Here is a 53,706-nt window from a genome sequence, read left to right as displayed (position 1 = left end):
CAATAGATGGCAAGCTGCACGGGGGCGTCTTTCATGCCCGACAGCTTCAGCCCCGCATAAAGCGCCGCGCGGTCGCCGTCATAACCCGCCAGAGCGGTGGCATTGGCAGCTTCGAAATTCTTGAGGGCGGCAGTGCGAGCTTCATCGCTTTCAATGCGCAGCACACGCCAGGGCTCCGACAGGCCCACGGAGGGCGCGAGGAGAAAGGTGTCGAGGCACGCCTGAAGCAGTGCCTCGTCCACCGGATCGGTGCGGAAGCGACGCACATCGCGCCGCCACTGCATGAGCCGTGTCAGATCGTCCCGGAAATCTGAGGTGAATTCGGTCATTCCGGGGCCGGTCCGTCTTACTCTTCTGCGGCTGCTTCAGCAGCTTCAGCTGCTTTTGCAGCTTTTTCTTCTGCGCGGTCTTTGGCTTTCTGGCCTGGTTCCGCTTTCTTAGGGTTGTTGCGCTCTTTCTTCGCCAGAGTGCCTGCTGCTTCGAGGAAGCGTGCAACACGGTCAGAAGGCTGTGCGCCCTGGTCCAGCCAGTACTGAACGCGCTCCATGTCCAGCTTTACGCGCTCTTCGCTGTCTTTTGGCAGCAGCGGGTTGTAGGTGCCGAGCTTCTCGATGAAGCGGCCGTCACGTGGCATGCGGCTGTCCGCTGCAACAACGCGGTAGAAAGGGCGCTTTTTGGAACCGCCGCGGGCGAGACGAATTTTCATAGCCATGGGTGTATCTCCTATAATGGCGTTTGCACTTGCGTGCATATTTGGGTGCACCGTTTTGGTGCGGGTTGGGTCGAAGGACAGGTCAGTCTCTGCCCAACGGTTTGTTATTCCTGATGTTTCTTGTGGTGCTGAATGACCTCAGCGATGATGAAATTCAGGAAATTCTTGGCGAATTCGGGATCCAGATTGGCCCGTTTCGCAAGATCTTCGAGACGTGCGATCTGCGTGGCTTCGCGCGCGGGATCGGACGGGGGAAGGTCGTGGGTGGCTTTCAGTTTGCCCACCGCCTGGGTGTGTTTGAACCGCTCGCCCAGCGTATAGACGAGGATCGCATCGAGGCGGTCGATGCTTTCACGGTGCTCTTTGAGCACCTCGGCGGCGCGCAGTGCCGCGTCAGTCGCTTGGTCAGTCAAGGGCGTGGCCTTTCGGTTTGAACATCGGATCGGCGTAATGGCTGATTTCCATCTCGATCGCATCGGCAATCTGGGAGGAGCGCAGGGCATCAGGGCTGGGGTGGCGGTAGACCACATCGTGGCCATCCACGGAGGCGGCGGTTTTGTCTTTCACCGCTCCCAGACGCTCGGCCAGCCGGATGCTGTCGAGATTCTTGGGGTCGATGTAGCTGACCGCGCCGTCCCAGCCCAGCTGTTCATAGAAGTGGCGGCGCACCGCATGGGTGGCCTCAAGCGCATAGCCTTTGCCAGCCTTGTCCGGCCAGATGATCCAGGCGATCTCGCGCTCTGGCCATTTGGCAGGGAACCAGCCGCCCGCCATGCCAAGGGTCTCGTCGGTGTCCTTGTCGTGGATCATCCACATGCCGTAGCCGCGGATGTTCCAGTGACCGATCTCTGCCGCATAGAGCATCCATGTCTCATAGGCATTGAGCGGGCCCCCCATGAAGCGGGAGCGGTAGGAGGCAAAGGTGGCCTTGAAGTTCGGATAGTCTTCCGGCTCCGGCCCGCGCAGCACGAGGCGTTTGGTTTCCAAAACAGGGATGGTTGGCACGGACATTAGAGCGCCTCCACTTTGGGGTGGCGGTAGACGTGGCAGAATTTGCCAAGGAGTTCATGCTCGCGTTCGAAAGTCGCACCAAGGCGTTTGGCCATGGCAACAGAACGGCTGTTGGCCGGGGCCAGGTAGCTCATAATGTGCGAAAGGCCAAAGTGCTCGGCTGCGTAGGAGCGCGCGGCAATTGCCGCCTCAGACGCATACCCCTTGCCTTCGCCTTCGGCCAGAACACTCCAGCCCAGTTCTGGTTCATGCCAGCCCGGAGCGTTGATGATGCCGGTCCATCCAAGGAAAGTGTCGGTGGTCTTGTCTTCAAAGTGCCAGAGGCCGTAGCCGCGCACAGCCCAATGTCCCAGACGGCTTGTCAGGGATGTGAAGGTGGCCGCTTCGTCGCGGGGGCCACCGACAAAGGCGCTGCGGTCAGAGGCATAAAACGCAACCATAGGCTCCAGATCGGAAAGCTGCGGCGCGCGCAGGCGCAGGCGTTCTGTTTCGATCACTGGGATGTTCAGCGTGAGGCTCATGCGTAGGCCTCCGGACTTCCGTCATTGTCTTGTGGGACGTGACGATAGACCAAATCATCCGGATCGCCTTCTGGTTGGGCTGCGTTGTCGTCGCGCTTCGCGCCCAGACGTTCGGCAAGGCGGATGGAGGCTGCGTTTTCGGCGCTGATGTAGCTCACCAAGGTGGAAAGCCCCTTGGTGTCAAAGGCCCAGTCGCGTGCGGCTGTTGCCGCTTCAAACGCATAGCCTTTGCCTTGGGCCTCCGGGAAGAAACACCAGCCGATTTCGACTTCGGGAAAGCGTGGCGGTTTGTTGATGCCGACCTGACCGATGAGAGCGCCGGTTTCTGTCAGCTCCACCGCCCAGCTGCCATAGCCAAGCCATTGCCAGCTGGTGATCTCAGCCCCGAGCCAGCGCCAGAGTTCGTCTGCGGTGATCGGCCCACCCATATATTGCGCCCAATCCGTTGCGAAATGCGCGGCCATCGGCTCGAAGTCATCGAGCACGTGATGGCGCAGCGTCAGGCGCGGAGTGGATATGGTGGGCGCAATGGTCATGTGGCTTAGACCCGTGGGCACTCGTCGAGTTCGAAAATGAAGCTGCTGGAGACACCGGACTGGAGCCTCTGGGTGTCATGGCTGACCGGGCGCACTTCGCGGCAGGCGGTCTGGCGGCGCAGTTCTGAGTCTGCCAGCGCAAAGAGCTTGCCAAAGCCGATGGTGCCGCCGGTTTCGGTGAAGTTCACCTCTGCCTCATAGGCGCGGGCGGTCACGGTGGCGGGGATGCCATCCAGAACGGTGCGATAGTCGCCGCGCACAGCGCCATCAGGGGCGGTGTCGAGATCAACGGTGATCACGTCACCGCATGCCGAAAGCGCAGCAAAGAGCGCGAGGGGGAGGAAGGTCTTCACGATCATGGTCCTTGATCCTTGCATCACTTTTTCTTGCCAAAACCGGACAGACCAGAAGGCAGCCCCATGCCGCCGCCGATGCCCGGCAGGCCACCGGGCAGACCGCCTTTGGCGCCCATGGCTTTGGCCGCCGCTTCCAGCGCTTTGGGATCCATTTGGGAGGGGTCCATGCCAGCCATGTCAGGCGCGCCTTTGCCGCCCATCATGCCTTTCATGGCCTGCTTGAGCATGCCGCCTTTGCCCATTTTGCCCATCTTTTTCATCATGTCAGACATCTGGCGCTGCATCTTGAGCAGCTTGTTGAGGTCGGAGACCTCCATGCCGGAGCCTGCGGCGATGCGCTTTTTGCGGGATGCCTGAAGGATCTGCGGGTTGGCGCGTTCCATTTTGGTCATGGATTGGATCATGGCGATCTGGCGCTTGATCATGCGGTCATCAAAACCCGCGTCTTGCACCTGTTTGGCCATTTTGCCCATGCCGGGAAGCATGCCCATCATGCCTTCCATGCCGCCCATTTTTTGCATCTGTTCAAGCTGCATCTTCAGGTCGTTCATGTTGAAGCGGCCTTTCTGGAAGCGCTTCATCATGCGTTCGGCCTGTTCGGCCTCGATGGTTTCCTGAGCCTTCTCAACAAGAGCGACAATGTCGCCCATGCCCAGAATGCGGCCTGCGATCCGGTCTGGCTCGAAGGTTTCCAGCGCATCCATTTTCTCGCCAAGGCCGACGTATTTGATCGGCTTGCCGGTTACGGCGCGCATCGACAGGGCGGCACCACCACGGCCGTCACCGTCCATACGGGTCAGGACCACGCCGGAGATGCCGATTTTGCCGTCAAATTCTTCGGCCACCTCAACAGCCACCTGACCGGTGAGGCCGTCGACAACGAGGAGGGTTTCGCGCGGGTTCACCACGTCGCGCACATCCTCGACCTCTTTCATCAGGGTCTCGTCGATCTGCAAGCGGCCCGCGGTGTCGAGCATATAAACGTCATAGCCGCCGAGCGTCGCCTGCTGTTTGGCACGTTTGGCGATCTGCACGGCGCTTTCGCCCTGTACAATCGGCAGCGTGTCCACGCCGATCTGGGTGCCAAGCACGGCGAGCTGTTGCATCGCGGCGGGGCGGTAGATGTCGAGCGAGGCCATCAGCACGCGCTTGCCGTCTTTCTCGGTCAGGCGTTTGGCAAGCTTACCGGTGGTGGTGGTTTTACCGGAGCCCTGCAGACCGACCATCAGGATCGGGGCAGGCGGGTTGTCCACTTTCAGGGCGCCGAGGTCTTCGCCTTCGCCGCCTGCGAGCACGTTTTTCAGCTCGTCATGAACGATTTTCACAACCTGCTGGCCCGGGGTCACGGATTTGGTGACGGCCTGACCGGTGGCTTTTTCCTGTACCGCTTTGACAAAGTCGCGCGCGACGGGCAGCGAAACGTCGGCCTCAAGCAGGGCCACACGCACTTCGCGCAGCGCGGTTTTGACGTCGTCCTCAGAAAGCGCACCCTGTTTGGTGAGACGATCAAAGACACCAGAGAGGCGTTCGCTTAGATTTTCAAACATCGCTACCGGCTCCTTTTCACGGTTTCATATCTGGCCCGAACATATGTGCGAACCGCCCAAACGCCAATGTCCCCCGTGGGCGAAACTCGCTGACGGGGGGCGATCCCGGCACATAGGCCAAGGGACCGGAAGTTTGACGGACTCCCGGAATTGCTGCGCGTTTACGCCTGTGGGGGCGTTGAGTCAACAGGAGTTGCCGGATTTGGGCTTTCGCTTGCCTTTCAGCTGCGGCATGTCTGCTGGAAAGAAGATGGCAGGGATCAGGGAGACGGTCATGGACGCATCATCAGAGTTTCAGGACAGTCTGCCTGTCAGTTCAGACGCGCTGTTGGCGCAGCTTGAGGCCTGGGGGCTGGACTATGAGCTGCATAAACATGTGCCGCTGCGCACGGTTGAGGATGCCAAATCGGTTGAGGCGGCCATGGAGGTGGAAGGCGAGAGCGCGTTTCGCGTGAAAAACCTCTATCTGCGGGACAAGAAGAAGCGCAACTATCTGGTGACGCTGGAACAGGATCGGGAGATTGACCTGAAGGCGCTTGGAGCGCAGCTGGGTGTGGGCAATCTGTCGTTTGGCTCGGCTGACCGGTTGCTGGAAAACCTCGGCGTTCGGCCCGGTGCGGTGACCCCGCTGGCCATGATCAATGGCGCAGAGAAAGGCGTGCGCTTCTTTATAGATGCGGATGTGCAGGGCGCGGAGCGGGTCTATATGCATCCGCTGGTCAATGACCGGACAGTTGCGATGTCTGTTGCGGATCTCTGGGCGTTTTTTGAGCGCATTGATGTGTCGCCAGAGATGCTGGAGCTGGGGTAGGGGCGTTGCCCCTCTAGCAGCAAGCTGCGATCACCCCAGAGTATTTTTGGCAGAATGAAGAGGGTTAGGCCGCTTTGGGCGCCACTTCTTCGCCGTCTTTGTTGAGGATGGTGACATCGGTGATGCCCACAAACCCTAGCACAAAGCGCAGGTAGTGTGAGGCAAAGTCGATGTCGGAGCCAATCTCCGTGCCGCCGGAAGCGAAGGTGATGATGGCTTTTTTGCCTTCAAGCAGGCCTTTGGGGCCTTCTTCGGTATAGGCAAAGGTGACGCCGGCGCGGGCGATCTGGTCGATCCAGGCTTTGAGTTTGGCGGGGATCGAGAAGTTGTAGATCGCAACGCCGATCACCAGTGTGTCGGCTTCCTGAAGCTCGGCGACCAGCGTGTCAGATGTGGCGAGCGCGGCGTTTTGTGCGTCGGTGCGCGCCTCGGGCGGGGTGAAGGCGGCCTGGGTGAAGGCTTCATCCAAGAAGGGCAGATCTGTTTGGGCCAGATCGCGGCGGATGACTTTATCGGCGTTCTGATCGGCGACCAGTTTGGCGGAGGCCTGACGGGAGGCGGAGTCGGCGAAACGGGCGGAGCTGTCGATGTGCAAGACGGTGTTGGACATGGGGTGTTCCTTTGAGAGGTGGCTGCGGTGTGTCCTAGATTTGAGCATTGCGTCTTTGCGCGCAATTGCAGATATTGCGCATATTGTGTTTGAATATGCACAGTCAGCGCGGTTGCGGAGGGGATGACATGAAGAATTGGGACGAGGTGCGCACAGCCTTTCAGGTGGCGCGATTGGGGACGGTGAGCGGCGCAGCGGAGGCGCTTGGGGTCCATCATGCCACAGTCATTCGGCATATAGACGCGCTGGAAGGGCAGTTGGGTGTGAAGCTGTTTCAGCGCCATGCGCGCGGATATACGGCGACGGAAGCGGGCGAAGATCTGATGCGGGTGGCGCAGGCCACGGATGATCAGTTTGGCCAGCTGGAAGGCCGCATCAAGGGGCGCGGCGCAGATGTGGCCGGGGAACTGGTGGTCACGTCTCTGGCAGGGTTTGCACCGTTGTTGTCCCCGATTCTTGCGGATTTTCAGGCCGAGCACCCGGATGTTCTGGTGCGGTTTCTGACCGGCGATCGGGTGTTTCGGCTGGAGTATGGCGAGGCCCATGTGGCGATCCGGGCCGGGGCGGGTGACGTGCAGCCGGACAATGTGGTGCAGCCTTTGGCACAAATGCCAAACGCTCTGTTTGCGTCCCAGAGCTATATCGACCGATACGGCTTGCCCAAGGATGAGGCCGATCTTGTGAACCACCGTTTTGTCGGGCACGACAATCCAGACAGCCGCGCGCCGTTTGATCGCTGGCTCAAGACCCATGTGCCGCGTGAAAATGTGGTGTTCCGCTCGACCTCTGATCGGGCCATGGAAGAAGCGGTGCAGGCCGGTGCCGGGCTGGGCTTCATGCCGGTATGGGCGGCCACATATTGTAAGGAGGTCGTCGAAGTGCTGCCGACACGGCCGGAATGGGACGCGCCTGTGCGCATCATCACCCATGTGGATTTGCATCGCACCATCAAGGTGCAGACCTTCCTGACGTTTCTGAAAGAACGCGCTGGCGCCTGGGTCGTCGGCATATGAGCGATACGATGAAGATGGCTGCGAAACCAAAGCTGGGCCTGCCGCTGCGGGGGCATTTGGCGATGCTGCTGTTCTCAGCGCTGGTGGCGGGTTCCTTTTCGCTGGGCTCCTTGAGCGCCAATGCGGTGGAGCCTGCGGCGTTGAATGCGGTGCGGTTTCTGATCGCGGCGGCGGTGATTGGTGTGGCGGCGCTGGCCACCAAGGGGCTGCCGCGCACGGCATGGCGCGCACCGTGGCGCTATCTGATCCTAGGCGGGCTGTTTGCCGGATATTTTGTGCTGATGTTTGAGGGGCTGAAAACAGCGCACCCGGTGAGCACAGCCGCGGTGTTCACGCTGACGCCGGTGATGTCGGCGGTGTTCGGCTGGGGGCTGCTGGGGCAGATCACCACACGGCGGATGCTGTTGGCGCTGGCGATTGGGGCGGTGGGCGCGCTTTGGGTGATTTTTCGGGCCGATTGGGCCGCGTTCCGGCGGTTTGAGGTCGGGCAGGGTGAAATCTACTACTTCTGGGGCTGCATGTTGCACGCGCTCTATACGCCGATGGTGCGCAAGCTGAACCGGGGCGAGGCGCCGGTGGTGTTCACCTTTGGCACGCTTGTGGCGGGGCTTCTGATCCTGTCGGCCTATGGCGCGCGCGACATACTGGCAACCGATTGGCTGTCTTTGAGCGGTTTGGTCTGGGGCACCATTGTCTATCTGGCCGTTTTTGCGAGTGCGGTGACCTTTGTCCTGGTGCAGTTTGCCTCGCTCAACCTGCCAAGTGCTAAGGTGATGGCCTATACCTATCTGGTGCCAAGCTGGGTGATCTGTTGGGAGATAGCGCTTGGGAACGGTGCGCCTACAGGTCTGGTGCTGGTTGGGATCGGGCTGACCTGCATTGCGCTGTTAATGCTGCTTGAGGGGGATACCTAGGCAGTATCGCCTGCGGGGGGCGTGTCTGTCAGTTCGACCTCAAGGAAGCGCTCAAACGCATCCAGATGGATGGGCTCAAACTGTCCGAACCCTTGCATCCAGACAGAGGCGGCGCGCAGGGCGTCTGGCTCGAGCTTGCACCATTTCACACGGCCGCGCTTTTCCTGTGAGATCAGGCCGGCCTTGGTCAGGATCATCAAATGCTTGGAAATCGCGGCGAGGGACATCTCAAAAGGCTCTGCCACATCGGTGACCGCCATGTCATCTTCCAGAAGCATGGTGAGGATCGCGCGGCGGGTCGGGTCGGCAAGCGCGGAGAAGACTGTATCTAAAGATGACGCCATGAGGCTTATGTAACGATGCAAAGCGCATTGTGAAAGGGACTTGCCGGGCGCTCATCCATAAGGATGGTGTGTGTGCCGCGAGGGCAGCTGTGTTCTGCGCGGTTCAAGGTCTGTGGCTGTCAGGCCGATGTCCCGCGCCAGATGATCTGAGAGTGGCGGGTAAAATTGGCGCCTGTCCGTGAGGTGGCGGAAGAGCCAGCGCAGCATATGGCGCGGGGACGGCCAACCCTTTTGGGCATGAGGTATCGTTGCGCGGCGTGGCGCAGTTTTGGCTCTGGGCATGGGGGATTTCCCGGATGATGACTGTGCTTATGACTATTTCAGAGACGTGAGGCTGGCTCAAACAGGGTTTCTTGACAGGTTGCGTGCCAAAAAGGCACAAATCCAGCCATGTCCAGAAATCTACCCCCTTTAAACGCACTACGCGCCTTTGAGGCGGCCGGGCGGCATGAGAGCTTCAGCAAGGCGGCGGAAGAGTTGAATGTGGCGCATCCGGCGGTGAGCCGTCATGTGCGCGGGCTGGAGGCGCGGCTGGGCGTGAAGCTGTTTCGGGATTTGCCGCGCGGGGTGACGCTGACGCTGGAGGGGCGCAGCTATCTGGAGCGGATCGTGCCTGCGCTGGATATGATTGCGGAAGCCACGGAGGAGCTGGCGGAGGTGCCTGCGGGCCAAGTGCGGGTGAACAGCGAGCCGCTGTTTGCAGAACGGTTCATCATTCCTCGGCTGGCAGAGTTCTATGCGCGCCATCCGGAGATTGATCTGCGGCTTGAGACCTCACCCCATCTTGCGGATGTGGAGAGGCATGAGGCGGATCTGGCGGTGCGGTTTGCCCACAGTGGTGCTTTGGCTGAACCTTGCGAGCTGTTGTCTGATGCGCCGCTCTATCCATATGCCGCGCCGGACCTGATTGCCGGGAAGTCGCCGGAGGATCTGTTGCACATGGTGCGCTACCGGGATCGCAATACGGATCTGTGGCGGCGCTGGTTTGAAGCTGCTGGAGTTTCACCGGAGGGGGTGCCAGAGACAAGCTGGCGGCTGCGCTCGGCTCTTGCCTATGAATCGGCCCTAAAGGGGCTTGGTGTGCTTTTGTGTTCGGCGGAAGTGGTGGCGGATGATGTGGCGATCGGTCGGCTTGTGCGCTGTTTTGATGTCGGGTTGCGCGACGGGGCTTTTTTCCTCGTGCATGAAAGTCGCGGTGTCCGGCGCTCGTCGGTGCGGCTATTTCAGGATTGGTTGCTGGAAGTCACGGCACCGTTTCGATCTTCTTAGTTCGGCTAAGGCGGGGCGACGGGCAAAATCAACCAAAAGGTTGAATATAGAATTTGGCTCAAATACGCGCTGGATGTGCCGTCTGCTGGCGGTGAGGTCTTCTGTCGTGGTTGATAATATCATTTAAAAACAATAATTTGCGCGAGCGAGAAGGGCGACGTCAAGTCTGTTGACTCATAGAGCTGGCCACCGTAGCAATGCGCCATCGTTAGCAAGGGGTAAATTGCGCGTGCGCGAGACCGACCACAAAGACCAAATGCAGCGTCTTGAGGAGCGGATCGCAGCGGCCAAACAGGCCCAGGACCCAAAGCCCCGCGCTGATGAGCACTATTCGGCAGCCAATCAGGCCTGGCGCATGGTGATTGAAATGGTGGCCGGTCTTGGGATCGGCTTTGGCATCGGATACGGGCTGGACAGCCTGTTCGGGACACTCCCGATCTTCATGGTGCTGTTTACAATGTTCGGTCTGGCCGCTGGCATCAATGTGATGCTGCGCAGCGCCAAAGAGATCGAAGAGAAACAAGCGGCTGAGGCCGCAAAGCTAGATAAGGCAGCCAAGGCTGCCGAGAGAGACGAGAGGGATTGAACGTGGCAAGCGAAGCACACGGCGCAGAAGAAGGCGGTCTGGTATTCCACCCGATGGACCAGTTCATCATCAAACCTTTGTTTGGTGGCGATCACATCGGCCTGTTCACCATCACCAACGCAACCCTCTGGATGGCGCTGGCGGTTGTCGCTGTTGTGGCTCTGATGGTGGTTGGCACACGTCGCCGCGCGATCGTGCCAAGCCGTGGTCAGTCCATCGGTGAGCTGGCTTACGGCTTCATCTACAAGATGGTTGAAGATGTTGCGGGCAAAGACGCCGTGAAGTTCTTCCCATATATCATGACGCTGTTCCTGTTCATCGTGATGGCCAACTTCCTCGGCCTGATCCCGATGTCCTTCACCACCACCTCCCACTTTGCTGTGACCGTTGTTCTGGCGCTGCTGGTGTTTGTCACCGTGACTGTGGTGGGCTTTGTGAAAAACGGCGCAGGCTTCCTTGGTCTGTTCTGGGTCTCCAGCGCGCCGCTGCCGCTGCGCCCGATCCTCGCCATCATCGAAGTGATTTCCTATTTTGTGCGCCCCGTCAGCCACAGCATTCGTCTCGCTGGTAACGTGATGGCGGGCCACGCCGTGATCAAAGTGTTCGCAGGCTTTGCCGCGATCGCAGTTGTCAGCCCGGTCTCCGTGGTTGCGATCACCGCGATGTACGGTCTTGAGGTCCTGGTGGCCTTCATCCAGGCCTACGTCTTCACCATTCTGACCTGTGTGTATCTGAAAGATGCGCTGCATCCGTCTCACTAAGGATTGCGGTGCGCCCTGACGGCGCACCCGACACAGGCTCAAACCAAACAACCCTGAATTCAAACTTCCAATCGTAAGGAGATACCCCCATGGAAGGTCAACTCGCACACATCGGCGCAGGTCTCGCAGCAATCGGTTCCGGCGCAGCCGCAATCGGTGTTGGTAACGTCGCAGGCAACTTCCTGGCCGGCGCTCTGCGCAACCCATCCGCAGCTGCTTCCCAGACTGCAACTCTCTTCATCGGCATCGCATTCGCAGAAGCACTGGGCATCTTCTCGTTCCTGGTTGCTCTGCTGCTGATGTTCGCCGTCTAAGCCTACGGAACCATCCTTACGTGCGGGTGCGGGCGCACTTGCTTGCGCCCCGCCCGTAACCCAACGGAAGTTCCCAGGAGGACGACATGGCGACCAAAACGACTGACGCCGCAGGCCACGCAGCAGAGGCCGCCTCTGCACCGGGCATGCCACAGCTCGATTTCTCGAACTGGGGCAACCAGATTTTCTGGCTTCTGGTCACACTTGTTGTGATCTATCTCGTCCTGTCGCGCATCGCGCTGCCGCGCATTGCTGCGGTTCTGGCTGAGCGCCAGGGGACCATTACAAATGACATCGCCGCAGCTGAAGAGCTGAAGGCGAAGGCCGTGGAAGCGGAAGAGGCTTACAACAAAGCCCTTGCGGACGCGAAAGCCGAAGCGCAGCGCATCGTTGCCGAGGCAAAAGCGGAAATCCAGGCCGACCTGAACGCCGCCACCGAAAAGGCGGACGCAGAGATTGCAGCGAAAGCCGCTGAGTCGGAGAAGGCGATTGCCGAGATCCGCGCCGGTGCGCTTGAGAGCATCAAGGACGTGGCCAACGCGACCACCTCTGAGCTGGTAACAGCCCTGGGCGGTGCGGCAGATGACGCAGAAGTGGCCAAGGCCGTTGATGCGCAGATGAAAGGGTAAGACAATGCGGAAACTGACCACATTTGCTGCCCTTATGGCGTTGAGCGCAACACCTGCGCTCGCAGCAAGCGGCCCGTTCTTCTCGCTGAAGAACACCGACTTCATCGTGACGCTCGGCTTCATCCTTTTCATCGCGGTTCTGTTCTACTTCAAAGTGCCTTCCCTGTTGGGCGGCATGCTGGACAAGCGTGCAGATGACATCAAATCGGAGCTGGACGAAGCCCGCGCCCTGCGTGAGGAAGCCCAGACCGTTCTGGCGTCTTATGAGCGCAAGCAAAAAGAAGTGCAGGAGCAAGCGGCCCGCATCGTAGAGCAGGCGAAAGCCGAAGCTCAGGCGGCGGCTGATCAGGCCAAAGTCGATCTGGAAAACTCCATCGCGCGCCGTCTGGCCGCTGCGGAAGATCAGATTGCCTCTGCTGAAGCTGCGGCTGTGAAAGAAGTGCGCGACCAGGCTGTGGTTGTTGCTGTTGGCGCGGCCCGCGAAGTGATCGCAGGCCAGATGAGCGCGGCAGCTGCCAACAAGCTGATCGATGCCGGCATCGCAGAAGTGGATGCCAAGCTGCACTGATCTTATGTGCATAGAGTTGAAGAACCCGGCCCCTGTGGCCGGGTTTTTTCGTTTCGCCATGCTGATGCCGCAATGCTGTGATGGAAGATCTGCAGACACTGATCTTTTGAACACCGGATCCCTCATGCCTGCATTGCGTCTTACCTTTTCAGCCGTCTTTTTGCTGTTTGCCATGGGCTGCGCCAGCACCACCCGTGTGGCCACCAGCCCAACCTCAACAGCGCCTGATGAGGTGTTCTGGGCCAAGAACCAGATTGCGGAGCAGACGGCCACGCCGGGGGCGGTGCGTTTCTCCCGCTTTGAGAGCTATGCGTTGAGCAATGGGGATCGTGTCTATTGCGGAGATATAAGCGCGCCGGGGCTCGCCGGCTCTGTGCCGTTTTATATGCGCAGCAGAGGTACGGTGGTGAAAGCCATTGAGGCTGATCTGGAGAGCGCGGATTTTGTGCGTGGCAAATGCGCAGAGGCCCGTAAGGGCGCCCTGCGCATCAACGAGGTCTAACGCACCGGATCAAAGCGCGCGCTTGTCTGTGTGCAGTCTCGCACAACTTCGCGGCCGCAGGGCACAGGCTCCAGCGATTTGTTCATACAAATGCGCGCTTCCTGAATGAAGTCTCCACGGCAGGTGATGGTCACCATGTCCGGCTCAAGCGTCGGGTTGGCCTTCAGGAAAGCCGCTTCAACCACGGCTGCGGGCAGGGTGATGGTTTCTTTCACTTTCCGGAAGACCGGCGGGCGCACCACGCTCTCATAGGCCTTGCGCGCGGTGGCGTAGTAGTCTTCGCCAGACAGGCCGGAGCAGGTGCCGTGTTTCTTCCACTGATACCAAGCCAGCCCTGAGGTGCCCATGATGTCGGCCATGGCGTTGGTGAGATGGCGCGGCGGGTTGCGTTCTGCGGAGCTGCAATAAGACGGCCAGCCTTGATGGAACTGCGGCCAGAGGCCATGCATGATCCAGCCGTGATCTTCAGAGGCGTCACATTGCGGGCTGCCTTTGGCGTCGCCTTCCATGGCGCACCAGTTGGGCGACCAGCTGAGCGCCAGAACGTAATAGTCAAACTCTCCGGCGGTCTCGCCCTCTGCCCAGACGGGCAGGGCCGTCAATGCGAGAAGGGCGGCTGCAAGCAATGAACGCATTCACTCTTTCCTTTTTTGCTCAGGCGCACTATATCGGCCTTAAGTTCCCCGACAACGGAAACCCGCACCAGACCATCGGTGCCGTCTGACAAAAGTCAGACGACGGGAAAACTGTATCTTCGTCGGGGGGAGAGAGCGTAAGGAGTTAAGACATGGCCAAGCTGCTGCACCCAAAGGCCACCGCCGTTTGGCTGGTGGACAACACCACGATCAGCTTCAAACAGATCGCAGATTTTGTGGGCATGCATGAGCTGGAAATTCAGGGCATCGCGGATGGCGATGTGGCTGCTGGCGTGAAGGGCTTTGACCCGGTTGCCAACAACCAGCTGGTGCAGGAAGAGATCAATGCGGCGGAGAACAACCCGCTGCACAAGCTGAAGCTCAAGTTCAACGCAGCCGCCTCTGGTGAAGAGAAGCGCCGCGGGCCACGCTATACCCCGCTGTCCAAGCGTCAGGACCGCCCTGCGTCCATCCTGTGGCTGGTGAAGTTCCACCCGGAGCTGTCTGACGGCCAGATCGGCAAGCTGGTTGGCACAACCAAGCCAACCATTCAGGCGATCCGTGAGCGGACCCACTGGAACATTGCAAACATTCAGCCCATCGACCCTGTGGCACTTGGCCTGTGTAAGCAGTCTGAGCTGGACCTCGCAGTGAACAAAGCGGCGGCGAAGAAAGCGGCAGAAGGCGGCATCATGTCTGATGATGAGCGTCGCAAGCTGGTGTCCACCGAGCAGTCGCTGGAGATGGAAGCGGAGCCGAAGATCCCATCCGCCATCGAAGGTCTGGAGACCTTCTCCCTTGCGGATGACGATGAGGATGACACCGACACCCGCAGCGATGATGAATTCGCGGATGCGGACAGCTTCTTTAACCTGCCAGGTGGCGATGAAGAAGAGCAGCCTCGCTAAGCGCAGCGCTCACGTGAAATCACAAAAGGCCGTGCATATCCTGCGCGGCCTTTTTGCTTTTGACAGGCCCCCAATAGCGCTGTCGCACGTCAAATCTGGTCAGAGCGATTTACGGGCGTTCAGCGCGGCGCTGATGGTGCCTTCGTCAAGGTAATCTAGTTCCCCGCCAACCGGCACACCCTGCGCCAGCGAGGTCAGGGTGACCTGTCCCTCCAATTGATCCGCGATGTAGTGCGCCGTGGTTTGCCCATCTACGGTGGCGTTGAGCGCCAGAATCACCTCGGTGACGCCTTCGCTGACCACACGGTCCATCAGACGGGGGATGGAGAGCTCCTCGGGGCCGACGCCTTCAAGTGCCGAGAGCGTGCCGCCAAGCACGTGATAGCGCCCGTCAAAGACGTTGGCGCGTTCCATGGCCCAGAGGTCTGACACGTCCTCTACGACGCAGAGCACGCCTGTGGCGCGTTTCTCGGAGGTGCAGATGTCACAGATGTCAGAGGTGCCCACATTGCCGCAATTCAGGCATTCCCGCGCGCTGATGGCGACAGCTTGCATGGCATCGGCAAGAGGGGTGAGCTGGAGCGCCCGTTTGCGGATCAGATGCAGCACCGCGCGGCGGGCGGAGCGGGGGCCAAGCCCGGGCAGCTTGGCCATCATCTCGATCAGCGTATCAATTTCGGAACTGCTCATGTCCGGGCCTTTTCTGGCGACTGTTTTCGCCAGTTATAGCAAGAAAAAGCCCGGTGCACAGAAGGGTTTCTGAAGATCAGAAGGGCAGTTTCATGTCGGCGGGCAGGCCGAGTTCGGATGTGATTTTGCCCAGTTCGTCCTGTGCGCGCTCGGCGGCTTTTGACTGTGCGTCTTTGATGGCGGCGAGGATCAGGTCTTCGACCACTTCCTTGTCGTCGCCGTTGAAGATGGAAGGATCAATGTCCAGCGCCTTCAGCTCGCCCTTGGCAGAGGCTGTGGCTTTGACAAGGCCCGCGCCGCTTTCGCCAACAACCATGATGTTGTGCAGCTCGTCCTGCATCTCGGTCATCTTGGTTTGCATTTGCTGGGCTTTTTTCATCATGCCGGCCATGTCGCCGAGATTGCCTAGACCTTTGAGCATTGGTCGTCTCCTAGAGGATTTCTTTGCAGAGTAGATACGGGCGATGGGGCTTAGGAACAAGGGGCAGCGGGTCGCAAGATGCGTGACCGGCGCGAAATGGCGCTTGCGCTCTTGTGGATGCGCCTTCCCGTTCAGTGGCACAGCTTTGGCGACGGCTGGTCTACGACCGTTCGCCACTGAAACGATTCACTGGATCGTTTTCCAGACCGCTTGGGCTCCGCCCGTTCGCACCTGAAATGGTCCACTGGACCATTTCCGAGACGGTGCTCACTCTTCAAACGGGTCCCATTCGTCTTCGACTTCAGGGAGCGCTTCGGCGAGGGCTTCGTTGGCAAGATCGCGGCGGGATTTGATTTCGGTGATCTTGGCCTTGGGGAAGGCGTCCATCACGGCCATGACCAGCGGATGGGCTTCGGCCTCGGCGCGCATCTGATTTTTGGCGGCGTCGCGGATTTCCGCCACACTGGGTGCGCCGCCGGTGTTGACCAGGGTGACAGCCCAGCGGCTGCCGGTCCAGCGCTGCAGGCGGCTGCCGAGGCGTTGGGCAAGATCGTTGGGGGCCTTGGGCGCGGGCTCAAACTCGATGCGACCGGGAGAGTAATTGGCCAGCCGCACGCCGCCTTCCACTTCCACCAGCAGTTTCACGTCGCGCTGCTGGCGGATCAGTTCGATCACGTGCTCGAAGGTCGGGTATTTGGCCAGCTCCGCGACATTCTGAGGGGCCAGAGCTGTGGCTTGGCCGTGGCCACCTGCGCGCGCGGTCACGCCGCCGCCTTGGGGTGCGTGGCCCATTGGTGCACCTTGCGCAACCGTGCCGCCGCCTGCGGGCACGCCCATGCCATTGCCGCCTCCGGGCGGGGGCGGTGGTGGCGGGGTGTCCTGCAGTTTGCGCACCAGCTCTTCGGGGCTGGGCAGGTCGGCCACATGGGTCAGGCGGATGATGGCCATTTCAGCGGCCATCATGGCGTTTGGCGCAGCGGCCACCTCTTCAAGTGCCTTGAGCAGCATCTGCCACATCCGGGTCAGAACGCGCATGGGCAGCTCGTTGGCCATGGTCTGGCCACGTGACCGCTCATCCGGGCTGACGGTGGGATCTTCGGCCGCCTCAGGCGTAATTTTCACGACAGAGACCCAATGCGTGATCTCGGCCAGATCGCGCAGCACGGCCATCGGGTCGGCCCCGTCGGCATATTGGGCAGACAGCTCGTTGAGCGCATTGCCGGCATCACCGCGCAGGATCATGTCAAAGAGATCAAGCACACGGCCCCGGTCTGCGAGACCCAGCATGGCGCGGACCTGATCGGCTGTGGTTTCGCCAGCGCCGTGGGAAATCGCCTGATCCAGCAGGGATGTGGCGTCCCGCGCAGAGCCTTCGGCGGCGCGGGTGATCAGCGCGAGCGCATCTTCGGCGATTGCCGCGCCTTCGGCTGTGGCGATGCGGGTGAGCATGCCAATCATGTCTTCCGGTTCGATCCGGCGCAGGTCAAACCGCTGACAGCGGGACAGCACGGTCACCGGAACTTTGCGAATCTCGGTGGTGGCGAAGATGAATTTGACGTGGGCGGGGGGCTCTTCCAGCGTTTTGAGCAGCGCGTTGAACGCGCTGGTGGAGAGCATGTGCACCTCATCGATGATGTAGATCTTGTAGCGCGCCGAAGCCGCGCGGTAGTGCACCGAGTCGATGATTTCACGAATGTCGTTCACACCGGTGCGGGAAGCGGCGTCCATCTCCATCACGTCGACGTGGCGGCCTTCCATGATCGCAACGCAATGTTCGCACTCTCCGCAGGGCTCAGTGGTGGGACCGGAGGTGCCATCCGGGCCGATACAGTTCATGCCTTTGGCAATGATCCGCGCCGTTGTGGTTTTGCCGGTGCCGCGAATCCCCGTCATGACAAAGGCTTGGGCGATGCGGTCGGCCTCAAACGCGTTTTTGAGCGTGCGCACCATGGCGTTCTGCCCGACAAGATCCGCGAAGGTTTCGGGGCGATATTTGCGCGCGAGAACCTGATAGCCGGTGTCGGGAGTGTCGGTCATGGTCGTCCTGTGAGATTTCCGCCCGGAAGATTCGGGTGGTCAGTGGCAATGGTCTGACGCAGGTTAAGCGGCAGGGGGCGGCGCGTCCACCGGATATAGGCAGGGGCAGGGCTCTGCAATCGGGCATGCGCTGCGTTTGGGCAGTGGAGCGATCGGGTGATGGAACGATTTGAGATAAGCGCTTTGGATGTTGGCGGGGGACAGCTGGCGCTTGCGCGGCTGCCCGGCAGCACAGGTGAGCTCGCTGAGGACGTGCGCGCCTTGGCGGACTGGGGTGCAGAGCGGGTGCTGAGCCTCACCGAAACGCAGGAGCAGCAAGGGTTGGGTGCCACGGCGCTGCCGCAACAGCTTGAGGCGCAGGGAATCGACTGGATGCATTTTCCGATACGGGACTTTGATGTGCCTGCGCCGCAGGAGGCGGAAGCCTGGGGCGCGTTGCAGCAGGAGATCCTGAGAGCGCTTGGCGGTGGAGGGCGCGTGCTGGTCCATTGCCGGGGCGGTTGCGGGCGCTCTGGGATGATTGTGCTGAGGCTGATGCTGGCCTGCGGGGAGGCGCCGAATGATGCGCTGAAGCGGTTGCGGGCGGTGCGGCCCTGCGCTGTGGAAACTGATGCGCAGATGCGGTGGGCCACAGAAGGGGCGTTGCAACAGGCGTAAGGGGGCTGCCAAAACAAAAGGCCGCAGAAAAACTGCGGCCTTTCAAAACAGATATCTGGCGGTCAGATCAGTTGCCGATCGTTTCCAGATAGGCAATCAGGTTGGCGCGGTCTGTCGGCTTTTTCAAACCGGAGAAGGCCATTTTTGTGCCCGGTGCATAGCTTTTGGGGTTGGTCAGGAAACCGTCGAGGTTTTCTGGGGACCAAACGTCAGCCACCTGCTCCAGCGCGCCGGAGTAGTTAAAGCCGTCAACCGAATCCACGGCGCGGTTTACAACGCCAAAGAGGTGCGGGCCGGTGCCGTTGGCACCATCATCGAGTTTGTGGCAGGCTTTACATTTGCTGAAGACTTTGGCGCCTTTGTCAACATCTGCGCTGGCCAGAAGCTCTGCGAAAGACGGACCTTCGTCGACTTCGGCCGCGCCGCTGTCTGCGCCTTCAACTTCAATCACATAAGCCTGCTTGGCATGGCCGTCACCGTGTCCTTTTGGACCGGTGTGGTAAAGCGCTTCGGCAGCCCAGCCGCCCAGCAAGAAAATAAGCAGCGCGCCGCAAAGTGCGCCGACTACTTTGGTGATTGTCATCGTGTCGAACATGCTACGTTTCCGTTTCGTGGCGTTTGCTGGCTATCTACGCGCTTCCCCTGTCAAAACGCAAGGTGTAGTTACCGCGACCAAACGCCCCTACTTGCGCAATTCTTGCGTTGGTCGGAAGGCGCAGAGGGGGCAGGAATGACCAAGTTGACCAATCGCATCGCATTTCAGGGCGAGCCGGGGGCCTATTCACATGAGGCGTGCCAGAACGCGCGCCCGGAGATGGAGGCCATGCCCTGCCGGTCCTTTGAAGATGTGATCGCTGCGGTGAAGAGCGGCGAGGCGGATCTGGCCATGCTGCCGATTGAGAACACGACCTATGGGCGTGTGGCAGACATTCACCGTCTTTTGCCCGAAAGCGGCCTGCACATCGTTGATGAAGCCTTTGTGCGCGTCAGAATCAGCCTGATGGGCCTGCCGGGTGTGCCGCTTGAGTACATCGACACGGTGCGGGCGCATATGGTGTTGATCCCGCAATCCGCCGCGTTTTTGCGCTCCCACAAGATCAAGGCCTATTCCGCTGCGGACAGTGCGGGCGCGGCCCGTGAGCTGGCAGAGCATCGGCGTGCCAATGAGGGGGTTTTGGCTTCTGAGCTGGCGGCGGAGATTTACGGGCTGAATGTGTTGGCAACGGATGTGGAAGACCACGGCCACAACACCACCCGCTTCCTGATCATGTCACGTGAGCCAAACTATGCGCGTCGCGAAGACCGCAAGATGATGACCACCTTTGTCTTTGAGGTGCGCAACATTCCTGCCGCGCTCTACAAAGCGATGGGGGGATTCGCCACCAATGGCATCAACATGACCAAGCTGGAAAGCTACATGGTGGGCGGGAGCTTTACGGCGACGCAGTTTTATGCGGACATTGAAGGGCATCCGGATGATCCGGCGGTGCAGCTGGCGATGGATGAGCTGCGCTATTTCACCACAAATGTGTCGATCATCGGGGTTTACCCTGCGGATCAGGACCGCCTGACGTAGGCGCGGCCAATCGGGATTTGAAAATAGAAAAGGCGCCTCTTGGGGCGCCTTTTGTCTTTTGAAATTGGGGCAGCCGCTCGCGTGAGAACGCCTAAACGGGTCAGGCGCTCTGGGCGTAGCGATCCTCAAAGTCCTCACGCATATGCGCCAGACGTTTGCTGACCCGGCTGGTCAGATTGCCCCGCGCGAGCTTCAAAGATTGCAGCAGCAGGCGGGAGGACAGGGTTTTGGCACGCATGCCGCACCAGAATTGGATCCGTGTCTTGGTGCGCGACAGGGCCACCAGTTCGATCTTCACGTCGGTTTCCAGCCCGCCGATCTTGGCCTTCATGGCGATTTCATTGGGCCGGTCATAGCCCGTCATCTCCAGATGTACCTCGCGCGCTTTGCCGCGGAAGATAAAGGAGATCTGCCATTCTGCCCCAACGCCTGCGTGATGCAGGGTGTCCAGGCGGGTGACATCGGCGCCGCGTCGGAGGGCTGACCGTTCGTAGACTTCAACGTCCGTGAGCATGATGAATGCTTGTTCGATGGGAACGTCGATGTCTTCTCTTCCGGTAAGTTCCATTGGGCCTCTGCTTTGGGTCAGGATGGTTGTCGCGCTGTTCGGCGCAAGTTTCGCGTCAATCCAATCTGTCTGCAAGCCAGTTCCGAAGAAGAAAATGTGCAATTGCACCTATCCGAGCGGGCTTGAGTTTTGGGTGGTTGCCCGCAAAGACATCCAGCATGTCTTCGCGGCTGACCCAGAGGGCGTCCTCAAGTTCATTTGGGTCGACGGTGATCTCTTCGCTCAGGGCCTCGCCCCGGCAGCCAAACATCAATGAGGAAGGGAAGGGCCAGGGCTGGCTGGCGAGGTAAGAGACCGCGCCCACTTTGATACCTGATTCTTCGACAACCTCGCGCCGCACCGCCGCCTCAAGCGTTTCGCCGGGTTCCACGAAGCCCGCCAAAAGCGAGTACATCCCGTCGGGCCAGCCGGGGGAGCGGCCCATCAGCACTTTGTTGCCATGGGTGATGAGCATGATCACCACCGGATCTGTGCGGGGGAAATGCGAGGTGCCGCAGGACGGGCAATCCCGTTGCCAGCCGGACATGGCCATGCGGCTTTCCGCGCCGCAGGCCGCGCAGAAGCGATGTGACCGGTGCCAGCCAAAAATCGCCCGCGTGGTGGCCGCAAGCTCGGCGTCGCGCGCCGACAGGCGCGCCATTGCCGCGCGCAGCTCGACAAAACGATGGTCTTCCGGCAGCGCGGGGTGGTGCTGTTCAGAGGGATCAAAGAACTGATTGATGGTTGTGAGGTCCTGCGCCTCGGGCTCCCAGGCGGAAATGTCATGGGCAAAGAGTGCGCTGCCGTCCTCAGACAGACCGAGGAATATCGGCGGGACCGGCGGGTTTGCCGCTTCGCTAAGCAGAGGGTGATCCATAGGGAGCTGCACCAAGCTGTCAGTGTTTGGGCCAGACAGCAGGGATTTGCCGCGCCAGACAACAATGGTGCGGCTGCTCGGCAGCTTGGTCAGCGCGTTGGCTTTCTCCCCGCGCAGTTCGGCGGCGCGGTTGAGGCCTGAGCCTCCAAAGGTGACGGTTTCTGCGTGTCTCATGCCTGGCTCCTCTTGTCGCAGATGAGTGGCATGATCGTGCCCCCGCTGCAATGGAAAGGCATTTGAGATCTCAGCTTTGTCTGATGGTGCCTATGCGGGAGGCGTGTGTGTTGCGCGTAGGGGCGTCTGCTCTGGCGACAGAGTTGGCCAGAGGCGCTTGCATCTGCCGCGCGTGCGCCCTATATCGGCTCTTGAGAGGTTGGCGCGGGTAAGCGCCTCGCCAACCCGGTCAGATCCGGAAGGAAGCAGCCGTAACGAGCCCCGCTTGGGTCGTTGTCCAGCCTCTCACCTTACTTCTCCCCACAAATGTTTCAGACTGTTTGCTGTGCGAAATCGCCTTTTTGCAGAGGGTGCCTAACAGCGGTTATGCCTTTGTTTTGGCGTTAAAAAGCGCCTTGGCCGCGTGAATGCGCCGTGGTGCAGCTTTGCCGGCATGTGATGGGCAAACATTCACGCCATATTGAGTCATTGAGAACTTGAAGTTTGTTGGTTGAAACCTTTAGCTTATCTAACACGTAAACACAGTGAACATGTGGGTGCAGGAGAGGCCAAATGACCGAAAAAACCATAAGAATTGCTGGACCTATGTTTGACCGACGCGGTGCGCTGCGCCTGATGGGCGGGAGCGCGTTGTCGATTGGCGCAGGGCTTGGCAGCGGGATGGCCTTTGCCAGCGAGGATGAGATCATCCGCTCGCATGGCTATTCGTTCTTTGGAGACCTGAAGTACCCGGCGGATTATCCGCATTTTGATTATGTGAACCCGAACGCCCCCAAAGGTGGTCAGATCACGCTGAGTGCGCGTGGAACCTTTGATGGCTTCAACCGGTTTGCGTGGCGCGGAAATCCCGAGACGGCCTCAGGTGTTGTGGCCGAAGCGATGTTTGCGGAGATGCCGTGGGGCGGTGGTGCGCCGGCGGATTCGATTACGGACAGTTATTGTCTGATCGCAAAAGAGGTCGAATACCCCAAAAGCAAGACGTGGTGCGTGTTCCACATGCGCGACGATGTGGTCTTCCGCGATGGGACGCCGCTGCGCGCACAAGACGCCGCGTTTACGCACAATCTGTTTCTTGAGCAGGGCATTCGCTCTTACGCGCGCTCGGTGAGCGAACGCATCACAGGTGTGGAGGTCATTGATGACCACACGATCAAATATACTTTTGCCGATGGCATTTCGCGCCGCTCTCTGATCAGTCAGGTTGGTGGCACGCCGATTTTCTCTGAAGCCTGGTATCAGGAGGCGGGTGAGCGGCTGGATGAGCCTTCGGTGCTGTCGCCAATGGCGTCTGGTCCCTATCAGGTCGGCGACTATGAGTTTAACCGCTACGTGGTTTATGAGAAAAACCCCAACTACTGGGGTTGGGACCACCCCGCCAATGTTGGCCGGTTCAACTTTGATCGCGTCAGGATTGAGTATTTCTCCGATGCGACCGCAGAGTTTGAGGCGTTTAAGGCGGGTGAATACACTTTCCGCACCGAAGGATCGACCAAGCGTTGGGCCACGGGATATGATTTCCCCGGTGTGAATGACGGCTCGGTGAAGAAAGTGGCGCTGCCTGATGGCACGGCGCCAAACAACAGCGGCGTGATTTTCAACACATTGCGCGCGCCGCTCGACAACCGCGATGTGCGCCACGCGCTTTCGCTGGCGTTCAATTTTGAGTGGACGCGGGAATCGCTGCAGTTTGACCTGACCACCCAGCGCACGTCCTTTGTGGAAGGGCAGGAGTGGGAAGCCAAAGGCGTGCCGGAAGGGGCAGAGCTGGCGCTTCTGAAATCGCTGGGCGATGTTGTGCCGCCTGAGATGCTGACAGAGACTGCGGTAATGCCGCATACCTCAAAGGCGTCCAACCCGATTGACCGTCGCAACAAGCGTGCGGCGCTCAAGCTGTTTGAGAAAGCCGGTTGGACGGTGAATGACAACGGCGAGATGGTGGATGCCAACGGCGCGCAGATGTCGCTTGATTTCCTCGTGATCTCCAGCTGGGATGAAACCCGGCTTGCCACCATTGAAGCCTACGTGAAAACGCTGGCGAATTGGGGCATCAAGGTCAAAGCCGACAAGGTCGACAGCGCGCAGGGACAGCAGCGTTTCCTCGATAAAGACTATGACCTGATCCATACGCGGATTTTGACCTTCTCCTCCGCGGGTACCGGCCTGAAACAGCTGTTTGGGTCCCAAACCGCGGAAGTCTCCTCCTATAACCCGTCTGCCCTGCGCAGCCCGATGGTGGACGCCATCATCGATGCGGCGCTCGCGACCACATCGCGGGAAGATGAGGTTGTTGCGCTGACGGCGCTGGACCGCGCGCTGCGCTACGAGCGTGTGATCGCCCACGCCGGATATGTTCCGGAGACCTGGGTGTCTTACTTTGACATGTATGAGCGGCCAGAAGAGCTGCCGCCCTATGCTGTCGGTGTGCTTGATTTCTGGTGGTACAACAAAGAGAAACACGAGGCGCTGATCGCCTCGGGTGCGCTAAGGAAGTAAGCTTTGGGCGCCTATATTCTCCGCAGACTGTTGCTCATAATCCCGACGTTGCTTGGGATTATGATTATCAATTTCTCTCTGGTTCAATTTGTCCCCGGTGGTCCGGTGGAACAGGTCATTGCCCGGATGCAGGGCGAGGGCGATGTGTTCTCAGGCTTTGCTGGCGGCAATGAAGATGTCGGTGGGGAAGAGACTTTTGGCTCTGACAGCGAGTATCTTGGGGCGCGCGGGCTTCCCAAGGAATTCATTGAGGAGCTTGAGCGGGAGTTCGGCTTTGACAAGCCGCCGCTGGAGCGGTTTCTCAATATGATGGGCAACTATCTGACGCTGGATTTCGGGGAGAGCTATTTCCGCAAGATCACAGTGATTGATCTGGTGCTGGAGAAGATGCCGGTCTCAATCACGCTGGGGCTTTGGTCAACGCTGATTGCCTATCTGGTGTCCATTCCTTTGGGCATCCGGAAAGCGGTGAAGGATGGCACGGCCTTTGATACCTGGACGTCAGGGGCGATCATTATTGCCTATGCCATTCCGGGCTTTCTGTTTGCGATCATGTTGCTGGTGCTGTTTGCCGGCGGGTCTTATTTCAAGATATTCCCGCTGAGGGGACTGACCTCTGACAACTTCCAAGACCTGACAACCATGGGCAAGATCCTGGATTATGCCTGGCACATCACGTTGCCGGTGATCGCCTCCACCATCTCGGCCTTTGCGACGCTGACGCTTTTGACCAAGAACAGCTTTCTGGATGAGATCAAGAAACACTATGTGATGACGGCGCGGGCTAAGGGGCTGACAGAGCGGCGTGTGCTTTATGGGCATGTGTTCCGCAATGCGATGCTGATTGTGATCGCGGGATTCCCGGCGGTGTTTATCGGTGTGTTCTTTGGCGGCTCTGTTCTGATCGAGACGATCTTCTCGCTTGATGGACTGGGGCGGCTTGGCTTTGAGGCTGCGGTGGCGCGGGATTACCCCGTGATCTTTGGCACGCTGTTTGTGTTTGGCCTGATCGGCCTTGTGGTCGGTATCCTGTCGGATCTGATGTATGTGCTGGTTGATCCGCGCATCGACTTTGAGAAGAGGGAAGGCTGATGGCGCTGTCTCCACTGAACCAGCGCCGCTGGAGCAATTTCAAACGCAACCGCCGCGCCTTCTGGTCGCTGATTATCTTTTGCGTGGCCTTTGGCATTTCCCTGTTTGCGGAGCTGATTGCCAACGACAAGCCGATCCTTGTAAATTATCGCGGTGAGTTCTTTACGCCTGTTTTCAGTTTCTACCCTGAAACTACCTTCGGCGGGGATTTCAAAACCGAAGCCGATTACAAAGATCCGGTCGTGCAATGCCTGATCTCCACCGGGGGTGTTGAGGACTGTTTTGATGTGCCTGAAGACATCCTCGAAGAGCTGGATGCGGGCACCTACAGCGCGGACGGATTTGACAAAGGCTGGGCGCTCTGGCCGCTCATACCATACAGCTATGACACGCCGGTGGATCGCTCAGGCGCGGCACCATTGCCACCGGATGGGCAGAACTGGCTGGGCACGGATGATCGCAAACGGGATGTGGTTGCGCGTGTGCTTTACGGCTTCCGCCTGTCGATATTCTTCACCCTCCTCGTAACAGCGGCGGCAAGCCTGATTGGCATCGTGGCCGGGGCCGTGCAGGGCTATTTCGGCGGCTGGCTGGATCTGATTTTTCAACGGGTGATCGAGATCTGGGGCGCCACGCCAAGCCTTTACATCATCATCATCATGTTTGCGATTGTGGGGCGCAGTTTCTGGCTGCTTGTGCTCTTGACGGTGTTGTTCAGCTGGACGGCGCTGGTGGGTGTGGTGCGCGCAGAATTTCTGCGGGCGCGGAACCTTGAGTATGTGCGCGCGGCCAAGGCGCTGGGCGTGAGCAACCGGGTGATCATGTTCCGCCATATGCTGCCCAATGCGATGGTCGCGACCGTGACCATGCTGCCCTTCATTGTGACAGGCACGATCAGCACGCTGGCGGGATTGGACTTCCTCGGCTTTGGTCTGCCATCTTCGGCGCCGAGCCTTGGCGAGCTGACGCTTCAGGCCAAGCAGAACCTGCAGGCGCCGTGGCTTGGCTTCACCGCCTTCTTCACATTTGCCATCATGCTCTCGCTCTTGGTCTTCATCTTTGAGGGCGTGCGCGATGCGTTTGATCCGAGAAAGACCTTTTCATGAGCATTCTGGACGTCAAAGACCTGCGGGTGGGGTTTCGCCAAGACGGGCAGCTTCATGAGGCCGTGAAAGGTGTGTCGTTCAGCGTGGATCGCGGGGAAACCGTGGCGCTGGTTGGGGAGTCTGGCTCTGGCAAGTCGGTGACGGCTTTGTCGACGGTGTCGCTGCTGCCGGGCAGTGCCGAGGTGCAGGGCTCTGTGCAATATGATGGGCAAGAGATGGTTGGCGCGCCTGAAAACCTGCTGCGGCAGGTACGTGGCAATGACATCAGCTTCATCTTTCAGGAGCCGATGACCAGCCTCAATCCCTTGCACACGCTTGAAAAGCAGCTTGGCGAAAGCCTTGCCTTGCACCAGGGCGTGACGGGGGATGCGGCGCGTGGCCGGATTTTGGATCTGCTCAACAAAGTGGGTTTGCGGGATGCAGAACAGCGCCTGACGGCCTATCCGCACGAGCTATCCGGCGGACAGCGGCAGCGTGTGATGATTGCCATGGCGCTGGCCAACAAGCCTGACATTCTGATCGCTGATGAGCCGACAACCGCGCTCGACGTGACCATTCAGGCGCAGATTCTGGAGTTGCTTGCCGAGCTGAAGAAATCCGAGGGCATGGGGCTTTTGTTCATCACCCATGATCTGGGCGTGGTGCGGCGCATCGCGGATAAGGTCTGTGTGATGAAAGACGGGGAGATCGTCGAGGCTGGGCCGGTGGCGGAGATCTTTGAAAACCCGCAGCATCCTTACACGCAGCTGTTGCTGAGTGCGCAAGCGAGCGGCCATCCTGCGCCGGTTCCGGACGGGGCGGATGTGGTGAGCGAAGCGCAAAACCTGCGGGTTTGGTTCCCCATCCAAAAAGGATTGCTGAAGCGCACGGTGGGCCATGTGAAAGCGGTGAATGACGCGAGCCTGACGGTGCGCGCGGGAGAGACGCTTGGCATCGTGGGCGAAAGTGGATCGGGAAAAACGACGCTGGCACTGGCGATGATGCGGCTGATTTCCAGCGATGGCAAAATCGGCTTTGTCGGCAATGATGTGCGCAAATGGAACACGCGGCAGCTGCGTGCGCTGCGCAAAGACATGCAGATTGTGTTTCAGGATCCGTTTGGCAGCCTGAGCCCACGGATGACCTGTGAGCAGATTATCTCTGAAGGGCTTGGAGTGCACGGCAATCCGGATGGGCGGGACACACGCACGCTTGTTGCTGAAGTCATGGAAGAGGTGGGCTTGAACCCCGCAACCATGGATCGCTATCCGCATGAATTCTCTGGTGGGCAGCGCCAGCGGATCGCCATCGCCCGCGCCATGATCCTGCGCCCCAAGCTGGTGGTGTTGGACGAGCCGACATCAGCGCTGGATATGACGGTGCAGGTTCAGATCGTGGAGCTGTTGCGCAACCTTCAGGAAAAATACGGGCTGGCCTATCTGTTTATCAGCCACGACCTGCATGTGGTGCGCGCCATGAGTCACAAGATCATGGTGATGCGCGCGGGTGATGTGGTGGAGCAGGGCACTGCCGAGGCCCTGTTTGAAAACCCACAGACCGACTATACCCGCGAGCTGCTGGCCGCAGCGCACGGGTAGGCCGAAAACGGCAACGCCGCGATCAGATCGCGGCGCTGTGTTGTGCTTTGCTCATATCATAAGCGTCAAAGGCGCGGGCAATCATCCGGGTGAGCGGCCGTGCCTGAGGCGGGATCACCAAGGCGTTGCTTTCCAGTGCGAGCATGTTCGGGAATTGTGCCATCACCTTGGAGAACATCTCGTTCAGCGCGGCGCGGGAGATATCAAACCGCTCGACGATCTCGTCTGATTCAATGCGGAAATCGCACATCAGCGCTTCGATCATCCGGCCGCGCAGGAGGTCGTCCCCGGTGAACTTATGGCCACGCGAGGTGGTGAAACGTCCTTCACGGATACCTGCGGTATAGGCCGAGGTGGCCGGCGCGTTCTGCGCGTAGCCCTGCGGGAAGCGCGCGATCGAAGATGCGCCGACCGCCAGCAAGACATCGGCCATGTCGTCGGTGTAGCCTTGGAAGTTGCGGCGCAGGGTGCCGTTGCGTTGCGCCACCGAAAGACCGTCGGTCTTCGTCGCGAAGTGGTCGATGCCAATTTCGTCGTAGTTGTCCCAGAGGAAGAGCTGGCGCGCGGTTTCAAACAGCGCAAGACGTTCCTGTGGCGTGGGCAGCGCGTCAGATGGGATCATCTGCTGGCGTTTGGCCATCCACGGCACATGGGCATAGCCATAGAGCGCAACGCGATCAGGAGACAGCGACAGCAGCTTCTGCACGCTTTCGGTGATGCGCGCTTGTGTCTGATGGGGCAGGCCAAACAGAATGTCGGCATTCACGCTTTTGACGCCATGCGCGCGGATCATGTCGACCGCTTCGCGGGTGATGTCATAGCCTTGAATGCGACCGATGGTTTTCTGGATATCGTCGTCAAAGTCCTGCACGCCGATGGAGGCGCGGTTCATTCCGGCCTTTGCCAGAACGGCCAAACGGGCTTCGTCGATCTCATTGGGATCAATCTCGACAGAGAACTCACCGTCCTGTGCCATTGGGGCTACGTCGAAAATGGCACCCGCGAGATCTTCCATCATGCCGGGGTCAAGCAGGGTTGGCGTGCCGCCACCCCAGTGCAGGCGCGACAGGCGCACGCCCTCCGGTAAGATAGATTTGAGAATCAACAATTCTTGCTTTAGGGTCTCGACGTAAGACGCCACCGGCGAAAGCGTGGAGGTGCCCTGTGTCCGACAGGCGCAAAACCAGCAGAGGCGGCGGCAAAAAGGCACATGCACGTATAGAGAGACCTCAGAACCTGACGGAATAGACTGAATCCACTCCTTGTAAGTGTCTGGGTTTACGTTATTTTCAAAATGCGGGGCGGTGGGGTAGCTGGTATAACGCGGTACTTTTGCGTCAAACAGCCCCAGTTTCGCCAATTGTTTTCCCGTTTCCATGGGCGTAGGGGGTACCTCAAAACACGACTCACTATCCTTGACCCAGATCAATTCCAGGTGTGGCTTATAAAATGACTGATCTTACCAAGTTTGTTGGCGGTTGTGAGAACTGCCCGATCCAGCACCGCGCTGTTTGCGCGCGCTGTGACGCAGACGAGCTCGATCGGCTCGAGGAGATGAAATACTACCGGAGTTTTGAAGCGGGGCAGACCATCATCTGGTCCGGTGACCGGATGGAGTTTGTGGGATCTGTGGTGTCCGGGATCGCGTCCCTCACGCAGACCATGGAAGATGGGCGCACGCAGATGGTCGGGCTTTTGCTGCCCAGCGATTTTGTGGGGCGTCCGGGCCGGGAAGCTGCGACCTATGATGTTGTGGCCACCACCGATGTTGTCATGTGCTGTTTCCGCCGCAAGCCGTTTGAGACCATGATGGTTGAGACACCGCATGTTGCGCAGCGCTTGCTGGAGATGACGCTCGACGAGCTGGATGCTGCGCGCGAATGGATGCTTGTGCTGGGCCGTAAGACCGCGCGTGAAAAAATCGCCAGCCTTCTGTCGATCATCGGGCGTCGCGATGCGGCACTTAAGCTGGTGAACGGCCACGAAGAAATGGTGTTTGACCTGCCGCTGACCCGCGAGGCGATGGCGGATTATCTGGGCCTGACGCTTGAAACGGTGAGTCGACAGATTTCCGCGCTCAAAAAGGACGGTGTGATTGTGCTGGAAGGCAAGCGCCATGTCACCGTGCCGGACTTTCAGAGGCTTCTGGATGAGGCCGGGGATGACAGCGACGGCGGGATGATGGCCTAAGAGCCAATCTTATCAGCAAAGAAAAAGGCGCCGCTTTGGGCGCCTTTTGTGTTTTTGGGGACTAACCTGCGCAGGTTAGTGCGCAAGGAAGACTGGCAGGTACGCATGTTCCAGCATGTTGCGTGTCGCGCCGCCCAGAATGGCTTCGCGGAAGCGGGAGTGCCCATAGGCGCCCATGACCATCAGATCGGCGTTGTTATCCGTGGCGTGGCGTAGCAGCACATCGGAGACGCGTGGCTGCGTTTTGGAGAGCACATCCACCTGTGCATTCACGCCGTGACGGGCCAGGAATTGAGACAGCAGGCCGCCGGGATCAGAGCGGTTTGGACCATGGGTCGGGGGATCGATCACCACCACATGCACCACATCTGCGGATTTGAGGAACGGCAGCGCCGCGCGTGTGGCCACCAGCGCTTCGGCGCTTTCGTTCCAGCCGATGCAGATAGTTTTGGGGGTTTTGATGGGGGTCGCTGATTCTGGCACCATCAAAACCGGAGCCTGCCCCTCAAAGAGTGCTGCCTCTAGCGTGGGCTCCAGTTCGTTGCCGTGGTTTTTGCCGTAAGGTTTCGGGAGCACAACAAGATCCGCAAACCGGGCGCGAGATGCGACATGGCGTCCCAGGTCCGCGATCTGAGCGACGCCCATATCACTGGCCCAACGCACGGTGCTGTTGTTGAGTTTTGCCTCTGCTTTGTCCTGAATTTCCTTTGCTTCGCCGTGGGCGCGGGCGAGCATTTCCTGCATCAGGATCGCGTCTGCTCCGGCATAAAAATAACCGGTCTGAGAGCGGTCTACACCAAGGGCAAGCACGTCCAGATGGGCGTCTTGCGCCTCGGTCAGGGCGATGGATTGCTCAAGCGCCGCGCGGGCAATGTCAGCGTCGGTCATGACGCAGAGAAGTGTTTTGTAGTCCATTCGAACCTACCGTTGTTTGAAAATGAAGTCTGGACCGTGAGGGCTTTCCAATGTGTCGGCGAGAAAGATGCTGGCCTTGGATATGATTAAGTCCTACACGCCGCGCGACTTTCCTTGATGCAGATCAAGGCGGCATCAACGCTGCACCCGCAAAACATGGACTGTCTAAATCCGCTAAGGCTCTGGAGACTCGGGCCAAGCAAGACGAAGGGACGCGAAATGGTAAATTACTTCAAGCTGATCGCGCTTGGCCTCATCACATTTTTTGCGATGATTGCGGCCAACTATGCGCGTGATCTGGCTTATATGGTACACGCCCTCATCATCGCGGGCGTGTCCTTTGGGCTGTTTATTTGGGTTTTGCGCGGTACCGGCACAAAAACGGTGATCGCGCAGGACGAATATATGGACGACGTGATCCGCTACGGGGTCATTGCAACCGCATTCTGGGGCGTTGTTGGTTTTCTGGCAGGCGTATTTATCGCCTTTCAGCTGGCCTTCCCGGTCCTGAACTTTGATTGGGCACAGGGCTATCTCAACTTTGGCCGCCTGCGTCCGCTGCACACATCTGCTGTGATCTTCGCATTTGGCGGCAACGCCTTGCTGGCGACCTCCTTCTATGTTGTGCAGCGCACCAGCGCCGCGCGCCTCTGGGGCGGCAATCTGGCGTGGTTTGTGTTCTGGGGCTATCAGCTGTTCATCGTACTGGCGGCCACCGGCTATGTTCTGGGCGGCACTCAGTCCAAGGAATATGCCGAGCCGGAATGGTATGTTGACCTGTGGCTGACCATTGTCTGGGTTTGCTATCTGGCGATCTATCTGGGCACGATCATCAAGCGCAAAGAGCCCCACATCTATGTGGCGAACTGGTTCTATCTCGCGTTTATCGTGACCATCGCGATGCTGCACGTGATCAACAACCTGACCATCCCTGTATCGATCTTTGGCTCCAAATCCGTGATCGTCTGGGCCGGTGTTCAAGACGCGATGGTGCAGTGGTGGTATGGCCACAACGCTGTGGGCTTCTTCCTGACTGCAGGCTTCCTGGGCATGATGTACTACTTCATTCCAAAGCAGGCCGAGCGTCCGGTGTTCTCCTACAAACTGTCGATCATCCACTTCTGGGCGCTGATCTTCCTGTATATCTGGGCGGGTCCACACCACCTGCACTACACCGCGCTGCCGGATTGGGCGTCGACCCTTGGCATGGTGTTCTCCGTCATCCTGTGGATGCCGAGCTGGGGTGGTATGATCAACGGTCTGATGACCCTGTCCGGTGCCTGGGACAAGCTGCGCACAGACCCTGTGATCCGCATGATGGTGATCTCGGTTGGTTTTTACGGCATGTCCACATTTGAGGGCCCGATGATGTCGATCCGTGCGGTGAACTCGCTGAGCCACTACACTGACTGGACCATTGGTCACGTGCACTCCGGTGCTCTGGGCTGGAACGGCATGATCACCTTTGGCGCGCTCTACTATCTGGTGCCTGCGCTGTGGAAACGGGATCGCCTGTACTCCCTCAGCCTCGTGAGCTGGCACTTCTGGCTCGCCACCATCGGCATCGTGCTCTACGCGGCGTCCATGTGGGTGACCGGTATCATGGAAGGTCTGATGTGGCGTGAAGTGGACGCAAACGGCTTCCTCGTGAACTCCTTTGCCGACACTGTGGCTGCGAAGTTCCCGATGTATGTGGTGCGCGGTCTGGGTGGGGTCATGTTCCTCGCTGGTGCCCTCATCATGTGCTACAACCTGTGGATGACTGTGCGTAAGGCACCGGCCAAAGAGGCCAGCCTGTCCGTCGCAGTCCCGGCTGAATAAGGAGGGCCGGCAGCTATGGCTATTCTCGACAAACATAAGATCCTCGAGACCAACGCGACCCTCCTGCTTATTTGCAGCTTCCTGGTCGTAACCATTGGCGGCATCGTGCAGATTGCACCGCTGTTCTGGCTGGAAAACACCATTGAGGATGTAGAGGGCGTACGCCCCTACACCCCGCTGGAAATGGCTGGACGTGAAATCTACATCCGCGAAGGGTGCTACGTCTGCCACAGCCAGATGATCCGTCCGATGCGCGACGAGGTTGAGCGCTATGGTCACTACTCACTGGCGGCGGAGTCCAAATACGACCACCCGTTCCAGTGGGGCTCCAAACGTACCGGTCCTGATCTGGCACGTGTGGGCGGCCGTTACTCCGATGATTGGCACGTGGATCACCTGCGTGACCCGCAGGCCGTGGTGCCAGAGTCGGTGATGCCTAAATACGGCTTCCTTGAGAACCGTATGATCGAGGGCGAATACATGGGCGATATCATGGCAGCCAATGCTGTGGTGGGCGTGCCTTACACCGAAGAGATGATCGAAAACGCGCAGTCCGACTTCCTCGCGCAAGCGGATCCGGACAGCGACTATGACGGTCTTCTCGAACGCTACGGCGAAGACAGCGTGAATGTGCGCAACTTCGACGGGCAGCCGGGTGTGTCTGAGGCGGATGCGCTGATCGCTTATCTGCAGATGCTGGGCACGTTGGTTGATTTCTCAGCCTTCACGCCTGACGCGTCCCGCTAAGGAGGAAACGATGGAAACATATTCATTCCTTCGCGAGTTCGCTGACAGCTGGATGTTGCTGGGCCTGTTCCTCTTCTTCGTCGGGATCATCTTTTGGGTGTTCCGTCCCGGCGCAAGCAAAGAGTATCGCGACAACGCCAACATCCCATTTCGCCACGCAGATAAACCCGCCACGCACAAGGAGGCGCGGCCATGACCAAGCAATCCAAAAAGTTTGAGGGCGATCCGAACACCACAGGCCACTCCTGGGATGGGATCGAAGAATTCGACAATCCGATGCCGCGCTGGTGGCTGTGGGTTTTCTACGCCACCATCATCTGGGGTGTGGGTTACACCATCGCTTATCCGGCCTGGCCGGGCATCAGCGGCGCGACCGCAGGTGTGATGGGGTGGTCCTCCCGTGGTGACGTGGTCGAAGAGATCCAGGTGGCTCAGGACAAGCTGGCGCCGATCAACGCAAAGCTGGAAGCCGCTGAGCTGACCCAGATTGCGGCGGATGACGAGCTGAACAGCTATGCGACCTCTGCGGGTTCTGCCGTGTTCAAAACCTTCTGTGCCCAGTGCCACGGCTCTGGCGCGGCGGGCGGCGTTGGCTATCCGAACCTACTGGACAACGATTGGCTGTGGGGCGGTGACATCGAGAACATCTATCTCACCGTCAAACACGGCATTCGCAACGAAGACGACGACGATGCGCGTTACTCTGAAATGCCTGCCTTCGGCGAAATTCTTGAAAAAGAAGAAGTCGAACAGGTTGTGAACTACGTTATGTCGCTGTCCGGTGATCCGGTTGATGCCTCCATGGTGGATGCGGGTGCGGTGGTCTTTGAAGACAACTGCTCTGCCTGCCACATGGAAGACGGCACCGGTGATCGCGATCAGGGCGCACCTAACCTTGCGGATGCGATCTGGCTCTATGGTGGCGATTATGCCTCCATCAAGGAGACGGTCACCTACAGCCGCTATGGTGTGATGCCATCCTGGTCTTTCCGGGACCGCCTGAGCGAAGCGGAGATCCGCGCGGTGTCTGCCTATGTGCACCAGCTGGGTGGTGGTGAGTAATCACCCGCTTCCACCAGAACTTTAGAGAGCCGCCCCGAGCAATTGGGGCGGCTTATTTTTTGACGAAATTTTCCGCTATTTGACTAAGATCAAATTTTATCAGGCGAAGCGGTGCTACCTTAGGGTTGTAGGCAGCGCGCTGCATCCAGCGCCGCCTCATTCGCCCGGTACGGCTGAGGTCCGGGCATCGGGTGCCAGTCTTTTCGTCCTGTTCGCGCGTTTCCTGAAGAGATTGGCACCCCAAATTCCCCAAGAAAGTTCTTGCAAATCGCGCCACATGCTTGGTTCCAGCGATGGCGTCTCCTAAATTTGGAGAGAGTGCAGGAGGTCACGATGAACAAGCACACCCGCTATCCCGTCCAGAAATCTGTGCCCGCCTTTTTGGAGGCAGCTGGCATTTCGACCTCTGAAATGCTTCACGCCTGCGGGCTGCCCAAGGATCTGTTTGCCCTTGAGGGACGTGCGTTGTCGGCCAAGCAGGTGTTTGATCTGTGGGAGGCCATGCTGGCGCAGGCCAAGGAGCCGCGCATGATCCTGGAGATGGCACGCGCCATGGCGCAGGGCCCCATTGTGCCGGCGGTTTTTGCGTTTTCCTGCAGCCCCAACATCGCCACTGGGCTTGAGCGGCTTGCGGTCTTCAAGCCCCTTGTTGCGCCTGTGCGACTGATCACCAGCGAGACCGAGCGCACGGTGACGCTGGAGATCGAAGTGGCTGATCCCAAGTTGCGCATGCCGGATGGGATGGCCGCCTTCGAGATGGTCTATTTTCTGGAGCTGGGGCGGACCTTTACGGGTGTGGACTTCCTGCCGGTCGAAGTTGGCATGCCCGCTTTTGTGAGCGATCAAGAGGAGTTTGACCGCTTTTTCGGGCGCAAGGCTGTCCTGAGCCGCCGTCCGCGTTTGGTGATGGCAAAAACGGATGCCTACCGCCCTTTGATTTCGGAAAGCCCGCAGCTCTGGGCCGGATTTGAGCGCGAGCTGACGCGCCAGCTTGCCGAGCAGCGCCGCAATACGGCGATGTCTGCGCGAGTACGCAGCGCGCTTTTGGAGCTGTTGCCGGCCGGTCGGGCCTCTGTGGATGCGGTGAGCGAAAAGCTTGTGACAAGCCGTCGCAGCCTGCAGCGGCACCTGAAGGCAGAAGGCATGACGTTCCAGCAGGTTCTGGACAAAACACGCTCTGATTTGTCGCTGCACTATCTGCGCGATCAGGCCATGAGCGTTGAAGAAATCTCCTATTTGCTGGCCTATCAGGACCCCAATTCCTTCTATCGCGCCTTTCACACCTGGACCGGTGCGACACCTGCGCAGATGCGGCATGAAATGGCTTAAGTCCCTGAAAAATATGTCTATCAGATGCGCCATTTGACACAGGTCAATGTCCTGAAGTGCTATGATAGGTGAAGACTGATTTTGCCTCCAATAGCCAGAGAGTGATTCCGTGAGCAACAGTCCTGCACCGTCACTTTACGCCAAACGCGAACCGATTTTCCCCAAGCGCGTCCATGGTATGTTCCGTAATCTTAAGTGGTGGATCATGGCGGTGACGCTTGGCATCTACTACCTCACGCCGTTCCTGCGTTGGGACCGTGGGCCGAGCCTGCCGGATCAGGCGGTGCTGGTGGATATCGCGAACCGCCGCTTCTTCTTCTTCATGATCGAGATCTGGCCGCATGAGTTCTATTTCGTTGCGGGGCTGTTGATTATGGCCGGGCTTGGCCTGTTTCTGTTCACCTCCGCGCTTGGGCGTGTGTGGTGTGGCTATGCCTGTCCGCAGACCGTTTGGACCGATCTGTTCATACTTGTGGAGCGCTGGATCGAAGGGGACCGCAACGCCCGTCTGCGCCTGCATCGGCAAGAGAAGCTGGATGCGCGTAAGATCCGTTTGCGTCTGACCAAATGGCTGGCGTGGCTGTTGATTGCAGTGGCGACCGGCGGGGCCTGGGTCTTCTATTTCGCAGATGCGCCCACGCTGGCAGTGGATCTGGTGACCGGTGCAGCACACCCGGTGGCCTACACAACGGTGGCGATCCTGACGGCGACAACCTTTGCTTTTGGTGGCTTTGCACGTGAGCAGATCTGTATCTATGCCTGCCCGTGGCCGCGTATTCAGGCGGCGATGATGGATGAGGATACCCTCACCGTCGGCTATCGTGAATGGCGCGGTGAGCCGCGTGGCAAAGGCAAGCGGGATGCGGCAAGCGAGCAGGGGGACTGCATCGATTGCATGGCCTGCGTGAACGTATGCCCTGTGGGGATCGACATTCGTGATGGCCAGCAGATGGAGTGCATCACCTGCGCGCTGTGCATCGATGCTTGTGACGACATCATGGACAAGATCGGCAAACCTCGCGGGCTGATCGATTATCTGGCGTTGTCAGATGAAGGCCGTGAACGCGCTGGCGAGGCACCAAAGCCTGTGTGGCAGCATGCGCTGCGTCCGCGGACGATTATGTACACCACCATGTGGGCCGCGGTTGGCATCGCCTTGATTGTGGCGCTTTTCCTGCGCTCCGATATTGAAGCCACGGTGGCGCCAGTGCGCAATCCGACCTATGTGACCCTCTCTGACGGGTCGATCCGCAACACCTATGAGGTGCGGCTGCGCAACAAACACCATGAGCCGCGCATGTTCCGTATTTCTCTGAAGGGCGATCCGGCGCTGCGGGTGCAGCTTGAAGGCACGCCTTATGAGGCGGTTCAGGTCGAAGCGGATGAAATGCGCATCCAACGTGTGTATGTTGTGGCTCCAAAAGGGTCCGTGCCAGCGGATGGCGAAAGCACACCATTCCGCTTCTGGTTTGAGGACACGGGCAACGGCGATCGGGTTTACAAAGACACGATCTTTAACGGAAAGGGCCAGTGATGGCTGAGAAGAAATTCACCGGACGCCATGCGGCATTGGTTTTTGTCGGCGCATTCGGTGTGATCATTGCGGTCAATCTTGTGCTGGCTTTCAGCGCGGTGAAGACCTTTCCCGGGCTGGAGGTGAAGAACTCCTATGTGGCCAGTCAGGAGTTTGACGAACGCCGCACAGCACAGGAAGCGCTTGGCTGGGACGTCACCGCGCGGGCGACAGGTGGTCTGTTGATCCTGACCGTCACCGACGAAAGCGGGCGCCCTGTGCAGGTTAGCAACCTGCATGCGGTGCTTGGACGGGCGACCCATGTGAAGGATGACCGCGAGCCTGAGTTTCAGTTTGATGGCACCGCTTATGTGGCGCGCGAGGAGCTGGCTCCGGGCAACTGGAACATTCGTATGAAAGCCAATGCCCTTGATGGCACCGCGTTTGAGCAACGCGTGGTGCTGATAGTCGAGAAGAGCTGATCTGATGACCGCAGTTGCGCGCCCCCATCTCTCTGCCTGTCCGGCCTGCGATGCAGCCCCGGCGGCGGAAGCCTTGGCCGAAGGGGCCATGGCAGAGGAAGGCGCGCGCATTGCCTTGTCTGTTCCCGGGGTGCACTGCGCAGCCTGCATCGCAACAGTTGAAGGGGCGCTTTCCAAGGTGGCCGGTGTCACTTCAGCGCGGGTGAACCTCACGCTCAAGCGCGCCTCTATCGAGGCTGAGGCTGACGTCACGCCGGAAATGCTGACAGACGTTTTGGAACGCGTGGGCTATGAAGCCCATGAGCTCGATGCAGGTACTTTAAGTGCGACCCAGACCGACAAGGCAGGGCGTGACCTGCTGATGCGGCTGGCTGTGGCGGGCTTTGCCTCCATGAATGTGATGCTGCTGTCTGTGTCTGTGTGGTCAGGGGCTGAGGCGGCAACGCGTGATCTGTTCCACTGGATTTCAGCAGCCATTGCGCTGCCGACCATTGTGTTTTCCGGCAAGCCGTTTTTTGTCCATGCATGGAGCGCTTTGAAGCATCGCCGCCTCAATATGGATGTGCCGATCGTTCTGGCGATCCTTCTGGCGGTTGTGACCTCGCTTTGGGAAACGTCTTTGTCTGGCGAACACGCCTATTTTGATGCGGCGCTGACGCTGGTGTTTTTCCTGCTGGCGGGGCGCTATCTGGATCACCGCACACGGGCCGTGGCACGCTCGGCCGCTGAGGAACTGGCGGCGCTTGAAGTGCTGCGGGCCATTCGTGTGCAGGACGGGCAGGAAGAGACCGTCGCCGTGCAGGAGTTGCGCGTTGGTGATCTGATATTGGTGCGGCCCGGCGGGCGCATGCCGGTTGACGGCGAGATTGTTGAAGGGCGTTCAGAGTTGGACCGCTCTTTGCTGACGGGCGAAACCCTGCCGGTCTTTGCGGAACCTGGGTTGGGAGTCAGCGCTGGTGAAGTGAACCTGACAGGGCCGTTGATGATCCGCGCCAGCGCGGTGGGGGATCAGACCAGCCTGCATCGCATGGCGGATCTGGTGGCTGTCGCTGAGGCGGGACGGTCCAACTACACCTCATTGGCGGATAAGGCGGCGAAGCTTTATGCGCCGGGTGTCCATATCCTTTCGGCGCTGAGCTTTTTGGGCTGGTATCTTTACACCTTTGATATGCGCACGGCGCTCAATATCGCGGCGGCAGTGCTGATCATCACCTGTCCCTGCGCCTTGGGCCTCGCGGTGCCTGCCGTGACAACCGCCGCCTCCGGGCGCTTGTTTCGCAAAGGTATGCTGATCAAACACAGCACCGCCTTGGAACGTCTGGCGCAAGTCGACACGGTGGTTTTTGACAAGACCGGCACGTTGACCGCCGGCACACCCGAACTGACAAATCTTGACGCATTCCAAGCAGATGAACTGTCGGTTGCTTTGGCACTGGCGCGGGGGTCGGCCCATCCGCTGAGTGTTGCGCTGACGAAAGCGGCGCAGGCGGCTGGTGTTGCCCCGGCGGACGTGCGCGATATCGAAGAGGTGCCCGGCTATGGCACGCAAGGAACTCATGATGGCCAGTTGGTGCGCCTTGGCCGCGCAAGCTGGGTTGGTGCAGAAGCAGGCGCGCAAACGGCGGCCTACCTGAGCCTTGGCGCAGGCGATGCGCGTGCATTTGTCTTTGCAGACGCATTGCGTGAGGGGGCCGAGGAGGCCGTGGCCGCGCTGAAGAACACTGGCAAAGAGATCATTCTGCTGTCGGGTGACTCCTCCGGCGCGGTGGAGAGTCTTGCGCAGCGTTTGGGCATTTCCGAATGGGTTGCAGAAGCCTTGCCGGAGGACAAGGCAAAGCGCGTGCAAGCCTTGGCGGCAGGCGGCAAGAACGTCCTGATGGTCGGGGATGGCCTGAACGACACCGCAGCTCTGGCGGCGGCGCATGTGTCGATCTCTCCGGCCACAGCGCTGGATGCGGCGCGTGTGGCCTCTGACATCGTGCTGCTTGGCGGTGATCTTGCACCGATCCCAATGGCCATTGAAACGGCGCAATCCGCGACACGGCGCATTCGGGAGAATTTCCGTATTGCGACGGTTTACAATATCATCGCTGTGCCTTTGGCGGTTGCCGGGTTGGCGACCCCGTTGATTGCCGCATTGGCGATGTCTTCCTCTTCCATTACAGTATCGCTCAATGCGCTGCGCCTGAGGTGATAAAATGCAAGTTCTGTCTTACCTGATCCCAATCTCGCTGTTGTTGGGCGGCGTCGGCCTTGTTGCCTTTCTCTATACGGTGCGTTCCGATCAATATGACGATCCGGAAGGCAATGCTCAGCGCATCCTGTCCGGGCAATATGATGACAAGCCCAAGGGCTGAGCGCGGCCTGAAAGCTATCCACAAAAGAAAACGCCTTCCATCATGCTCAATGGAAGGCGTTTTCTTTTGTGGGATGGTTCCGCGCGTTAGCTGGGGCCAAGCGTATAGCAGGTGATCTGGCGGGCCTGCAGACGGCGGCAGGCGAGGTCTGCGGTTTCTTTGGACAGCCCCATAAAGTTGGCCTCAAACCCGCGGGTGTTTTTGACAACTTTGCGGAGACTGCCATCCAGTGTGGCCATTTCCGCCAGCGCGGTTTTGAGCAGCATTTTCTCCGCCGCATAGCGGCTGCCGTAACGGCCCACGTTGATGCCCCAGTGTCTGCCGCCTGCGGTTGAGATGCGGGTGACGACCTTGGGCTGAGGCGGTGGTGTCGGCTCCGGTTCAACGCTTGCCAAGGTGGCGCCGGTTGTTTCCTGCGCCTGCAGAAGCGCGGATTGAATGTCATGCTCGATCACATTGGCCGCAGCCACAATGGTTGGATCCGGCGTTGCGGCCTTTGCAACCACAGCTGGCGCCTCTTCCGGTGTCGGAGCGGTCGGGCGCAGCTTGGGGCGCAGCGACTTTTTCACGGCGGTGGCCACGCGGATGGTTTTGCCCGCGCCTTTGGAGGAGCCGATGTAATCCGGACGTCCCGGTTTTCTCAGGGCAACGCGGCTGGCGGAGCGGGTGAAGCCAAGGTCGAGCAGTTCCGCCACCTTTGCGTTGCGGGTGGCTGTGGAACGGCCGCCAAACACGGTGGCAATTATGCGCTTGCTGCCGCGCTCTGCGGAGGCCACGAGGTTAAAGCCCGCCGCGCGGGTATAGCCGGTCTTGATCCCATCCGCGCCGCGATAGGCGTTCAGCAGGCGGCGGTTGGTGTTGTTCACGGTCTTGATGCCCGCGCTTGTGGAGCGGCGGGAGAAGAGGTTGTAGTACTCCGGATAGTCATAGAGCACGTGGCGGCCCAGCGTGGTCATGTCTCGCGCGGTGGACATGTGGCCGGTCTCTGTCAGACCATGTGCGTTTTTGAATGTGGTGTTGGACATGCCAAGCGCCTTGGCGGTGCGGTTCATGCGGCGGGCAAACGCCGCCTCTGAGCCTTCGATAGCCTCGCCAATCGCGGTGGCCGCGTCATTGGCGGATTTCACAGCCGCCGCGCGGATCAGATAGCGGAGCGCGATTCTCTGGCCGGATTGCAGGCCAAGCTTGGAGGGCGGCTCTGCCGCTGCATTCCGGGAAATCTTGACCTTTGTGTCGAGGCTGATTTCGCCATTCTCCACCGCCTCAAAGGCGATGTAGAGCGTCATCATCTTGGTCAGAGAGGCAGGGTGCAGACGGGTGTCTGCGTTGCGGCTGTGCAGGACTTTGCCGTCGCGTGCATCAATCACCATGGCTGCATATGGCGCCGCAGAGGCCGCCAAAGTGGTCAGAGCAACACACACCACAAGTGCTGCCGAAAATAGCCCAAAACGGGCCGACTCAAAACGCCGCGCCTTCACGAGAACTGCCCTTTACTGCCTCTGATCGCCGGTTTTCCGGTCTGACCTTTATTGTTGAGAAGAGGCTAACACAGGCATCGGATTGAGGAAAGTGAATGTTTATTGAGGTTTTCAGCTATAGAGATGACCTCTCGAAGATGTTGTGGCCACATCTGCATCCACCCCAACACCTGCACAGATTCGGTATCATTTGATGTTATTTATAACTTCCGGAAGGCCCGAGAGTTGTGAAAGCGCCACAAAGCGTGCGTTGTTTTTGGGCATTTCAGCCTGCTCCAGCGCCCAGGCGGGGCCGTTTGGCACATGCACAGCCCAGCTTCCGGCGGCAAGTGCGGGCAGGATGTCGGATTTCATCGAGTCGCCCACCATCATCGCCTGCGCAGGGCCGTCCGCATGGCGCGCAAAAGTCTCTGCATAGACCTGCTCGGTTTTGTGGCTGACGATCTCGACCCAGGAGAACAGCTCGCCCAGACCGGATTGCGCCAGTTTGCGCTCCTGATCGAGCAGATCGCCTTTTGTGATCAAGATCAGCCGGTGCGTGTCTGACAGGCCGCCGACCACGTCTGCCACATCGGGCAGAAGGTCTATCGGATGGGCCAGCATGTCGCGCCCGCAAGCCATCAGCTCTGCGATCACTGAGGCGGGCACTGTTTCATCGGTGACTTCGATGGCTGTCTCTATCATCGACAGCACAAAGCCTTTCACCCCGAAACCATAGTGACCCACATTGCGTCGCTCGGCCTCAAGCAGGCGTTCATGCAGGTGCGCAGGCTCAGTGAAATCAGCCAGCAATTCGGCAAACCGCTCCTGCGTCAAACGAAAGAGCCGCTCTGTGTGCCAAAGGGTGTCGTCAGCGTCAAAGCCGATGGTGGTGAGCGTCCGGGCCATGAATTCAGTCCGATTGAGTGAGACCTCTTTTCTTACACCATCGACAGGCTATATAAACAGCTAACCACAGACCGGATTCTTGTGAAAATGACCTTTCCGAACGTACTCATGAGCATGGGCGACGATGACGGCGGTGACCTCGGGGTCGCGCTGGACACGCGCGTGCGCACTAAAAAGCCGCCGCTTTACAAAGTGTTGCTGCTGAATGACGACTACACGCCGATGGAATTTGTGGTGCATGTGCTGGAGCGCTTTTTTGCGATGACCCACGCGCAGGCGTTTGAAATCATGTTGACCGTGCATAAGAAGGGTGTGGCGGTGGTTGGTGTGTTCAGCCACGAGATTGCCGAGACCAAAGTCACGCAAGTGATGGATCTGGCGCAACGTCACCAGCATCCGTTGCAATGCACCATGGAGAAGGAGTGACCGGTCCGCGCCGTGTCACCAAAGAGCAATGTCTCACAGCAGATTGTCCCTGGCCGTTGATGAACACGGCCTCGCCCTTCCGTCGGAAGGGCATATTGCCGTTTTTGCGCCACGCGTTGGCTACGACCTCAGCGCGTTGCCGCGTGATCGGAGCACCATCATTCAGCCGCTGAAGCCGGATCATGATGCCTTTGCGCAGGTCGGCTATAGAGCTGAGGTGATGGAGCAAGGTTCCTATGCTGCAGCTCTGGTTGTGCTGCCGCGCGCCAAAGCGCTGGCCCGCGATCTGATTGCCCGCGCCTGTGCGGTTGCGCCGCTTGTCATTGTGGACGGGCAGAAAACCGATGGTGTCGACAGCCTTTACAAAGAGTGCCGCAAACGGGCGGATGTGCACGGGGCCTTCACCAAAGCCCATGGTCGGCTGTTCTGGTTTGAAGGCGGAGATTTCGCGGACTGGAAGGCTGGTGAGACCACGGAGATCGCAGGTGGGTTCACCACGCGTCCGGGCGTTTTCAGCGCAGATGCCGTGGATCCGGCCTCGGCCATGCTGGTTGAGGCGCTGCCAGCCAAACTTGGACGTGTTGTCGCCGATCTTGGGGCGGGCTGGGGCTTTTTGTCGTCACATATTCTGCGCCGTGATGGTGTTGAGGTTTTGCATCTTGTCGAAGCGGATCACACGGCGCTGGACTGCGCAGAAGCCAATGTGGCCGACGTGCGGGCGCAGTTTCATTGGGCTGATGCCACAAACTTCAAACCCGGACATCGCGTGGATACGGTGGTGATGAACCCGCCGTTTCACACCGGGCGGAAAGCGGAGCCGGATCTGGGCAAGTCTTTCATCCATGCAGCCGCCAAGATGCTTGCGCCGTCCGGCCAGCTTTGGATGGTGGCAAATCGGCATCTGCCGTATGAAGCAACGCTGCGCGAGGCCTTCAAAGAGGTCGAAGACGTTGCCGGAGATACGCGTTTCAAGGTACTAAAGGCGCAGCGCCCCAGTCGCACACGCGGCTGAGGCAGGCTTTTGAGCCGACAACATGGCAGCGTGATGGGGATCGTAGATGTCATTTTCAATTGCAGGTAAGACCGCGATTATCACCGGCTCGGCCAACGGGATCGGGCTGGCGGTGGGGCGGCATTTTGTGGAGCACGGTGCCAATGTCATGTTTGCCGACATGGACGAAGAGCGGCTCTGCACAGAGTTTGGCACGCGCCCTGAGGAGGGCAATGTGCGCACCTTCGCAGGCGATCTGCGTGAGAAGCTGACGATAAACAATCTGATCTCAGCCACCATTGATGCCTTCGATCAGATTGATATTTTGATCAATGGCTGCCGGCAAGTGACAACCAGTGACCCGCTCAATCCGGATGATGCGTCCGTTGAGCTGATGCTGCAACAAAACCTGATGACCTCGCTGAAGCTCAGCCAGATTGTGGCCAAGCGGATGATCAAACAGGCCGAAGGCAAGGAAGAGGGCTCTGCCGGGGCGATCGTGAACCTCTCTTCGATTGCGGCGCAACGTTCACAGCCTGATCTGCTCGGCTATTCCATTGCGACAGCGGCGCTGGATCAGATGACGCGGGCGATGGCTGTGGCGCTGGCACCGGAACGGATTCGCGTGAATGCGGTTGCGATTGGCTCGGTGATGTCGGCAAGCCTGCAGACCGCGCTGAAGGACAATCGCGATTGCCGCAATGAGATTGAACAGCACACCCCCCTTGGCCGGATCGCGGCGCCGGGAGAGCTGGCCGATGCGGTGCAGTTCCTGTCCTCGGAAGCGTCCGGCTTCATGACCGGCCAAATCGTGACAGTTGATGGCGGCCGTTCGCTTCTCGATACGGTCAGCACACCGGCACATTAAACAAAATTGACGCCGGTCGACATTGGACCGTGGCGGCCATCTGAACAGACAAAGAGGCGAGCATGAGCGCATCGATGGAGACTGAAAAGCAAACCGCGAGCGCGTGGTTCCGCTCGTTGCGCGATGAAATTGTCGCGGCTTTTGAAGGGCTTGAAGATACCCATGCCGAGGGTCCCTATGCCGATCAAACGGCGGGGCGCTTTGAGGTGACCGAGACCAAACGCGCCAGCGCAGATGGCTCTGACGCGGGCGGCGGCCTGATGTCAGTGATGCGCGGTGGGCGCGTGTTTGAGAAAGTCGGCGTCAACGTTTCCACGGTTTATGGCGAATTGGGCGAGCGTGCGCAGGCGGCAATGGCGGCGCGCAAAGGCTTTCCCGAGATGAAGACAGATCCGCGCTTCTGGGCCTCGGGCATCAGTCTTGTGGCGCATATGCAGAACCCGCATTGCCCAGCAGTGCATATGAACACGCGGATGTTCTGGACCCCGCACGGCTGGTGGTTTGGCGGCGGATCCGACCTTAATCCCTGTCTCGAATATGATGAGGACACGGCGCATTTCCATACTGTCCAGAAGGCACATTGCGACAAGCATGGCGAGGCGCAGTATCCACGGCTAAAGGCCTGGGCAGACGAGTATTTTTACATTCCGCATCGCAATCGGGCGCGCGGGGTTGGCGGCATTTTTCTGGATGACCATAACACCGGTGATTGGGCAGCGGATTTTGCGTTTATTCAGGACATTGGCCGTGCGTTTCTTCCAGCCTTCTTGCCGCTGATTGAAAAGCGACGTGTGCAGGGATTTGGCGATGCGGAGAAAGACGCGCAGCTGGTGCATCGTGGGCTCTATGCTGAGTATAATCTCGTCTATGATCGCGGCACCAAGTTTGGGCTTGAGACCGGCCATGATGCCAACGCGGTTTTGATGAGCCTGCCGCCGCTGGCAAAGTGGGTCTGACATAAGAAAAGCGCCGGTGAGAACCGGCGCTTTTTTGTTTGCTCAGGCGGATATTGAAGATCAGCGCCAGTCAAAAAAACCGGGGCCGCCGCGCTCAAGCAATTGAGCGGCCATGGTTTTTCCGAGCTCTGCACCATCTTCGATCTGAGCGGTCTGATCGTCGCTGAGGCTTTCAGAGCCATCAGGCCGCAGAACTTCGCCGCGCAGGCGGAGCGTATTGCCATCAAGCTCGGCGAGCGCCGCGATTGGGGTTTCACAAGAGCCATCGAGCGCGGCTAGGAAAGAGCGTTCCGCGGCCAGACGCTGGCCGGTGGGCGTGTCATGGATGGCTTCCAGCATCGCGGCGGTGTTCATATCTTCGGCGCGGCGCTCGATGCCGATGGCGCCTTGGGCAACGGCGGGCAGCATGTCTTCGTGCTCAATGGCGCTGGTGGCGATGTGAGACATCTCCAAGCGGTTGAGGCCCGCCATGGCGAGGAAGGTGCAATCCGCGACGTTGTCTGAGAGCTTTTTCAGGCGGGTTTGCACGTTGCCGCGGAACTCTACCACATTGAGATCATTGCGGTAATTCAGGAGCTGTGCGCGGCGGCGCAGGCTGGAGGTGCCGACCGTTGCGCCCTCGGGCAGATCCGCCAGAGAGGCGTGATTGGGCGACACAAACGCGTCGCGGGTGTCTTCGCGGGGCAGGTAAGTGTCGAGCAGCAGGCCCTCTGGCTGCAGGACAGGCATGTCTTTCATCGAGTGGACCGCGATGTCGATGCTGCCCGCAAGCATGGCCTCTTCGATTTCTTTGGTGAAAAGCCCTTTGCCACCCAGCTCTTTGAGCGGTTTGTCTTTGGCAATCAGCTGCGCGTTGTCACCGGATGTGGTGATCACCACAATCTCGAATGCGGCCTCAGGCAGATCGAAGGCAGCCATCAATCTGCGCCTAGTTTCATAGGCTTGCGCCAAGGCTAGGGGGGAGCCACGGGTGCCGATTTTCAGCGTCGAGTCGGGGGAGGGCAATGTCACGGTCATGGCGCAGGGATAGCCGCGACAGGGTGTCCTGACAAGCGCTCTGGCCTTGACATCTTGACGCTGGTGCCAGACGACGAAGGCGACACATTGGAAAGGGGAAACCATGGCCGAGAAGACGATCCTGCGCGCATTGGCGGGTGAGACGCTGGACACGCCGCCGATCTGGATGATGCGGCAGGCGGGGCGCTATCTGCCGGAGTATCGCGCCACGCGGGCGCAGGCGGGTGACTTTCTATCCCTTTGTTATAACAGCAAATTGGCCGCCGAAGTGACACTGCAGCCGATCCGGCGTTATGGCTTTGATGCCTCTATTCTGTTTGCTGACATCCTGCTTTTGCCGCAGGCGTTGGGGGCGGATTTGTGGTTTGTCACGGGGGAAGGTCCACGGCTTTCAACCATCGAAGCTCAGGCGGATTTTGACAAGCTGAAACCGGCCAGTGAAATCCACGAAACCCTTGATCCTGTTTATGAAACTGTTCGGATCCTGCGTCGGGAGCTGCCCAAGGAAACCACGCTGATTGGCTTTGCCGGGGCGCCCTGGACGGTGGCGACCTATATGGTTGCGGGGCGGGGGACGCCGGATCAGGGGCCAGCGCATCAGTTGAAGGACGAAAATCCCGAGTTGTTTCAGGCGATTATCGATCGTTTGACCGAAGGGACCATCGACTATCTGTCAAAGCAGATCGAGGCTGGGGCGGAGGTTGTGAAGCTGTTTGACAGCTGGGCGGGCTCTCTGAAGGGAGCGGATTTTGACCGCTATGCCCTTGAACCTGCTAAGAAAATCATTGCGGAGCTGAAGGCGAAGCATCCGGATGTGCCGATCATTGCCTTCCCGCGTGGCGCGGGTGAGCGCTATGTGGGCTTTGCCAAGGCGACGGGCGCGGATTGTGTGGCGCTGGATGATGGCGTGACGCCGGAATGGGCCGCAGAGCATGTGCAGGTTGATGGTTGCGTGCAGGGAAATCTCAAGTCTTCCCATATGGTTACAGGCGGTCAGGCGCTGGTGGATGAGACCCGCAAGATTGTCGATGCCTTCAGCAACGGGCCGCATATCTTCAATCTTGGCCATGGCATCACACCGGATGCAGACCCTGAGAATGTACAGCTGATGATCGACGCGTTGCGTGGGCGCTGAGCCCGCGTTAACCACGTTTTTTAACGTCGGTATTGCGTCTGTATCGCGACTGTTTTGCGGAGGTGCGTTTTTGCGCGCCTCTTTTTTATGACCGGACCGCGCGTTGCGGCAGGCCGATCAGCGCTCTTGACGCGGGGATTGGGCCAATTCCGCGAGAATCTCCGCCGTGTGTTCGCCACGTTTGGGGGCCGGGTTGACCTCTGCCACCTTCCCATCAAATCGCGGGGCAGGGGCGGCTTGCAGATTGCCGTCCGGATGATGCCAGACCTGACGCGCGGCCATCTGCGGAGACTGCGCGCTTTCCTCAGGCGAAAGCACCACGGCGACGCAGGCGTCTGAGCCGGAGAACAGGCTGTCCCAATGCAGGCGCGGCTCTGACAGGAAGAGGTCCGAGAGGCGCGCGGTGAGCTTGGGCCAGAGGGTGGCGTCGTGTTGGCGGGCAAATTCCGGATCGTCGCTCAGACCCATCTTCTCTAGAAATTCGGCGTAGAACTGAGGCTCCAGACATTGCACGGAGACATGGCCGCCATCGGCGCAGAGATAGCTGCGCGACCAATGCGGACCATCTAGCAGGCTGTGGCCACGTTCCATTGACAGGCCGCCGCCCTGACGCAGGGCCATGAGCAGGGTCATCATGTGGGCGGAGCCGTCCACAATGGCGGCGTCCACCACGGTGCCACGCCCAGAGGTGCGTGCGTTGAGAATGCCGGAGAGGATGCCGATCACCAGATAAAGCGCGCCGCCGCCAATGTCGCCCACTAGCGTAGCGGGGGTGATGGGCGGGGTGCCTGGCTCTGAGGCATACCAAAGCGCGCCGGATTGGGCGATGTAGTTGAGATCATGCCCGGCACTCTGGGCGCGGGGGCCGGTCTGGCCCCAGCCGGTCATCCGGCCATAGACCAGCGCGGGGTTGTCGGCGTGGCAGGCTTCGGGGCCAAGGCCCAAGCGTTCCATCACGCCGGGCCGGAAGCCTTCGATCAGCGCGTCAGCGGAGGCGATGAGCGCCTTGGCGGTGGCGAGATCCCCGGGATCTTTCAAATCAAGCGCGATGGAGCGTTTGCCCCTATCGAGCACGGATTGATCTGCGGTGATCGCGGCGGCGGTTTTGCGGTGGATGGTGATGACATCTGCGCCAAGGTCCGCGAGCAGCATGGCGGCGAAGGGGCCGGGGCCGAGGCCTTCGATTTCGATGATGCGGGTGCCTTGGAGCATGATTTCACCTTCTGATGTGCGGTCTGAGACTGGTGAGTAGGGGCGCGCCTGACCCTGGGAGGAAGCGAATGCGCCCTCCCGTGGGGAGGGTCGGGCGCGGCCCGGCGTTGCCGGGCGGAAGGAGGGTTAGGTGCCGTTCAGACCGCCACCAACCGTCAAGGTCTGGCCGCTGACATAGTTGCTTTCGGGGCAGCAGAAGAGATAGACGCCATCGGCGGCTTCCTCAGGTGTGCCGGGACGGCCCAGTGGCACCATGGCGGCAAACCCTGTGGCGACCTTTTCGGGGATGCCGATGCCGACAGTGTTGCCATCCACGGTGATGGATTTCTTCTCATTGGTGGCCTCGGTGAGGCGGGTTTCGATATAGCCAAAGGCGACGCAGTTCACATTCACCTTAAAGCGGCCCCATTCTTTGGCCAGCGTTTTGGTGAGGCCCAGCACGGCGGATTTGGCTGAAGAATAGTTGGCCTGACCGACATTGCCGCCGGTGCCCGCGATGGAGGAGATGTTCACCACCTTGCGGAAGACTTCTTGGCCCGCCTCAGCCTCTTGGGTGGCGGCGCCTTTGATGAAGCCGGAAGCGGCGCGCAGAATGCGGAAGGGCGCTTTGACGTGCACATCCATCATGGCGTCAAACTGGTCGTCGGTCATATGGCCGATGAGACTGTCCCAAGTGTAACCGGCGTTGTTGACGATGATATCAATCGCGTTCCACTCAGAGACGCCTGCGCCAATGAAGCGTTCGGCAAAGCCGTCCTCAGTGACGGAGCCGGGCACGGCAATGGCCTTGCCGCCCGCTGCGGTGATTTCATCGACCACGGCCTGCGCAGGGGCCTCTTCGAGATCGTTGACGACGATATTGGCGCCTTCGCGGGCGAGTTTCAGGGCGACGGCGCGGCCGATGCCATTGCCTGCGCCGGTGATATAGGCGGTTTTGCCTGTCAGCTTTCCTGTGAGTTTGCTCATGTGGGTGGTCCTTAGTCGAGATCCAGAGATCGGGCGATCACCTCTTTCATGATTTCATTGGTGCCACCATAGATCTTTTGCACGCGTGCGTCGGTGTAGAGTTCGCTGATCGGATACTCCGACATATAGCCGTAGCCACCGTGCAGCTGCAGGCATTCATCGACGATTTCACATTGGGTTTGCGTGCCCCACCACTTGGCCATGGCGGCTTTTTCAGCAGTGAGCTGGCCTGTGTCGAGCTCGGTCAGACATTGATCGCAGAAGGCAGCGAGCAGTTCGATCTTGGTGGCGCATTCTGCAAGTTTGAAGCGGGTGTTCTGGAAATCCATGACGCGCTGGCCAAAGGCTTTGCGCTCTTTCACATAAGCCAGCGTGTGGTCGAGCGCGCATTGCGAGGCCCCAAGCGCCATATAGCCAAGGATCAGGCGCTCCCATGGGAGCTGTTTCATGAGCTGGATGAACCCCTGGCCTTCTTCCGCGCCCAGAAGGTTGGTCAGCGGGACGCGCACATCCTGAAACGAAAGCTCGGCGGTGTCGTTGCGCTTCATGCCCATCTTTTTGAGGCGGCGGCCGACGGTGAAGCCCTCAAGCCCTTCGGTTTCGACAATGATCAGCGAGACGCCCCTACCTTTGGCGGATGGGTCGGTCTTGGCGACCAGCACGATCAGATCGGCGGTCGCGCCATTGGTGATGAAGGTTTTGGAGCCATTGATCAGATATTCATTGCCGTCACGGATGGCAGTGGTTTTCACCGCCTGCAGGTCGGAGCCGGTGCCCGGTTCGGTCATGGCGATGGCGGCGACTTTGCGCCCCGCGGCAAGGTCGGGCAGCCAGCGGGCCTGCTGCTCTTCAGAGCCAAAGGCGGTGATGTAATGGGCGGCGATGTTGTGGACCGAGACGCCCCAGCCGCTGTCTCCGGCTTTGGTCTGTTCCAGAAAGGTGATGGCGTCAAAGTGGCGTGACAGGCCAAGGCCGCCGTGGGCTTCGGGGAAGGTGGCCCCGAGGATGCCAAGGTCACCGGCTTTGCGCCAGAGATCTTTGGGCACCACGCCGGCCGCGGACCATGCGGCGTTGTTGGGGATGACCTCTTCGGCCATGAAACGGCTGACGCTATTTGCAAAGGCGGTGTGGTCCGCCGTCATCCACATGTGGTTGGGCATTTGAGGTCCTTGTTGTCTGTCTAGAAGGGGCGCTTCGCTTGATATGCTGTGCGCGCGGGATCAGGGGGTGCCGCAGACCTTGGCTTCGCCGCGCAGGGTTCTGGTGCCGTCATCAATATGTGCGGCGAGCGCAAGGGTCAGCAGCACGCGGCCGTGTTGCTCAAGCCGGTCGCTGACAGTGCCGGTGCAGGTGACGGTGGCGCCCACAGGGGTAATCGCGGTGAAGCGGCTGGAGAGGCCGCGCAGGCGGCTTTGCCCGGCCCAGCCGGTCACGAGGCGGCCGAGTTGGGCCATGGAGAGCATGCCATGGGCAAAGACATCGTCCATGCCAGCCTCGCGGGCAAAATCCAGATCGATGTGGATCGGATTGTGATCCGCTGAGGCTCCGGCATAGAGCGCGAGGGTTTTGCGGCTGATCGGGCCGAATGTGAGCGGGGGCAGGTGGTCGCCGACCTGAGCGGTGGCGGGGGTGCGGGCGATTGCGATCGTCGTGGTCATGATGTCTCTCCCTTAGCTCAGGCGGTGGATCAGAGCGCGATTGGCCTCAACCAGCAGGCCACGTTCGGGGTGGCTGATGCGGGTGGTGATATGGGCGATCTCAAGTTTGCCGCCTTTGGGGTCGCTGAAGCCGGTGATCTCGTTTTCGACCTGCACCGTGTCTCCGGCGTAGAGCGGCCCGTGGTAGGTGTAGTCTTCTGCGCCATGCAGGAGCACGCGCAGATCGCCGTTGATCAACTCCAGAATGTCCGGCTGGCCGCGGCGTTTGGCCTTTTGTCCGGCCAATGTGCCCACCACTACAGCGTAGGTGGCAGGGGCGAGAATGTCGGGATGATCGGCGGCGCGGGCGGCACGGGTGTCGAGGTGGACGGGGTTGGTCTCGCCGATGGTTTCGGCAAAGAAGATCAGCGCCCCGCGTTCGATGGTGACCTCGATGACGGGGGTGATGTGACCCTTGGCGCTGCGATCAAAGATGCCCATCCGCCCTGCCTCACGCCGCCTGATAGAGCGTGACCACGCAGGCGCCGCCAAGGCCAAGGTTGTGCTGAAGCGCGGTGCGGGCGCCTTCGACCTGCCGCGCCTCTGCGGTGCCGCGCAGCTGGTGGGTCAGCTCATAACATTGCGCAAGGCCGGTGGCCCCCAGCGGGTGGCCCTTGGACAGCAGGCCGCCGGAGGGGTTGGTGACATATTTGCCGCCATAGGTGTTGTCGCCATCTGCGATGAACTTCTGCGCGGTGCCTTCCGGCGTGAGGCCAAGCCCTTCGTAGGTGATGAGTTCGTTGTGGGCGAAGCAGTCATGCAGCTCGACCACATCCACATCCTCGATCGCGATGCCGGAGGCCTCCTGCACCTGCTGCGCTGCTGCTGCGGTCATGTCATAGCCCACCACCTGCATCATATCCTGTGCCTCAAAGGTGGAGGCGTAATCGGTGGTCATGGCCTGCGCCTTGATCCGGACGGTGGTGTCCAGACCGTGTTTGGCGGCAAAACGCTCCGAACAGAGAATAGCCGCCGCCCCGCCGCAGGTTGGCGGGCAGGCCATGAGGCGGGTCATGACCCCATCCCACATCACGGGCGCGGCGAGCACCTCTTCCTCAGACAGCTCCTGTGAGAACAGGGCAAGCGGGTTGCGCGCCGCGTGGCGGGAGGCCTTGGCGCGGATCTTGGCAAAGTCAGCCAGCTCGGTGCCGTATTTCTGCATATGTGATTGCCCCGCGCCGCCAAAATAGCGCAGTGCCAGCGGCACTTCGGCGTGGCCGACCAGCGTGTCGCAGGCCGTGTCAAAATCATCAAAGGGCGTCGGCCTGTCGGTCCAATGGCTGCCCAGAGCACCAGGACGCATCTGTTCAAAGCCAACAGCCAGCACGCAGTCTGCCATGCCGCTCTCCACGGCCTGCCGCGCCATATAGAGCGCGGTCGAGCCTGTGGAGCAGTTGTTGTTGACGTTGATGATCGGGATGCCGGACATGCCAACCTGATAAAGCGCCTTCTGCCCGCAGGTGCTGTCGCCGTAGACGTAGCCTGCAAAGGCCTGCTGAATATCCGCGTAGCTGAGGCCTGCATCTTTCAGCGCGGCCCGCACGGCAGCGGCGCCCATTTGGTCATAGCTTTCAGATGCACCGGGTTTGGCAAATTTGATCATGCCAACACCTGCCACGATGGCGGCTGCGCTCATGGTAGTCTCCTCCAATCCGGCCTCTGGCCAGCCTCTGCGGCCCCCGGATCCTGCGCCAGTATCGGGTTGACGTAGATATCTGGCAAATTCAATGTTGTCGCAAGCTATTCGTTTTTGGAATGGCAAGGAGAGGCCATGAACCTGACCAAATTGCGCTATGTGGTGGCGGTGGATCGGCAGGGGGCAATCTCGGCTGCGGCGCGGGCGCTGAATGTGACCCAGTCGG

Annotated in this window: 61 protein-coding genes and 1 other RNA gene (2 of these 62 only partly in view); 34 read left to right on the top strand and 28 right to left on the bottom strand. The window is 59.7% G+C overall.

Annotation, left to right across the window (positions count from 1 at the left end):
• The 8 genes from bluB to ffh all read right to left on the bottom strand — a co-directional run.
• Window positions 1-329 carry the 5' portion of a 5,6-dimethylbenzimidazole synthase gene (gene bluB, locus ACO07T_RS07390; RefSeq protein ID WP_422048854.1) on the bottom strand. 301 nt of this gene lie to the left of the window's left edge, so 329 of the gene's 630 nt are visible here — the first part of the coding sequence; its start codon is at window positions 327-329; its stop codon lies off the left edge, out of view.
• 17 nt (window positions 330-346) lie between these two features.
• A complete protein-coding gene (gene rpsP, locus ACO07T_RS07385) occupies window positions 347-712 on the bottom strand; it encodes a 30S ribosomal protein S16 (protein ID WP_209079508.1) in 366 nt (121 codons plus the stop codon).
• Between the two features lie 104 nt (window positions 713-816).
• Window positions 817-1,125 (bottom strand): chorismate mutase, encoded by a 309-nt coding sequence (locus ACO07T_RS07380; protein WP_209064132.1) that lies wholly within the window; start codon window positions 1,123-1,125, stop codon window positions 817-819.
• Entirely contained in the window at window positions 1,118-1,723 is a 606-nt protein-coding gene (locus ACO07T_RS07375) for a GNAT family N-acetyltransferase (RefSeq protein WP_422048853.1), read from the bottom strand. The genes ACO07T_RS07380 and ACO07T_RS07375 overlap by 8 nt, the downstream gene beginning before the upstream one ends.
• Entirely contained in the window at window positions 1,723-2,244 is a 522-nt protein-coding gene (locus tag ACO07T_RS07370; RefSeq protein ID WP_422048852.1) for a GNAT family N-acetyltransferase, read from the bottom strand. The genes ACO07T_RS07375 and ACO07T_RS07370 overlap by 1 nt, the downstream gene beginning before the upstream one ends.
• Window positions 2,241-2,780, bottom strand: a complete 540-nt coding sequence (locus ACO07T_RS07365) for a GNAT family N-acetyltransferase (protein ID WP_422048851.1) — start codon at window positions 2,778-2,780, stop codon at window positions 2,241-2,243. The genes ACO07T_RS07370 and ACO07T_RS07365 overlap by 4 nt, the downstream gene beginning before the upstream one ends.
• Window positions 2,781-2,785: 5 nt before the next feature.
• Window positions 2,786-3,139, bottom strand: coding sequence for a hypothetical protein (locus ACO07T_RS07360; protein WP_422048850.1), 354 nt, complete (start codon window positions 3,137-3,139; stop codon window positions 2,786-2,788).
• Between the two features lie 17 nt (window positions 3,140-3,156).
• Window positions 3,157-4,683, bottom strand: a complete 1,527-nt coding sequence (ffh, locus tag ACO07T_RS07355; protein WP_422048849.1) for a signal recognition particle protein — start codon at window positions 4,681-4,683, stop codon at window positions 3,157-3,159.
• Between the two features lie 274 nt (window positions 4,684-4,957).
• Here ffh and ACO07T_RS07350 point away from each other — a divergent pair, with 274 nt between their 5' ends.
• Window positions 4,958-5,494 carry a prolyl-tRNA synthetase associated domain-containing protein gene (locus ACO07T_RS07350; protein WP_422048848.1) on the top strand — a complete coding sequence of 179 codons (537 nt, stop codon included), beginning with the start codon at window positions 4,958-4,960 and terminating at the stop codon, window positions 5,492-5,494.
• A 64-nt stretch (window positions 5,495-5,558) separates the two neighbouring features.
• Here ACO07T_RS07350 and ACO07T_RS07345 read toward each other — a convergent pair whose 3' ends face one another.
• On the bottom strand, window positions 5,559-6,104 hold the full coding sequence (locus tag ACO07T_RS07345; RefSeq protein ID WP_422048847.1) for an FMN-dependent NADH-azoreductase: 546 nt from the start codon (window positions 6,102-6,104) through the stop codon (window positions 5,559-5,561).
• Between the two features lie 128 nt (window positions 6,105-6,232).
• On the opposite strand from ACO07T_RS07345, the gene ACO07T_RS07340 reads away from it, so the two are divergent.
• Together ACO07T_RS07340 and ACO07T_RS07335 are read left to right on the top strand one after the other, a co-directional pair.
• Complete coding sequence (locus ACO07T_RS07340; RefSeq protein WP_422048846.1) at window positions 6,233-7,117, top strand: LysR family transcriptional regulator; 885 nt, start codon at window positions 6,233-6,235, stop codon at window positions 7,115-7,117.
• Entirely contained in the window at window positions 7,114-8,031 is a 918-nt protein-coding gene (locus ACO07T_RS07335) for a DMT family transporter (protein ID WP_422048844.1), read from the top strand. Before ACO07T_RS07340 ends, ACO07T_RS07335 begins: the two co-directional genes overlap by 4 nt.
• Here ACO07T_RS07335 and ACO07T_RS07330 read toward each other — a convergent pair.
• Window positions 8,028-8,375 (bottom strand): ArsR/SmtB family transcription factor, encoded by a 348-nt coding sequence (locus tag ACO07T_RS07330; RefSeq protein ID WP_422048843.1) that lies wholly within the window; start codon window positions 8,373-8,375, stop codon window positions 8,028-8,030. The two genes, ACO07T_RS07335 and ACO07T_RS07330, sit on opposite strands and share 4 nt — an antisense overlap.
• A gap of 390 nt (window positions 8,376-8,765) precedes the next feature.
• On the opposite strand from ACO07T_RS07330, the gene ACO07T_RS07325 reads away from it, so the two are divergent.
• The 7 genes from ACO07T_RS07325 (at window position 8,766) to ACO07T_RS07295 (ending at window position 13,004) form a co-directional block, all read left to right on the top strand.
• Window positions 8,766-9,644 carry a LysR substrate-binding domain-containing protein gene (locus tag ACO07T_RS07325; protein ID WP_422048842.1) on the top strand — a complete coding sequence of 293 codons (879 nt, stop codon included), beginning with the start codon at window positions 8,766-8,768 and terminating at the stop codon, window positions 9,642-9,644.
• A 229-nt stretch (window positions 9,645-9,873) separates the two neighbouring features.
• Window positions 9,874-10,230 carry an AtpZ/AtpI family protein gene (locus ACO07T_RS07320; protein ID WP_209064157.1) on the top strand — a complete coding sequence of 119 codons (357 nt, stop codon included), beginning with the start codon at window positions 9,874-9,876 and terminating at the stop codon, window positions 10,228-10,230.
• A 2-nt stretch (window positions 10,231-10,232) separates the two neighbouring features.
• A complete protein-coding gene (locus ACO07T_RS07315; protein WP_209064159.1) occupies window positions 10,233-10,991 on the top strand; it encodes a F0F1 ATP synthase subunit A in 759 nt (252 codons plus the stop codon).
• Window positions 10,992-11,080: 89 nt separating this feature from the next.
• Window positions 11,081-11,305 (top strand): F0F1 ATP synthase subunit C, encoded by a 225-nt coding sequence (locus tag ACO07T_RS07310; RefSeq protein ID WP_090027589.1) that lies wholly within the window; start codon window positions 11,081-11,083, stop codon window positions 11,303-11,305.
• Between the two features lie 86 nt (window positions 11,306-11,391).
• The gene (locus tag ACO07T_RS07305) at window positions 11,392-11,934 is read left to right on the top strand and encodes a F0F1 ATP synthase subunit B' (protein WP_209064162.1); all 543 of its coding nucleotides are present in this window, start codon (window positions 11,392-11,394) and stop codon (window positions 11,932-11,934) included.
• A gap of 4 nt (window positions 11,935-11,938) precedes the next feature.
• Entirely contained in the window at window positions 11,939-12,502 is a 564-nt protein-coding gene (locus tag ACO07T_RS07300; RefSeq protein ID WP_209064165.1) for a F0F1 ATP synthase subunit B, read from the top strand.
• 124 nt (window positions 12,503-12,626) lie between these two features.
• Complete coding sequence (locus tag ACO07T_RS07295; protein ID WP_422048841.1) at window positions 12,627-13,004, top strand: hypothetical protein; 378 nt, start codon at window positions 12,627-12,629, stop codon at window positions 13,002-13,004.
• Here ACO07T_RS07295 and ACO07T_RS07290 read toward each other — a convergent pair.
• The gene (locus tag ACO07T_RS07290) at window positions 13,001-13,639 is read right to left on the bottom strand and encodes a ribonuclease T2 family protein (RefSeq protein WP_422048840.1); all 639 of its coding nucleotides are present in this window, start codon (window positions 13,637-13,639) and stop codon (window positions 13,001-13,003) included. The two genes, ACO07T_RS07295 and ACO07T_RS07290, sit on opposite strands and share 4 nt — an antisense overlap.
• 152 nt (window positions 13,640-13,791) lie before the next feature.
• Between ACO07T_RS07290 and ACO07T_RS07285 the strand changes: the two genes are divergently transcribed.
• Window positions 13,792-14,547: a DUF1013 domain-containing protein gene (locus tag ACO07T_RS07285; RefSeq protein ID WP_209064172.1), complete on the top strand. Its 756-nt coding sequence runs from the start codon at window positions 13,792-13,794 to the stop codon at window positions 14,545-14,547.
• 99 nt (window positions 14,548-14,646) lie between these two features.
• Here ACO07T_RS07285 and recR read toward each other — a convergent pair whose 3' ends face one another.
• From recR to ACO07T_RS07270, 3 genes are all read right to left on the bottom strand, one after another.
• The gene (gene recR / locus ACO07T_RS07280; RefSeq protein WP_422048839.1) at window positions 14,647-15,237 is read right to left on the bottom strand and encodes a recombination mediator RecR; all 591 of its coding nucleotides are present in this window, start codon (window positions 15,235-15,237) and stop codon (window positions 14,647-14,649) included.
• Between the two features lie 76 nt (window positions 15,238-15,313).
• Window positions 15,314-15,658 carry a YbaB/EbfC family nucleoid-associated protein gene (locus ACO07T_RS07275; protein WP_209064176.1) on the bottom strand — a complete coding sequence of 115 codons (345 nt, stop codon included), beginning with the start codon at window positions 15,656-15,658 and terminating at the stop codon, window positions 15,314-15,316.
• A 267-nt stretch (window positions 15,659-15,925) separates the two neighbouring features.
• Window positions 15,926-17,695, bottom strand: a complete 1,770-nt coding sequence (locus ACO07T_RS07270) for a DNA polymerase III subunit gamma/tau (RefSeq protein ID WP_422048838.1) — start codon at window positions 17,693-17,695, stop codon at window positions 15,926-15,928.
• A gap of 159 nt (window positions 17,696-17,854) precedes the next feature.
• Between ACO07T_RS07270 and ACO07T_RS07265 the strand changes: the two genes are divergently transcribed.
• Window positions 17,855-18,352 (top strand): protein-tyrosine phosphatase family protein, encoded by a 498-nt coding sequence (locus ACO07T_RS07265; protein WP_422048837.1) that lies wholly within the window; start codon window positions 17,855-17,857, stop codon window positions 18,350-18,352.
• Between the two features lie 67 nt (window positions 18,353-18,419).
• On the opposite strand, the gene ACO07T_RS07260 is transcribed toward ACO07T_RS07265, so the two are convergent.
• Window positions 18,420-18,947: a c-type cytochrome gene (locus tag ACO07T_RS07260; protein ID WP_209064184.1), complete on the bottom strand. Its 528-nt coding sequence runs from the start codon at window positions 18,945-18,947 to the stop codon at window positions 18,420-18,422.
• 144 nt (window positions 18,948-19,091) lie between these two features.
• On the opposite strand from ACO07T_RS07260, the gene ACO07T_RS07255 reads away from it, so the two are divergent.
• Window positions 19,092-19,928: a prephenate dehydratase gene (locus ACO07T_RS07255; RefSeq protein ID WP_422048947.1), complete on the top strand. Its 837-nt coding sequence runs from the start codon at window positions 19,092-19,094 to the stop codon at window positions 19,926-19,928.
• 100 nt (window positions 19,929-20,028) lie between these two features.
• Here the strand turns inward: ACO07T_RS07255 and ACO07T_RS07250 are convergent, their stop codons facing one another.
• Window positions 20,029-20,496, bottom strand: a complete 468-nt coding sequence (locus ACO07T_RS07250; RefSeq protein ID WP_209064187.1) for an SRPBCC family protein — start codon at window positions 20,494-20,496, stop codon at window positions 20,029-20,031.
• 55 nt (window positions 20,497-20,551) lie between these two features.
• On the bottom strand, window positions 20,552-21,526 hold the full coding sequence (gene nudC / locus ACO07T_RS07245; RefSeq protein WP_422048836.1) for an NAD(+) diphosphatase: 975 nt from the start codon (window positions 21,524-21,526) through the stop codon (window positions 20,552-20,554).
• Between the two features lie 192 nt (window positions 21,527-21,718).
• Between nudC and ffs the strand changes: the two genes are divergently transcribed.
• From ffs to ACO07T_RS07220, 5 genes are all read left to right on the top strand, one after another.
• Window positions 21,719-21,817: signal recognition particle sRNA small type (gene ffs / locus ACO07T_RS07240), an RNA gene on the top strand.
• Window positions 21,818-22,078: 261 nt separating this feature from the next.
• Window positions 22,079-24,019 (top strand): extracellular solute-binding protein, encoded by a 1,941-nt coding sequence (locus ACO07T_RS07235; protein ID WP_422048835.1) that lies wholly within the window; start codon window positions 22,079-22,081, stop codon window positions 24,017-24,019.
• Window positions 24,020-24,022: 3 nt separating this feature from the next.
• Window positions 24,023-25,111: a microcin C ABC transporter permease YejB gene (locus ACO07T_RS07230; protein ID WP_209064193.1), complete on the top strand. Its 1,089-nt coding sequence runs from the start codon at window positions 24,023-24,025 to the stop codon at window positions 25,109-25,111.
• Window positions 25,111-26,217, top strand: coding sequence for an ABC transporter permease (locus tag ACO07T_RS07225; RefSeq protein ID WP_209064196.1), 1,107 nt, complete (start codon window positions 25,111-25,113; stop codon window positions 26,215-26,217). Before ACO07T_RS07230 ends, ACO07T_RS07225 begins: the two co-directional genes overlap by 1 nt.
• The gene (locus tag ACO07T_RS07220) at window positions 26,214-27,794 is read left to right on the top strand and encodes an ABC transporter ATP-binding protein (protein ID WP_209079527.1); all 1,581 of its coding nucleotides are present in this window, start codon (window positions 26,214-26,216) and stop codon (window positions 27,792-27,794) included. The genes ACO07T_RS07225 and ACO07T_RS07220 overlap by 4 nt, the downstream gene beginning before the upstream one ends.
• Window positions 27,795-27,816: 22 nt before the next feature.
• Here the strand turns inward: ACO07T_RS07220 and hemN are convergent, their stop codons facing one another.
• The gene (hemN, locus tag ACO07T_RS07215; protein WP_209079528.1) at window positions 27,817-29,172 is read right to left on the bottom strand and encodes an oxygen-independent coproporphyrinogen III oxidase; all 1,356 of its coding nucleotides are present in this window, start codon (window positions 29,170-29,172) and stop codon (window positions 27,817-27,819) included.
• Window positions 29,173-29,243: 71 nt separating this feature from the next.
• On the opposite strand from hemN, the gene fnrL reads away from it, so the two are divergent.
• A complete protein-coding gene (fnrL, locus tag ACO07T_RS07210) occupies window positions 29,244-29,984 on the top strand; it encodes a transcriptional regulator FnrL (protein WP_209087681.1) in 741 nt (246 codons plus the stop codon).
• A 75-nt stretch (window positions 29,985-30,059) separates the two neighbouring features.
• On the opposite strand, the gene ACO07T_RS07205 is transcribed toward fnrL, so the two are convergent.
• Window positions 30,060-30,899 carry a universal stress protein gene (locus ACO07T_RS07205; RefSeq protein WP_422048834.1) on the bottom strand — a complete coding sequence of 280 codons (840 nt, stop codon included), beginning with the start codon at window positions 30,897-30,899 and terminating at the stop codon, window positions 30,060-30,062.
• Window positions 30,900-31,118: 219 nt separating this feature from the next.
• Here ACO07T_RS07205 and ccoN point away from each other — a divergent pair, with 219 nt between their 5' ends.
• The 9 genes from ccoN (at window position 31,119) to ccoS (ending at window position 40,210) form a co-directional block, all read left to right on the top strand.
• Window positions 31,119-32,720, top strand: coding sequence for a cytochrome-c oxidase, cbb3-type subunit I (gene ccoN, locus ACO07T_RS07200; RefSeq protein WP_422048833.1), 1,602 nt, complete (start codon window positions 31,119-31,121; stop codon window positions 32,718-32,720).
• A gap of 15 nt (window positions 32,721-32,735) precedes the next feature.
• Window positions 32,736-33,467: a cytochrome-c oxidase, cbb3-type subunit II gene (gene ccoO / locus ACO07T_RS07195; protein WP_209064210.1), complete on the top strand. Its 732-nt coding sequence runs from the start codon at window positions 32,736-32,738 to the stop codon at window positions 33,465-33,467.
• A 10-nt stretch (window positions 33,468-33,477) separates the two neighbouring features.
• Window positions 33,478-33,663: a cbb3-type cytochrome c oxidase subunit 3 gene (locus ACO07T_RS07190; protein ID WP_209064212.1), complete on the top strand. Its 186-nt coding sequence runs from the start codon at window positions 33,478-33,480 to the stop codon at window positions 33,661-33,663.
• Window positions 33,660-34,529: a cytochrome-c oxidase, cbb3-type subunit III gene (gene ccoP / locus ACO07T_RS07185; protein ID WP_209064213.1), complete on the top strand. Its 870-nt coding sequence runs from the start codon at window positions 33,660-33,662 to the stop codon at window positions 34,527-34,529. Before ACO07T_RS07190 ends, ccoP begins: the two co-directional genes overlap by 4 nt.
• 333 nt (window positions 34,530-34,862) lie before the next feature.
• Window positions 34,863-35,858: a helix-turn-helix domain-containing protein gene (locus ACO07T_RS07180; RefSeq protein WP_422048832.1), complete on the top strand. Its 996-nt coding sequence runs from the start codon at window positions 34,863-34,865 to the stop codon at window positions 35,856-35,858.
• A gap of 109 nt (window positions 35,859-35,967) precedes the next feature.
• Window positions 35,968-37,392 carry a cytochrome c oxidase accessory protein CcoG gene (gene ccoG / locus ACO07T_RS07175; protein WP_422048831.1) on the top strand — a complete coding sequence of 475 codons (1,425 nt, stop codon included), beginning with the start codon at window positions 35,968-35,970 and terminating at the stop codon, window positions 37,390-37,392.
• Window positions 37,392-37,853, top strand: a complete 462-nt coding sequence (locus ACO07T_RS07170) for a FixH family protein (protein ID WP_422048830.1) — start codon at window positions 37,392-37,394, stop codon at window positions 37,851-37,853. The genes ccoG and ACO07T_RS07170 overlap by 1 nt, the downstream gene beginning before the upstream one ends.
• 4 nt (window positions 37,854-37,857) lie before the next feature.
• The gene (locus ACO07T_RS07165) at window positions 37,858-40,047 is read left to right on the top strand and encodes a heavy metal translocating P-type ATPase (RefSeq protein WP_422048829.1); all 2,190 of its coding nucleotides are present in this window, start codon (window positions 37,858-37,860) and stop codon (window positions 40,045-40,047) included.
• Between the two features lie 4 nt (window positions 40,048-40,051).
• Window positions 40,052-40,210 carry a cbb3-type cytochrome oxidase assembly protein CcoS gene (gene ccoS / locus ACO07T_RS07160; protein ID WP_209064227.1) on the top strand — a complete coding sequence of 53 codons (159 nt, stop codon included), beginning with the start codon at window positions 40,052-40,054 and terminating at the stop codon, window positions 40,208-40,210.
• Window positions 40,211-40,296: 86 nt separating this feature from the next.
• Here ccoS and ACO07T_RS07155 read toward each other — a convergent pair whose 3' ends face one another.
• Window positions 40,297-41,688: a D-alanyl-D-alanine carboxypeptidase family protein gene (locus tag ACO07T_RS07155; RefSeq protein WP_422048828.1), complete on the bottom strand. Its 1,392-nt coding sequence runs from the start codon at window positions 41,686-41,688 to the stop codon at window positions 40,297-40,299.
• Window positions 41,689-41,874: 186 nt separating this feature from the next.
• The gene (locus ACO07T_RS07150) at window positions 41,875-42,576 is read right to left on the bottom strand and encodes an HAD family hydrolase (protein WP_422048827.1); all 702 of its coding nucleotides are present in this window, start codon (window positions 42,574-42,576) and stop codon (window positions 41,875-41,877) included.
• 87 nt (window positions 42,577-42,663) lie between these two features.
• Here ACO07T_RS07150 and clpS point away from each other — a divergent pair, with 87 nt between their 5' ends.
• The 4 genes from clpS (at window position 42,664) to hemF (ending at window position 45,817) form a co-directional block, all read left to right on the top strand.
• Entirely contained in the window at window positions 42,664-43,002 is a 339-nt protein-coding gene (gene clpS, locus ACO07T_RS07145) for an ATP-dependent Clp protease adapter ClpS (protein ID WP_209064232.1), read from the top strand.
• 28 nt (window positions 43,003-43,030) lie between these two features.
• Window positions 43,031-44,014, top strand: a complete 984-nt coding sequence (locus ACO07T_RS07140) for a class I SAM-dependent methyltransferase (protein WP_422048825.1) — start codon at window positions 43,031-43,033, stop codon at window positions 44,012-44,014.
• Between the two features lie 46 nt (window positions 44,015-44,060).
• Complete coding sequence (locus ACO07T_RS07135) at window positions 44,061-44,861, top strand: SDR family NAD(P)-dependent oxidoreductase (protein WP_209064239.1); 801 nt, start codon at window positions 44,061-44,063, stop codon at window positions 44,859-44,861.
• Window positions 44,862-44,923: 62 nt separating this feature from the next.
• Window positions 44,924-45,817, top strand: a complete 894-nt coding sequence (hemF, locus tag ACO07T_RS07130; RefSeq protein WP_422048824.1) for an oxygen-dependent coproporphyrinogen oxidase — start codon at window positions 44,924-44,926, stop codon at window positions 45,815-45,817.
• 60 nt (window positions 45,818-45,877) lie between these two features.
• Here the strand turns inward: hemF and hemC are convergent, their stop codons facing one another.
• Window positions 45,878-46,834, bottom strand: coding sequence for a hydroxymethylbilane synthase (gene hemC / locus ACO07T_RS07125; RefSeq protein WP_422048822.1), 957 nt, complete (start codon window positions 46,832-46,834; stop codon window positions 45,878-45,880).
• A gap of 103 nt (window positions 46,835-46,937) precedes the next feature.
• On the opposite strand from hemC, the gene hemE reads away from it, so the two are divergent.
• Complete coding sequence (hemE, locus tag ACO07T_RS07120) at window positions 46,938-47,969, top strand: uroporphyrinogen decarboxylase (RefSeq protein WP_422048821.1); 1,032 nt, start codon at window positions 46,938-46,940, stop codon at window positions 47,967-47,969.
• Between the two features lie 117 nt (window positions 47,970-48,086).
• Here hemE and ACO07T_RS07115 read toward each other — a convergent pair whose 3' ends face one another.
• From ACO07T_RS07115 to ACO07T_RS07090, 6 genes are all read right to left on the bottom strand, one after another.
• Complete coding sequence (locus tag ACO07T_RS07115; protein WP_422048820.1) at window positions 48,087-49,181, bottom strand: CaiB/BaiF CoA transferase family protein; 1,095 nt, start codon at window positions 49,179-49,181, stop codon at window positions 48,087-48,089.
• A gap of 126 nt (window positions 49,182-49,307) precedes the next feature.
• Window positions 49,308-50,147 (bottom strand): SDR family NAD(P)-dependent oxidoreductase, encoded by an 840-nt coding sequence (locus ACO07T_RS07110; protein ID WP_422048819.1) that lies wholly within the window; start codon window positions 50,145-50,147, stop codon window positions 49,308-49,310.
• Window positions 50,148-50,158: 11 nt separating this feature from the next.
• A complete protein-coding gene (locus ACO07T_RS07105) occupies window positions 50,159-51,307 on the bottom strand; it encodes an acyl-CoA dehydrogenase family protein (protein WP_422048818.1) in 1,149 nt (382 codons plus the stop codon).
• A gap of 60 nt (window positions 51,308-51,367) precedes the next feature.
• Window positions 51,368-51,805, bottom strand: coding sequence for a MaoC family dehydratase (locus tag ACO07T_RS07100; RefSeq protein WP_422048817.1), 438 nt, complete (start codon window positions 51,803-51,805; stop codon window positions 51,368-51,370).
• Window positions 51,806-51,817: 12 nt separating this feature from the next.
• Window positions 51,818-52,285 carry an FAS1-like dehydratase domain-containing protein gene (locus tag ACO07T_RS07095; protein ID WP_422048816.1) on the bottom strand — a complete coding sequence of 156 codons (468 nt, stop codon included), beginning with the start codon at window positions 52,283-52,285 and terminating at the stop codon, window positions 51,818-51,820.
• Between the two features lie 10 nt (window positions 52,286-52,295).
• Window positions 52,296-53,480, bottom strand: a complete 1,185-nt coding sequence (locus tag ACO07T_RS07090; protein WP_422048815.1) for a lipid-transfer protein — start codon at window positions 53,478-53,480, stop codon at window positions 52,296-52,298.
• Window positions 53,481-53,615: 135 nt separating this feature from the next.
• On the opposite strand from ACO07T_RS07090, the gene ACO07T_RS07085 reads away from it, so the two are divergent.
• Window positions 53,616-53,706, top strand: the beginning of a protein-coding gene (locus ACO07T_RS07085; RefSeq protein ID WP_422048814.1) for a LysR family transcriptional regulator. 818 nt of this gene lie beyond the right edge of the window; 91 of the gene's 909 nt are visible here — the first part of the coding sequence; it begins with the start codon at window positions 53,616-53,618; its stop codon lies beyond the right edge, outside the window.

It is taken from the genome of Shimia sp., assembly GCF_965227725.1.
GTDB lineage: Bacteria > Pseudomonadota > Alphaproteobacteria > Rhodobacterales > Rhodobacteraceae > Shimia.
The sequence above is the reverse complement of the archived record's forward strand: the minus strand, read 5'-3'. Positions and strand labels throughout refer to the sequence as shown.

Bases quoted from the DNA above. Each gene is read 5' to 3' on its own strand.
- rpsP (WP_209079508.1), bottom strand. From the start codon at position 712: ATGGCTATGAAAATTCGTCTCGCCCGCGGCGGTTCCAAAAAGCGCCCT.
- ACO07T_RS07375 (WP_422048853.1), bottom strand. From the start codon at position 1,723: ATGTCCGTGCCAACCATCCCTGTTTTGGAAACCAAACGCCTCGTGCTG.
- ACO07T_RS07370 (WP_422048852.1), bottom strand. From the start codon at position 2,244: ATGAGCCTCACGCTGAACATCCCAGTGATCGAAACAGAACGCCTGCGC.
- ACO07T_RS07365 (WP_422048851.1), bottom strand. From the start codon at position 2,780: ATGACCATTGCGCCCACCATATCCACTCCGCGCCTGACGCTGCGCCAT.
- ACO07T_RS07360 (WP_422048850.1), bottom strand. From the start codon at position 3,139: ATGATCGTGAAGACCTTCCTCCCCCTCGCGCTCTTTGCTGCGCTTTCG.
- ffh (WP_422048849.1), bottom strand. From the start codon at position 4,683: ATGTTTGAAAATCTAAGCGAACGCCTCTCTGGTGTCTTTGATCGTCTC.
- ACO07T_RS07350 (WP_422048848.1), top strand. From the start codon at position 4,958: ATGGACGCATCATCAGAGTTTCAGGACAGTCTGCCTGTCAGTTCAGAC.
- ACO07T_RS07345 (WP_422048847.1), bottom strand. From the start codon at position 6,104: ATGTCCAACACCGTCTTGCACATCGACAGCTCCGCCCGTTTCGCCGAC.
- ACO07T_RS07340 (WP_422048846.1), top strand. From the start codon at position 6,233: ATGAAGAATTGGGACGAGGTGCGCACAGCCTTTCAGGTGGCGCGATTG.
- ACO07T_RS07335 (WP_422048844.1), top strand. From the start codon at position 7,114: ATGAGCGATACGATGAAGATGGCTGCGAAACCAAAGCTGGGCCTGCCG.
- ACO07T_RS07330 (WP_422048843.1), bottom strand. From the start codon at position 8,375: ATGGCGTCATCTTTAGATACAGTCTTCTCCGCGCTTGCCGACCCGACC.
- ACO07T_RS07325 (WP_422048842.1), top strand. From the start codon at position 8,766: ATGTCCAGAAATCTACCCCCTTTAAACGCACTACGCGCCTTTGAGGCG.
- ACO07T_RS07310 (WP_090027589.1), top strand. From the start codon at position 11,081: ATGGAAGGTCAACTCGCACACATCGGCGCAGGTCTCGCAGCAATCGGT.
- ACO07T_RS07305 (WP_209064162.1), top strand. From the start codon at position 11,392: ATGGCGACCAAAACGACTGACGCCGCAGGCCACGCAGCAGAGGCCGCC.
- ACO07T_RS07300 (WP_209064165.1), top strand. From the start codon at position 11,939: ATGCGGAAACTGACCACATTTGCTGCCCTTATGGCGTTGAGCGCAACA.
- ACO07T_RS07295 (WP_422048841.1), top strand. From the start codon at position 12,627: ATGCCTGCATTGCGTCTTACCTTTTCAGCCGTCTTTTTGCTGTTTGCC.
- ACO07T_RS07290 (WP_422048840.1), bottom strand. From the start codon at position 13,639: ATGCGTTCATTGCTTGCAGCCGCCCTTCTCGCATTGACGGCCCTGCCC.
- ACO07T_RS07285 (WP_209064172.1), top strand. From the start codon at position 13,792: ATGGCCAAGCTGCTGCACCCAAAGGCCACCGCCGTTTGGCTGGTGGAC.
- recR (WP_422048839.1), bottom strand. From the start codon at position 15,237: ATGAGCAGTTCCGAAATTGATACGCTGATCGAGATGATGGCCAAGCTG.
- ACO07T_RS07275 (WP_209064176.1), bottom strand. From the start codon at position 15,658: ATGCTCAAAGGTCTAGGCAATCTCGGCGACATGGCCGGCATGATGAAA.
- ACO07T_RS07270 (WP_422048838.1), bottom strand. From the start codon at position 17,695: ATGACCGACACTCCCGACACCGGCTATCAGGTTCTCGCGCGCAAATAT.
- ACO07T_RS07265 (WP_422048837.1), top strand. From the start codon at position 17,855: ATGGAACGATTTGAGATAAGCGCTTTGGATGTTGGCGGGGGACAGCTG.
- ACO07T_RS07260 (WP_209064184.1), bottom strand. From the start codon at position 18,947: ATGTTCGACACGATGACAATCACCAAAGTAGTCGGCGCACTTTGCGGC.
- ACO07T_RS07250 (WP_209064187.1), bottom strand. From the start codon at position 20,496: ATGGAACTTACCGGAAGAGAAGACATCGACGTTCCCATCGAACAAGCA.
- nudC (WP_422048836.1), bottom strand. From the start codon at position 21,526: ATGAGACACGCAGAAACCGTCACCTTTGGAGGCTCAGGCCTCAACCGC.
- ACO07T_RS07235 (WP_422048835.1), top strand. From the start codon at position 22,079: ATGACCGAAAAAACCATAAGAATTGCTGGACCTATGTTTGACCGACGC.
- ACO07T_RS07225 (WP_209064196.1), top strand. From the start codon at position 25,111: ATGGCGCTGTCTCCACTGAACCAGCGCCGCTGGAGCAATTTCAAACGC.
- ACO07T_RS07220 (WP_209079527.1), top strand. From the start codon at position 26,214: ATGAGCATTCTGGACGTCAAAGACCTGCGGGTGGGGTTTCGCCAAGAC.
- hemN (WP_209079528.1), bottom strand. From the start codon at position 29,172: ATGGAAACGGGAAAACAATTGGCGAAACTGGGGCTGTTTGACGCAAAA.
- fnrL (WP_209087681.1), top strand. From the start codon at position 29,244: ATGACTGATCTTACCAAGTTTGTTGGCGGTTGTGAGAACTGCCCGATC.
- ACO07T_RS07205 (WP_422048834.1), bottom strand. From the start codon at position 30,899: ATGGACTACAAAACACTTCTCTGCGTCATGACCGACGCTGACATTGCC.
- ccoN (WP_422048833.1), top strand. From the start codon at position 31,119: ATGGTAAATTACTTCAAGCTGATCGCGCTTGGCCTCATCACATTTTTT.
- ccoO (WP_209064210.1), top strand. From the start codon at position 32,736: ATGGCTATTCTCGACAAACATAAGATCCTCGAGACCAACGCGACCCTC.
- ACO07T_RS07190 (WP_209064212.1), top strand. From the start codon at position 33,478: ATGGAAACATATTCATTCCTTCGCGAGTTCGCTGACAGCTGGATGTTG.
- ccoP (WP_209064213.1), top strand. From the start codon at position 33,660: ATGACCAAGCAATCCAAAAAGTTTGAGGGCGATCCGAACACCACAGGC.
- ACO07T_RS07180 (WP_422048832.1), top strand. From the start codon at position 34,863: ATGAACAAGCACACCCGCTATCCCGTCCAGAAATCTGTGCCCGCCTTT.
- ACO07T_RS07170 (WP_422048830.1), top strand. From the start codon at position 37,392: ATGGCTGAGAAGAAATTCACCGGACGCCATGCGGCATTGGTTTTTGTC.
- ACO07T_RS07165 (WP_422048829.1), top strand. From the start codon at position 37,858: ATGACCGCAGTTGCGCGCCCCCATCTCTCTGCCTGTCCGGCCTGCGAT.
- ccoS (WP_209064227.1), top strand. From the start codon at position 40,052: ATGCAAGTTCTGTCTTACCTGATCCCAATCTCGCTGTTGTTGGGCGGC.
- ACO07T_RS07150 (WP_422048827.1), bottom strand. From the start codon at position 42,576: ATGGCCCGGACGCTCACCACCATCGGCTTTGACGCTGACGACACCCTT.
- clpS (WP_209064232.1), top strand. From the start codon at position 42,664: ATGACCTTTCCGAACGTACTCATGAGCATGGGCGACGATGACGGCGGT.
- ACO07T_RS07140 (WP_422048825.1), top strand. From the start codon at position 43,031: ATGTCTCACAGCAGATTGTCCCTGGCCGTTGATGAACACGGCCTCGCC.
- ACO07T_RS07135 (WP_209064239.1), top strand. From the start codon at position 44,061: ATGTCATTTTCAATTGCAGGTAAGACCGCGATTATCACCGGCTCGGCC.
- hemF (WP_422048824.1), top strand. From the start codon at position 44,924: ATGAGCGCATCGATGGAGACTGAAAAGCAAACCGCGAGCGCGTGGTTC.
- hemC (WP_422048822.1), bottom strand. From the start codon at position 46,834: ATGACCGTGACATTGCCCTCCCCCGACTCGACGCTGAAAATCGGCACC.
- hemE (WP_422048821.1), top strand. From the start codon at position 46,938: ATGGCCGAGAAGACGATCCTGCGCGCATTGGCGGGTGAGACGCTGGAC.
- ACO07T_RS07115 (WP_422048820.1), bottom strand. From the start codon at position 49,181: ATGCTCCAAGGCACCCGCATCATCGAAATCGAAGGCCTCGGCCCCGGC.
- ACO07T_RS07110 (WP_422048819.1), bottom strand. From the start codon at position 50,147: ATGAGCAAACTCACAGGAAAGCTGACAGGCAAAACCGCCTATATCACC.
- ACO07T_RS07105 (WP_422048818.1), bottom strand. From the start codon at position 51,307: ATGCCCAACCACATGTGGATGACGGCGGACCACACCGCCTTTGCAAAT.
- ACO07T_RS07100 (WP_422048817.1), bottom strand. From the start codon at position 51,805: ATGACCACGACGATCGCAATCGCCCGCACCCCCGCCACCGCTCAGGTC.
- ACO07T_RS07095 (WP_422048816.1), bottom strand. From the start codon at position 52,285: ATGGGCATCTTTGATCGCAGCGCCAAGGGTCACATCACCCCCGTCATC.
- ACO07T_RS07090 (WP_422048815.1), bottom strand. From the start codon at position 53,480: ATGAGCGCAGCCGCCATCGTGGCAGGTGTTGGCATGATCAAATTTGCC.